Source organism: Rhizobium sp. BR 317 (genome assembly GCF_047445835.1).
In the GTDB taxonomy this organism is placed as follows: domain Bacteria; phylum Pseudomonadota; class Alphaproteobacteria; order Rhizobiales; family Rhizobiaceae; genus Rhizobium; species Rhizobium paranaense.
The window spans coordinates 1-57,671 of sequence record NZ_JARWLB010000010.1 but is presented as its reverse complement, the minus strand read 5'-3'; the positions used below and the strand labels follow the sequence as shown (position 1 = coordinate 57,671).

Sequence of the window (57,671 nt, the reverse complement as noted above, 5' to 3'; positions counted from 1 at the left end):
CCGCTCCTCCGTCGATCTTTATGGACAGCAGATCGGCTCGCGGCTGGAGGATATCGGATCTTTTGCGAAATCCGTCGGCGGCTGCCCCGCCAATATCGCCATCGGCACGGCGCGCCTCGGCTTGAAATCCGGCTTGATCACCCGCGTCGGCGACGAGCAGATGGGCCGTTTCATCCATGAACAGGCGGCACGCGAGGGCGTCGCGACGGCGGGGATCGCCACCGACAAGGAGAGGCTGACGGCTCTGGTATTGCTTGCGGTCGAGGCCGAAGGCGTCTCGCCGATGATCTTCTATCGTTCCGACTGCGCCGACATGGCGCTCGACGAGGGTGACATCGATGAGAACTTCATCAAGTCCTCCCGCGCCGTGCTGGTTTCGGGCACGCATTTCTCCAAGCCGAACACGGAGGCCGCACAGCGCAAGGCGATCCGCATCGCCAAGGCGAATGGCCGCAAGGTGATCTTCGATATCGATTACCGGCCGAATCTCTGGGGCCTCGCCGGCCACGCCGAGGGATTCGAACGTTATGTGAAGTCGGATCGTGTCTCCTCGAAGATGAAAGAGACACTGCCGGATTGCGATCTGATCATCGGTACCGAAGAGGAGATCATGATTGCCTCGGGCGCCGACGATGTGCTCGGCGCATTGAAGGAAATCCGACGCCTTTCCTCGGCAACCATCGTGCTGAAGCGCGGCGCCATGGGCTGCATCGTTTATGACGGCCCGATCTCCGACGACCTCGAAGCCGGCATCGTCGGCCAGGGCTTTCCAATCGAAGTGTTCAACGTGCTTGGCGCCGGCGATGCCTTCATGTCCGGCTTCCTACGCGGCTTCCTGCGCGACGAACCGCTGAAGACCTGCGCCACCTGGGCCAATGCCTGCGGGGCCTTTGCGGTCTCGCGCTTGCTCTGCTCGCCGGAATATCCGACCTGGGCCGAACTCGACTTCTTCTTGAAGACGGGCAGCAAGCACCGGGCGCTGCGCAAGGACGAGGCGATCAACCATATTCATTGGGCGACGACGCGCCGCAGTGACGAGATCCCGTTGCTGATGGCGCTTGCCATCGATCATCGTTCGCAGCTCGTCAGCGTCGCCGACGAACTGGGTATCGGCCACGACAGAATCGTTGCCTTCAAACGGCTTGCGGTCGAGGCGGCGGCGCGCGTTTCTAGTGGGCGCGCGGGCTATGGCATGCTGATCGACGAGCGCTTCGGTCGCGATGCATTCTTCGATGCCGCCACCAAGAACTTCAGCTGGATCGGCCGCCCCGTCGAATTGCCAGGCTCCAAGCCGCTGAAATTCGAATTCAGCCAGGATATCGGCTCACAACTCGTCGAATGGCCGCTCAACCACTGCATCAAATGCCTCTGCTTCTACCATCCCAACGACCCGGCGGAATTGAAGGCGGAGCAGCAGGAGAAGCTGCGCACACTGTTCGAAGCGGCCCGCAAGGTCGGCCGCGAGTTGTTGGTCGAGATCATCGCCGGCAAGAACGGACCGCTGACCGACGATACAATCCCGACGGCGATGGAAGAGCTTTACGCGCTCGGCATCAAGCCGGACTGGTGGAAGCTGGAACCGCAGGAATCGACTGCGGCCTGGAAAAAAATCGATGCTGTGATCGCCAAAAATGATCCATTGTGTAGGGGTATCGTGCTGCTTGGCCTGGAAGCGCCGGCGGAGGAACTGATCCGCAGCTTCGAGGCGACGCTGGCCGCGCCCTCCGTCAAGGGTTTTGCCGTCGGACGGACGATCTTTTCCGATGCGGCGCGCACCTGGATGTCGGGCGGCATGAACGACGAGGAAGCGATCGCCGACATGGCGGGCCGCTTCCGGCAATTGACCCAGGCGTGGCTGAAAACCCGCGGCCTGGAATAGCTGGCGCATCGCTCCGAAAGGCGGATACCGCTTTTCGGGGTCAAGCGATGCGCAAACAATGGACTAAAATGCATTTGGGAGGCGCCCCATGGGCAAGACGATCCGATTGACGATGGCGCAGGCCGTCGCGCATTTCCTCAAAAAGCAGATGACGGTGATCGATGGCCAGAAGCAGCCGATCTTCGGTGGCGTCTGGGCGATCTTCGGCCATGGCAATGTCGCCGGCGTGGGGGAAGCGCTCTATCAGGTGCGCGACGAATTGCCGACCTACCGCGCCCATAACGAGCAGGGCATGGCGCATGCGGCTATTGCTTATGCGAAGACGAGTTTCCGTCAGCGCTTCATGGCCTGCACGACATCGATCGGTCCCGGCGCGCTGAATATGGTGACCGCTGCCGGCGTCGCCCATGTCAACCGCATCCCCGTGCTGTTCCTGCCCGGCGATGTCTTCGCCAACCGCGCGCCCGACCCCGTGCTGCAGCAGATCGAGGATTTTGGCGACGGTACGGTGTCGGCCAACGATGCCTTCCGTCCGGTTTCGCGCTATTTCGATCGCATCACCCGGCCCGAGCAGATCATCACGGCGCTGAAGCGCGCCATGCAGGTTCTGACCGATCCATTCGATTGTGGTCCGGTGACATTGTCGCTTTGCCAGGATGTACAGGCCGAGGCCTTCGACTATCCGGAGAGCTTCTTTGAGGAACGCATCTGGACGCCGCGCCGCCCGCAGCCGGATGCGGACGAGCTGGCAAACGCGATCGCACTGATCCGCAGATCCGAAAAGCCCGTGATCGTCGCCGGCGGCGGCGTACTTTATTCCCAGGCGACGAAGGAGCTTGCTGCTTTCGCGGAAGCACATGCCATTCCCGTCGTCGTGACACAGGCGGGTAAATCGGCGATCGACGAAACGCATCCGCTGGCGCTCGGCTCGGTCGGCGTCACCGGTACTTCGGCTGCAAACGCGATTGCCGAAGAAACCGATCTGGTGATCGCTGTCGGCACCCGCTGCCAGGATTTCACCACCGGTTCCTGGGCGCTGTTCAAGAACGAAAAACTGACCATGGTCGGCCTCAACATTGCGGCCTACGACGCGCTGAAGCACAATGGTCACCCCTTGGTGACAGATGCGCGCGAAGGGCTGAAGGCCCTATCTGCCGGCCTCTCTGGCTGGAAAGCTCCGGCGGCTCTTGTCGAGAAGGCAACACGGGAAAAGAAGATCTGGCTGGAGGCAGCCGCCAAGGCGATGGCGACGACGAATACCGCCCTGCCCTCCGACGCCCAGGTGATCGGCGCCGTCACCCGCACGCTCGGCGGCGAGAAAAGCATTGTGCTCTGCGCGGCCGGCGGCCTGCCGGGCGAGCTGCACAAACTGTGGCCAGCGACCGCACCCGGCAGCTATCATATGGAATACGGCTTCTCCTGCATGGGCTATGAGATCGCCGGCGGCCTTGGTGCCAAGATGGCACGCCCGGACAAGGAAGTCGTCGTCATGGTCGGCGACGGCTCCTACATGATGCTGAATTCGGAGCTGGCGACTTCGGTCATGCTCGGCCTGAAGCTCACGATCGTCCTTCTCGACAACAGAGGCTACGGCTGCATCAACCGGCTGCAGATGGCGACCGGCGGCGCGAACTTCAACAATCTGCTCAAGGATTCGCGTCACGAGATCATGCCGGAGATCGATTTCCGGGCGCATGCCGAGAGCATGGGCGCCGTTGCTGTCAAGGTCGCCTCCATCGCCGAGCTCGAACAGGCGATCGAAGCCTCGAAAAAGAACGACCGCACCTCGGTCATCGTCATCGACACCGATCCGCTGATCACGACAGACGAAGGCGGGCATTGGTGGGACGTCGCCGTTCCCGAGGTCAGCCCGCGCGCCGAGGTCAACCAGGCCCGTGCGGGTTATGAAAAAGCCCGCGCCTCCCAGCGTATCGGCTGATCAATTTCCGTCATCTTTCTGGAGGAGCTGTCCCGCTCCTCCAACACTGCTTTTAAGGAGACTATTGATGAAGGCCAAACTCGGCATGTCGCCCATCGCCTGGTGGAACGACGATCTTCCGGAGCTCAGCGACGACGTATCTCTCGAAGAATGCCTGCGGCAATCCCGCGGCGCGGGCTTTACCGGCATGGAACAGGGCCGGCGCTTCCCCAGCAATCCCGATGAGATGCTGCCCATCCTGCGCGCCGCTGACGTGACGCTTTGCGGCGGCTGGTTCTCGGGTACGCTGGTCAATGAGGAGCTTGCCGCAAACAAGGATCGCATCGCTCCGATGATCGAGCTGTTCAAGGCGGTCAACGCGCCTTGCATCGTCTATGGCGAAGTCGGCCGCTCCATCCAGGGCGATCGCTCCAAGCCGCTCGCCACCAAGCCACGTCTTTCGGACGACGAGATGAAGGCCTATGCCCGCCGCCTCACCGAGTTCGGCGAATGGTGCGCCGAGCAGGGCATGCCGCTCTCCTATCACCATCACATGGCGGCCGTCGTCGAAACCGAGCCGGAACTCGATGCCTTCATGCGCAATTCCGGCGAAGGCATTCCGCTTCTGCTCGATGCCGGCCACCTGGCCTTTGCCGGCGGCGACGTGCTGCGCGCCATCGACAACCACCACGCCCGCATCAACCACGTTCACGTCAAGGATATCCGCAAGTCTATCGTCGATGGACTGGATCGCAGCCGGCAGTCCTTCCTCGACGCGGTGGCGCTCGGCGCGTTCACAGTGCCGGGCGACGGTTCGCTCGATTTCGGCGCCATCGTCCAGCGTTTTGCGGATCACGGCTATGAAGGCTGGTTCGTCGTCGAAGCCGAGCAGGACCCGCGCAAGGCTCCGCCGCAGAAAATGGCCGAGATCGGCCATGCCGAATTGATGCGCATCATGACGGCAGCCGGTTATACGGTGGAAACCGAAGGTTTTCCCAAGGGGTAACGGAAAACAAGCAGCCCTCGTTAACTTCCCCTGTTGGATGGTTGGCGAGGAGCGTTTTCCCAGACAATAGAGGAAGAACACCCATGCCAAATCTCAAGGTCAAACCTGATGGCTCCCATGGTCGTGTCACCCATGTCACGCCCGAAAATGCCGGCTGGACCTATGTCGGCTTCGACCTTTACCGGCTGAAGCCCGGCGAAACGGCTTCGGCTGAGACGGGCGATCGCGAGGTCTGCCTCGTCTGGGTCAGCGGCAAGGCGAGCGCCAAGGCAGGCGCGAAGGATTTCGGTTCGCTCGGCGGTCGCATGAACCCCTTCGAAGGCGCGCCCCACGCGCTTTATATTCCGGCCGGCTCCAACTGGTCCGTCGTCGCCGAGACCGACCTCGAGCTCGCCGTCTGCTCGGCGCCGGGCGGCGGCTCCTATGAGGCTCGCGCCATTCCGCCGGGCACCCACCCGGCGCTGACGCGCGGCAAGGGCACCAATGTCCGCTATGTCAACAACATCATGCCGGAGGATGACGGCGCGGCGCATTCGCTGCTGGTTGTCGAAGTCATCACGCCGGGCGGCCATACCTCGTCCTATCCACCGCACAAGCACGATCAGGACAATTTGCCGAACGAAAGCTTCCTCGAGGAGACCTATTATCACCGCCTCAACCCGCCGCAGGGCTTCGGCTTCCAGCGGGTCTATACCGATGATCGCTCGCTGGATGAGGTCATGGCGCTGGAGGATGGCGATGTGACGCTGGTGCCGAAGGGCTATCATCCTTGCGCCGCCTGCCATGGCTACGACCTCTATTATCTCAACGTCATGGCCGGTCCGAAGCGCGTCTGGAAATTCCACAACGCGCCGGAACATGAGTGGCTTCTCAAGGCATAAACTCCCAAGAGCATGGCAAGGCCGCGCCTCGATGGCGCGGCCTTTCAATTTTATGCCGGTAGCAGACCGTATCGCCACCCGCGGTCCCTGGCATTGCGCGACAACACCAACCAGGCGAGCAGAAGCATTCCCGTTTCGGCAAAGACCGGCACCATCCAGATTCCTGTTTCGCCGAACACGAAGGGCAGCAGGAATGTCAGCGGCAGGGTGAAGAGATAGGGTCGCGCCAGGCCGAAGATCGCGCCGCGCTTCGCATCGCCAATCGACTGGAAATAGGACGACAGCACGATCATCTGCCCGAAGAGGAAATAGGCGCCGACCGTCCAGGGCAATATACGCCCCACCTCCGCAACAATGACGGAATCCCCGACGAAAATACTGCCAAGCCTGCCCGCCAGCATTTCGACAGCCAGTTCCACCACGCTGCAATAGATCAGCGCCGACACCATGGCGATCTGCAGGCTCCGCCCGACGCGGGTGGAGAGCCCGGCGCCGTGATTGTGACCGGATATCGTCTGTAGTGCGATGCTGAGACCGAGGAGCGGCAGATAGGCGAAGGTCATCACCCGGGTGATGATTCCGTAAGCGCCCACCGTCGCGACATAGTCTCCCTGGTGCCAGATCGCTAGGTTGAAAAGGATTGCCGCAGAACTCAGGGATATGCCGATGAAACCGAGGCTCATCGGCGCACCGAAGGCGGCGATCCCTCGCCACTCGGTAACCGGAAAGGATGTTGACGGCCTAAGCGCACCCGGCTGCCGCCAACGGTAGAGCAGAATGACCGCCAGGCAAATAAATTGCGCCGCGATCGAACCGGCGGCGGAGCCGATGACGCCCCAGTGCATCACCGCCATCAGCAGCCAATTGGCGAGGATATTGAGCAGGGTCGAGGCAAGCGTCACCAACGTCATGAAGCCGATCTTGCCTTCGCAACGCAGAGCGTCGATATGCACCGACAACAGGAAACTCACCGGAGCAAAGCCGACCATGATGCCCATGAAGGCGCCGGCATTGGCGGCAACAGCGGCATTGCCAGCCGCCCCTGTTGTGATGACCTGCCGCCCGACCGTCCAATAGAGCGCGTTGACCAGGATCACCACCGCCAGGGCCAGGCCATGGGCGGCGCTGAAAACCTGCCTTGCCCCCGTTCGATCTCCCGCCCCCAGACGGCGTGCCAGGATGCTCGCCATGCCGTTGGAGACCAGCGATTGCAACGCGATCAGCAGCATGAGCGCTGGGAAAATGAGGCTGACCGCCGAGAGTGCATCGGCGCCCACAAAGACGCCGAGGAAATAGGCATCGACGACGGCAAACAGGCCGTTGATGGTTGTGATCATGATGATCGGTGCGGCCGTGCGGGCAAAGACGCCCGGCAACCAGCCGGTCAGGAACATGTTGCTTTCGGAATGATTCGTCATAGCGAAATCCACGCAGCATCGCGCGCCGCCAAAGGACGGCCGCGATCGATTGATGAAAGGATGGTTGTTAGATGTCCAGCACCAGATGCGGCACGCCGTCCGAGGTCTTCCGCGGCGAGACGCCGTTGACGTCGATCTGGGCGTTGATGCGCTGCCGGAAGGCCGAGAAGCTCTCGAAGGTCACGACATCCACCGGAGCGTCGAAATGGATGGTGATTCTGTAAAGCCCGCCGGACTGCTCGGAGAGTGCCAGTACCTTACCGGTGAAGGGCTGGTTCAGATAGCGGCCACGCACCGCTGCCCCGACAGCGACCGGCGCAGTCGGCGCCGCGTTCGGTTTCGCGGCGAGTGCCGATAGCGTGTTCCAGTCGCGCAGCCCATATTGCTTGGCGACCAATTCAAGGGCTGCGCTGTGGGCCATTTCGCCACCGCGCTCGGCCATGGCTTGGCGCAGACGTTTGGCCTGCGCTTTCAATTCATCGATGGACGGATAGATCGTCGTCACGGAGTCAGCCTCTCGGAAGGCATGCGTTTACGACTGCAGATCGGAGCTCGCATTACCGCCAGTCAGCATGCGCCAGATGGCTGTGACCATATTCGCGAGGGCTTCACCATGGATTTTCATCCGCGAGCGGCCGGCGCCTCGAACCGGATTTTCGTATGATCGAAGCGGATGCTGCTGTCAAGATGAGGCATTGCTAGAGAGACGGCGCCGTTCAGGCGCGGTTACCGAGGGACGGCTGTATTTCGTCCCTCGCCATCGTTTCAAGCGGCCAGATGGCGCTCGATCTGATCGATTGGAAAATTCGTCAGGTCCTTGGCGACTTCGGCCACGATAACCGCCTGCGAATGAGCCCCGAGATGAGGCCGCAGGACGCCGAGTGCGCGCGGCGGCGCCACGAGGATGAGGCGGCTGATGCCTTTCTGCTGCACTAGCACATCGAGCTTTGCCGCGACGCTTTTTAGGAATTCGGCCGCCGCCTGCTCATGCCATTCCGTTTCTTCCACCGCACTCCCTGCGAACCCATCGGCCTGATGCGTGCGTCCCGGTTTATCTGCGCCGAGCTCCCGATCGGGTGCATGCGGCTGCTCCATGGTTTCGCACGTTCGCAAATCCGGATGCGGGCCACTATCCGAGCTCTTCAGGATCAGCGCCTTGGCGCCGTCGCAAACGACAACCCATGTTCCTCGGGAAATTCTGATATCGACCATCATCCCTATCCTCACGCTTGATGAGACGGCCTGAAAACCGCCGACAAAAAGGGAACGTCTCATGGCGCGAAGGGTTCAAAAAACGACCCATGGGGCATGCGAGTCCGCCCAACCGGCTGAAAAACTGCCGAATCGTTAAAATTCGATTGGCTCAGTTGACGCTTAGGCAAAATCTCCGTGCAAGGTTGATGCTGTAACCGAGATGAATTCGGTAGCCTCCAACCGGGGAATGACAATGCTTCGCGCTACGCATCTGGCGAAAGTCAAATCCGAAGTCTATGAACGGAAGTGGGAACGGTTCTTCGTTCAGCGCCCAGCCCGTATCATTGCCGTACGCCCATGTCTGACAGGCATCTCAAGCCGTAGTGCGGAGATCATCGACATTTCACAGGGCGGCGCCAGCTTCATCGTCGGTACGACCGTTGGCCTGCCGACGCACTATTATCTGAACATCCTCGGCCTCGCCTATCGCATCGGCTGCGCGGAGATCAACCGCGTAGGCAACCGCGTCAATGTTCGCTTCATCAACCTGATCGAGCCGGAAACATTGAGACGCGTCGTGCGCGCCGATTTCATGATCGGCAATGTCGAAGCGATGGCGGCGCGAGGCAAGCGGCAATAGGCGTCGGCATCAGGCTTTTCCGCCCTTGCAACGGCTCGCCAAGCGCCTATTGTGCTGCGCCTTGCAACAGAGTTCGGAAAACAAGCCAGAATGTCCGCCTTTTCGCGCTTCACCCCGCTGATCAGCGCCCTTCCCTCCACCGTGCCCTTCGTTGGCCCGGAGGCCCTCGAACGCCAGCGCGGCCTGATCGTCCAGGCACGCATCGGCGCCAATGAAAACGGCTTCGGCCCCGCCCCCTCGGTTCTCGAGACCATGCGCGAACAGGCCGGCGAGATCTGGAAGTACAACGATCCGGAAAATTTCGCGCTGAAGGGAGCGCTCGCCGCGCATCTCGGCGTCAAGCCTGCGAATATCGCCATCGGCGAAGGCATCGACAGCCTGCTCGGTCTCATCGTGCGTATGGTCGTCGAGCCGGGAGCGCCCGTCGTCACATCGCTCGGCGGCTATCCGACCTTCAATTTCCATGTGGCCGGCTTCGGCGGCCGGCTGGTCACGGTGCCCTATGTMGACGATCGCGAGGATCTCGATGGGCTGCTCGCGGCGGTGAAGCGCGAAAACGCGCCGCTCGTCTATTTCGCCAACCCCGACAATCCGATGGGAAGCTGGTGTGATGCCGACAGGATCGTCGCTTTCGCCCGCGCCCTGCCGGAAAGCTGCCTGCTCATCCTCGACGAGGCCTATAGCGAAACCGGCCCTGCCGGCTCCCTGCCCGATATTTCCGCACTGATCGATCTGCCGAATGTGCTGCGCACCCGCACCTTCTCCAAGGCTTACGGCCTTGCTGGCGCGCGCGTCGGCTATGCCATCGGCTTGCCGGAGACGGTGCTGGCTTTCGACAAGATCCGCAATCATTTCGGCATGAACCGGCTGGCAACGGCGGCCGCGCTCGCGGCGCTGAAGGACCAAGCCTACCTCGCCGAAGTCGTCGGCAAAATCCATGCCGCACGAGAGCAAATCGGCACGATCGCCCGCAATAACGGGCTTTTGCCGCTTGCCTCCGCCACCAATTTCGTCGCCGTCGATTGCGGCCGCGACGGCGCCTATGCGCGTGCCATCGTCGATGGGTTGATCCAGCACCGCGTCTTCATCCGCATGCCGGGCGTTGCGCCGCTCAATCGCTGCATTCGCATCAGCGTCGGCCCCGAGCGCGATCTCAACCTTCTAGCCGAAGCACTGCCGAAGGTGTTGAAGGCAATCGGCTGACCTAAAAAACGAAAAACCGCGCCGGCCTTGTTTCCGGCCGGTCGCGGTTTTTCTGATAGTGGCAGCGCGCCTCTCCGCCCGCTGCCGGGTCCCCTCTTTCGAGGCAATATTCGTATTCTTGGTGACGCGCTTCAGTGCGTGGTCATCCACTCGCGGGCGGCGCGAAGTGCCGAGGCGAGTTCCATCTTGGTCAGCGTGGCTGCGACGTCGGCGCGGAGCTCGGCGGCGCGGTCGCTGCCCTTGATGGCGGCGATGTTCAACCATTTATGGGCAGCAACGAGGTCTGCTTTGCACCCTCTGCCGGTCGCATAGATTATGCCCAGCTCGCAAAGGGCTTCAGCGCTGTTGCCACCCATCATGGCCATTTCGGATGTCGGTATTTCGAAGCGTGCCATCGGTTCAATCCCTGTTTCAGTCTATTCGTTATCGACCCTGTTTTTCCTTCCGGACCTTGCCGTCTATCGCGGCTTGATGATCCTTCCGGTCGGCGGGTTTGCCCCGCTCGTTTGATGGCTTCACTATCGCAGACGGCTTTCAAAAAACGGCTAAAATGCATGCTTAATTCGATGCAAACAAAGTACAAATGCTTGGTAAACTTGGGATTTTGTTAAACATCGCTTCCCTTGCAAATTAAGGACTTTTGAGCCAGTTTTACGCCTCGTTAAGGTTTGGATCTAAACCCTTCGTTCACCACGAAAACAGCCGCTGAAACAAGGCTCGTTATTTTTCGATGCGATCGGAAGGGCCAACCGGCAGGAAAATCGTGCCGGAAAGTCTATTTGCCTTTACGTCCGTATTGGATAACTTCGCCACGTCCGGGCTGTGGGGCCGAAGGACATTCGGGAGGAAAGACCATGATCCGCGCCACCATTCTCGCCGCAGCACTGCTTTTCAGCGCAGGCGTGGCCCTGGCCGACGAGCCGATCGTCGGCAATTGGAAGACCACGGAGGGTGACACCGCCGCCATCACGCCTTGCGCCGACAGCTACTGCGTAACGCTGAAGACCGGCAAATACGCCGGCCGCCAGATCGGCAAGATGCAGGGCAAGGACGGAGCTTACACGGGCGAACTTACGGATCCCGAGGACAACAAGACCTATAGCGGCTCCGGCACCGTCAGCGGTAAAACCGTGAAGATGCAGGGTTGCGTGCTCAAGATCTTCTGCAAGTCGCAAACCTGGACGAAGCTTTAAAAGATACTTCGCCGAGCGAATGCGGGGCCGATCAATACGTGCTTCGCTTGGGAAAGACCTTCGGCTCAAGGTTCATAAGCCGCTAATATTTCTGAACACTGGATGAACCAGTGTCTCAGCACCTGTTCAGCATGACCATGGCAAAACAGTGTCCAGGATAGGGCACGGGTAGGGCCAGGACAATGAACACGATCATCATGGCGCGGCGTTTCGGCATCATCATGCTGTTTGCCGCCATCTTTGCGATCACCTTTTCGGTAGCGGTTGAGCATACCGGCCGCAGCGGTGCGCAATCGCATTTCGGCGCAAGCTTCACTTGCCTGCAGACGGGCAGCCCCTATTGCACGACGGTGCAATAGGGCCGACTTCGCCGCTTTCGAGAAATGAACCGCGAAACGCTATAAAAATAGCTGCGAAAATCGGATAGCGCGCCTTGTAACGTCGTTTGCTTGTTAAAGACGGCACTCTATAATGGCGCATGAGCAACCGAATCTCTCCTTTTTCACCCCTCGACATTTCTTCACCCAGTCCGTTTCAGCCGCGGAGTTTCGACGATCCTGCCAAGGCAGTCGAAGCTTTGACCGAGCTTTACGAGCGTAACACGACGTTCCTGATCGACAGCTTCACGAAGCTCGCCAAGGGTGCGCCGATCGCGGCGCGTTACCGCGCCTTCTACCCACAGGTCAGCATCGAAACGACAAGCTTCGGCCATGTCGATTCGCGTCTTTCCTACGGCCACGTCACGGCGCCGGGCGTCTACACGACCACCATCACCCGCCCGCAACTCTTCCGGCATTATCTGAAAGAACAACTGTCGCTGTTGATGCGCAGCCATAATGTACCGGTCGTCGTATCGGAATCGACGACGCCGATCCCGCTGCATTTCGCCTTCGGCGAAGGCGCACATGTGGAGGCTTCGGCCGCCGCTTTTGACGATATTCCGCTGCGCGATCTCTTCGATACGCCGGACCTGAACACGACCGACGACGAGATCGCCAATGGCGAATATATCCCGCCGCCAGGCGAGCCCTCACCACTGGCGCCGTTTACCGCACAGCGTATCGACTATTCGCTCGCCCGCCTCGCCCACTACACTGCGACCAGCGCGACGCATTTCCAGAACTTCGTGCTCTTTACGAACTATCAGTTCTATATCGACGAATTCTGCCACTGGGCGCGTGACCTGATGGCCAAGGGCGGCGATGGCTATACCGCCTTCGTCGAGCCGGGCAATATTATCACGCCGGCCGGTTCCAGTCAGCCGGAGGGGAACACGGCCCCGCCACGGCTGCCGCAAATGCCGGCCTACCATCTGAAAAAGAAGGGCCACGCCGGCATCACCATGATCAATATCGGCGTCGGCCCGTCCAACGCCAAGACGATCACCGACCACGTCGCCGTGCTCCGCCCGCATGCCTGGCTGATGCTCGGCCACTGCGCCGGTCTGCGCAACAGCCAGCGGCTCGGCGACTACGTGCTGGCCCATGCCTACATGCGTGAGGATCACGTTCTCGATGACGACTTGCCGGTATGGGTGCCGATCCCGGCGCTCGCCGAAGTGCAGGTGGCGCTGGAAGCAGCCGTTGCCGAAATCACCGGCTATGAGGGCTTCGAGCTGAAACGCATCATGCGCACAGGTACGGTCGGCACGATCGACAATCGCAACTGGGAACTGCGCKATCAAGCAGGGCCGGTCAAGCGCCTGTCGCAGGCCCGCGCCGTGGCGCTGGACATGGAGTCAGCGACGATTGCCGCCAACGGCTTCCGTTTCCGCGTTCCCTACGGCACGCTGCTCTGCGTCTCCGATAAGCCGCTGCACGGCGAACTGAAGCTGCCGGGCATGGCGACCGCCTTCTACCGGACGCAAGTGAACCAGCATCTGCAGATCGGTATCCGCGCCATCCAGAAGCTGGCCGCGATGCCGCCGGAAACGCTGCATTCACGCAAGCTGCGCAGTTTCTTCGAAACCGCATTCCAGTAGGAGTAAGTGGCGTTTCGCCCCAGCTCCGAACTGAAATGTGGGATTCAAGCAGGCATTGATGCTGGATCAATTTATAAGAGTGTTGTTTCCGGCGGCTTATCTCGCCGGAAACACTTTCGTGAAGCATTCCGCACATCCAGTGTCGCAGAATGTCTGTTTGCAGCATCGCTAAGCCGTCGTTAGCGACTCAAGCCATTTGCTTTTGCATTCATGATTGCTTGATCGCGGGTCTGGAGCAGCTCGAATTGTTCCGCTCTCCATTGCTGCCATTTGCGGCGGAGCTCGCCGGGGCGCAGGCCGATGGTTTCATCGCACAGAATTGCCCTGGTCATCCTGTCGCAGCGGAAGTGCCTGAAATCCTGCCGTAATTCGCACCAAGCCACCAGCATGCGATGGCTCTCCGCGTAGCCGAGGATGACTGGCCACACGATGCGCTCTGTTATCTCGCCGTTCTCCGCCTGATAGCTCAGCGCCAATTTACGTCTCTGACGGATCGCTTCCCGGATGTCGGCAACGTCAATGATTTCCGTTGGCGGGCGCACGCCTGGTTTCACGCCAATGCTCGGCTCGTCAATAAACGGCCGCAAGTTTTCAGGAACGGCGGCCGCAATTTTGACGATGACATCACGGGCGGCGTTGGCAATGAGAGTATCGGAATGGCCGGCGACCCATTGCGCGCCCAGTATCACAGCCTCGATTTCATCAGGCGTCAACATAAGCGGCGGCATATCGTAGGCGGAATCCAGCAAATAGCCGAAGCCTGCTTCACCCGAAATCGGCACCCTCTGGCCTATGAGATCGCCAATGTCGCGGTAAACGGTGCGTTTCGAGACCTCAAGTTCTTGCGCAATGTCAGCAGCAGTCACCGGCCGGGTACTCCGACGCAGGATTTGAATGATCTGAAACAGGCGATCGGCTCGACGCATATACTGACTCCTGCTGCCATAATGGTGGCAACAGGGCTGTGCGACAAGCTCCATCGTGTGAAAAGGAGCCCACAATGAAATTTGCATCGACACGCATCATCACCGCGGACATCAAGCAACTGGCCGCCTTCTACGAGATGGTCGCAAACGTGAAAGCGCAGTGGCTAGCGCCGGTCTTTGCCGAAATAGTCTTGCCCGGCGCCGTATTAGCGATTGGTTCAGCGGAAACGGTTGCGCTCTGGAAGGAAGGCAGCGCCGAACCTTGCACCAATCGCAGTCTCGTTCTGGAGTTTCAGGTCGACGATATCGACGCCGAATATGCTCGTCTCAAAGACAAGGTGCCCCTCGTGCATGAACTCAAGACAATGCCTTGGGGCAACACAACGTTTCAGTTTCGGGACCCCGATGGAAATGCCGTTTCGCTCTATATGCCGAGTACTGATGAAGCAAAGAAGCGATTTGCCGCCAGATAGAGTGACCACCGCGATTGCGAAAAGTCGGAGTTTCGTAACAGGACGTATTCCGCACTTCAGCTAGCGCGGCCGTTTCGCCCATTATTTTTTGGCCTCCGGCATCAAACGCCCTGATCGGCGGCAGCGACCTGCGGCCGATCGATCGTCGAAGCGGCGACCCAATTGAGGCAGAGGATCAGAACCGCAAAAGCAGCAAAGCCGATTGCGGTCCGAAGAACGACCTTGCCGAGATCCGGCGTCTCCATCAGATCCTTCTCCGATAACGTCTTCCTAGCCCAGTAATTCACCAATGCTGTTTCCAAGGTGTGCATGTCCGTCTCTCCTTTGGTGATGACGGAACCTTGTCGAGCGGCCCCACCCTTTTTCGACAGCGAGGAAATTTTTTGTCATGGTGCCGGTCGGGATGTCGATTTCCGTGCGGACCGCTCGTCTATTGCTGTCAGCAAACGGAAAGAGGAGGCGCTGCGATGAAATATCTTTGCCAGGTCTGGTTCGACGGCACGAAGCTCGATGTCATGACCGAGGAGGACAAGCACAGGCTCGATTCGGATTCGCTCGGCTATGACCGCGATCTGATGGCGAGCGGCCACATGATCCATGCCGAAGCGCTGCAATCGCCAAGCTCGGCGGTGACGGTGCGGGTCCGCAACGGCGAGACGTCGGTGACTGACGGTCCCTTCATCGAGACCAAGGAATATCTTGGCGGCTTCATCCTGATCGAAGCGAAAGACCTGAATGATGCGATCCGTGTCGCCGCGGGCATCCCGCTCGCCAAGCTTGGCAGTATCGAGGTGCGGCCGATCTATTCCTTCGGCCCCGACATTTGAGGAGGCGACTATGAAGTTCCTTTGCCAGGTCTGGTTTGATACCGCCGAGATCAGCACGCTTTCCGAAGAGGAAGGACGAAAGCTGACACAGGACTCGGTCGACAATGACAACCGGCTGCGCGAGAGCGGCCACCTTATTGTTGCCAATGCCTTGCGTGAGCCGGAGACTGCCAGGACGGTGCGAATGCGCAAGGGTGAGACCGGTGTCACAGACGGCCCCTTTGCCGAAATGAAAGAGCATCTTGGCGGCTTCGTACTGATCGAGGCGAAGGATATGGACGAGGCGATAAGCATCGCCGCAACCTTCCCTGTCGCCCGGTATGGCATGATCGAGGTCCGCCCGGCCTATGACATCCGGTTTCCAGACGAATAGGCATAGGAGGATGGCGAGATGCGTTTCTTATGCTTGATCTACACCTCCGCGGACGTCGACGGCACGCTGACCTCTACCGAGGTCGATGGCTTGATCACCGAGCACTTCGCCTATGACGAGAGCCTGCGGCAGAACGGCGAGCTGATCCTTGCAGATGCTCTGGCGACACCCGACAACGCAATCGTCATCCGCCCGCGCGGATCGGCACTTTCCACAACGGATGGCCCCTTCGTCGAAACGAAGGAGCATCTGGCTGGCTTCTATCTCATCGAGGCTGCCGATATGGCCGATGCAACGGAGATTGCCCGGCGCATCCCCTCCGGCCGCCATGGCGCCATCGAAATCCGTCCGATCCGGATACTGACCCTTCCCGGCACCTGACAGGAGAGCAAGAGACCGCCGTGTCGCTGAACGAAACCATCGACGATATCTACCGCAGCCAATCACGCCGCGTGTTTGCGACGCTGATCCGTCTGCTCGGCGATTTCGACCGGGCGGAGGAGGCCCTTCACGATGCCTTCGCGGCAGCGGCGCAGCAATGGACGGAAGAGACCCTGCCGGCCAACCCCTATGCCTGGCTGGTTTCGACAGGCCGCTTTCGGGCGATCGACCACATCCGGCGGCGAGCGCGCTTCGATGCCTCGGAGGCCGACATCGCCGACAGCCTGTATCCGGAGGGCGAGATGATCGAGATCGCCGAAGGCGAAGAGATCGAAGACGATATGCTGCGGCTGATCTTCACCTGCTGCCATCCGATCATCCCGGCGGAGGCGCAGACGGCGATGGCGCTGCGCGAGGTCTGCGGTTTGACGACGGAAGAGATCGCCCATGCGTTCCTCATTTCCGCGCCGACCGTCGCCCAGCGTATCGTTCGCGCCAAGAATCGCATTCGGACCGCCCAAATTCCCTATGAAGTTCCGGCAAAGACGGAGTTGCCGGAGCGACTGGCGCAGGTGCTGCATGTCATCTATCTGGTCTTTAACGAAGGCTATTCCGCATCATCCGGCACAACGATCGTCCGCGCCGATCTTGCCGCCGAAGCCATCCGTCTTGGCCGCTTGCTGCTGAAGCTCCTGCCCGATCCGGAGGTTGCCGGATTGCTGGCGATGATGCTCCTGCAGGATTCGCGGCGGCTCGCGCGCGCCAGCGCTTCCGGCGACCTCATCTTGCTTGCCGATCAGGACCGTGGGCTCTGGGACATCAGGGGAATTCGCGAGGGGCTGGCCTTCGCGACCKAGGCGATGGCGGGCGAAAGCGTCGGCAGCTATGCGCTGCAGGCGGCGATTGCCGCCGAGCACGTACGCGCACCAACGGCGGACCGGACGGATTGGCGGCGGATCGTGATGCTTTATGATCTGCTGCTGGTGGCGCATCCCTCGCCGGTGGTCGAACTCAATCGGGCAGTCGCGGTTTCGATGTGCGATGGACCGGCGGCTGCGCTCGAGATCGTCAATGGCCTGCTGAGCGAAGACCGCTTGGCCCGATATCATCTGGCCTACGCCGCAAAGGCCGATTTCCTGCGCCAGCTCAACCGCAAAGACGAAGCACGACAGTCCTACGAGACGGCGCTTTCACTATGTCACCAGGCGCCCGAGCAGGCGTTCCTGCGCAAGCGGCTGGCGGAGCTTGCCGACAAGACCGGGCGATAAGCCTAGTCAATTGTGCTTCCTTGAGATCAGCAGGGCGAGTGCCGTTCCTGTCAGAGCAGAAACGACGATCAGCAGGTGCGCGCTGATGCTGGCCTGCGCCAGATTATCAAGCGCGTCTTTTAATCCCGGAGCGCCGAAAGCGATGGCACCAGCGGTGATCCCAGCCGGATAGGTTCCGACCCCTCCGGGCGCGTGTACCGGCAACACCGAAGAAAGCTCGCCGCCGACCGCGCCACCGAAGCTTGCCGACAGCGGCGTGACATTCATCAGGCGAAGCGCCCAGGCGAGCACCAAAACCTTCACCAGCCAATTGACCACCGTCGTCAGCCAGGCGCGGGCAAAAGCGCTGGCATTGGCCGGCATTCCGCGTTCCAGCTCATGCACCAGCCCCTGCGCTTTCTTCGGCAATGCCTTGCCAGCAAATTTGAGCAGCGGGCGGCGCAGGATAAAGGCGGCGACCGGTAAGAGCAGGAAAGCAAACCACAGAACCCAAGCAAGAGCACCATAGGGCGAGGCCAGTGCGAGGCCGACACCCGCCGCGGCGAGCAACGCGTGCAGGTCGAGCAGCCGCATGACAAACAGCGCCGAGGTGCCTCGTGCCAGGGGAATGCCGAATTCGGAGCGCATCAGCACCGGAAAGCTGGTCTCGCCGGTGCGGAAGGGCATCATGATGTTGAGCAGATTGTGGACCTGCGTCACGCGAAAGAGCGCGGTGAAATGGCCGCCGGTCTCCTTCGGGAAATAGTCGTAGATGCGCCAGGTGCGAAGGAAGTAGGTGCTCGTTAGCAGCGCCAATGCCAGCAGAATGGGTGGGACGCCGACTTTACCCCATTGCGCCAGGATCGAACCCCAGCCCCAGAACCATTCGATGAAGGCTGCATAGGCGAGGACGACGGCTAATGTCAGCAGCGTCATGCGGTTGCGAATAAACCAGTTCTGTCGGCTGGCAACCATCGGAGTCTTCATGTAGTTAAGGCACCCAATGCGAGCGGAGGCTGACGCCGGACATGTCGCTCGTTCCGTCCGGCCGGTTCTGCCGGTCTTTTAGGAGAAAGAAGAGTTGCAGACAACGGCAGAGTCGATCCGCCCCCTGACCGACACGGTAAGTGCCATTGAGCTTTCGCTGGTCGTGCCCGTCTTTAATGAGGAAGAAAGCGTCGGACCGCTGATCGAGCGCATCTGTTCCGCCATGGTGGGTTTCACCAAGCCCTGGGAACTGATCCTCATCGACGACGGCAGCACCGATGCCACGCTTGCCAATGCGCGCMGTTCGCTCGGGCACGAGGGACTGACGCTGCGCATCGTCGAGCTTCAACGCAATTTCGGCCAGACGGCCGCCATGCAGGCCGGTATCGACACCGCCACCGGCCGGCTGATCGCCACGATGGACGGCGACCTGCAGAACKACCCGAAGGATATCCCCTCGATGGTCGAGGAGTTGGAGCGGCGGCAGCTCGACCTACTCGTCGGCTGGCGCAAGAATCGCCAGGACGGGCTTTTCCTGCGCAAGATTCCCTCCTGGTGCGCCAACTACCTCATCGGCCGCATCACCGGCGTCAAATTGCATGATTATGGCTGCAGCCTGAAGATCTACCGCGCCTCGATCATCAAGCAGGTGAAGCTGATGGGCGAGATGCACCGCTTCATCCCGGCCTGGGTCGCGGGCGTCGTACCGAGCTCGCGCATCGGCGAAATGGTCGTTACCCATCATGCGCGCCAGCACGGCATATCGAAATACGGCATTTCGCGCACCTTCCGTGTCATCCTCGACCTGCTGTCGGTGATGTTCTTCATGCGCTACAAGGCGCGGCCGGGCCATTTCTTCGGCTCTCTCGGCCTTGGCCTCGGGGCGCTCGCCGCCCTGATCCTGCTGTGGCTCTTCGTCGACAAGTTCATCTTCGGCGACGATATTGGCAACAGGCCGCTGCTGCTGGTCGGCGTCGTGCTCCTGCTGTCGTCGGTGCAGATGATCACCACGGGTATCCTAGCCGAGATGATCGCGCGCATCTACTATCGCGATGACCTGTCGCCGAACTATATCGTCCGCAAGATCTTCGATCGGGATCATCAGGATGCATAGGCTTCTGGTCCGCCGACCGGATACCATCATCCTTCTACTTGCCGGTTACTTCGCTCTGGAATTCCTGGTGCGGCTCGCCATGCCGCATGGCATGCGCTACGACGAGTCGCAGCAGGCGCTGTTCTCGCAATGGCTGACACTCGGCTATGATTCCCAGCCGCCGCTCTATAATTGGGTGCAGGCGCTGGTGGTGTCGGTCTTCGGATTGTCGCTGGCGGCGATTTCCATCGTCAAGAACATCGTGTTGTTTCTGGTCTTCTTCAGCTACTACAAGCTGGCGAAGCTGGTTTTGTCGGACAAGGTTTTCGCGGCGATCGCCACGCTGTCGCTGCTGACTATTCCCCAGCTCTTCTGGGAGGCGCAACGTGACCTGACACATACGGTCGCGCAGCTCCTGACCATCAATCTTTTCCTCTACGGTGCGATCCGCACGCTGAAGGCACCGAGTACGGGCTCCTATGTATTTACCGGCATCGCGCTCGGCCTTGGCATGCTGTCGAAATATAATTTCGCGCTGCTTGCCGTCGCCGCGGTCATTGCCGTCCTTATGTATCCGCAGGGGCGCGCGCGCCTCTTCGATAAGCGCTTTCTGCTGACCCTGCTGATCTCCCTGTTGATCTTCCTGCCGCATGGATTGTGGCTGATCCATAATCTCGACCTCGCCTCGGGACGGACCCTGGGGATCATGGAGGAGGATGCGCCGGAAACTGCCTTTGCCAAGCTGGTGAAGGGACCACTGGAATTCGTGAAACTGGTGCTCGTCATCTGCGCACCGACGCTCGTCATCTATGCGCTGGTATTCGGCAAAAGCCTCTTCAAGAACCTCGGACGATCGAACGAATGGACCCGCTTTTTCGAGGTCCTTTTTGCGGCCATCGCCGTGCTGGTGCTGATCCTGATCGTCGGCATCGGCATGACGGCGCTGCGCGACCGCTGGCTGCTGCCCTTCCTGTTCCTGCTGCCGATCTATCTGTGCCTGAAGATGGAAGTGGCTGGCATCAAAGCGGCGGATTTCGGCAAGCGCTTCTTCTATATACCGCTGGCGATGATGCTGCTCATCCCGGCATCCCTTTTGACCCGCGTCACCTTCCCGGCGCTTTTCGGCTCCTATGACCATTACAACACCCCCTACCCCGCCTTCGTCAGCCAGGCCGTGGCGACGGAAGGCAAAAAGCCGGGTTTGGTGCTGACGGACAATTGGCTGCCGGCCGGCAATCTGCATTTGCAACTGCCTGACGTGCCGGCCATGTCGCTGTTCTTCGGAAATCTGACGGCGGACTATCAATGGAGCGCCGACAAGCCGATCCTCGTCGTCTGGCGACCGGGCAAGAACGCCGACGGCGTGCCCCCACCATTAGCGAACTGGTTGCACGATACGCTCGGCCAGCAATATGCGACGCCGGATGTCAAACTCGCAGACGTCCCGTATATCCACKGCAAAGCGGGCGATACGGCGTCTTTCGCCTATTCCTGGATTTATCCGAAGTAAGGGCAACCCGATCCAGAGTGATCGGCCGTCCAGTTTCAACTTTCAACGCAGGAACTGCTCATGGACCCGACCGACACGCTCACAAGCATCCTGCCTGACGCTGCCGATCTTCCGCCATGGCAAGTGAAAAGCTCCACCCATCTGCATCATGACCGGTGGCTGAAAGTCAGGGCTGACGCCTGTGTTACTGCCGAGGGCGTGGAGATCGCCCCTTACTACGTGCTGGAATATCCCGATTGGGTGGAAGTCGTGGCACTCGATGCGGAGGACAATATCTATCTGGTCCAGCAGTATCGCCATGCTCTCAACGTCGTCTCATTGGAGGTGCCAGGCGGGGCTATCGATGCGAGCGATGCCAACCCGATAGAGGCGGCCGCCCGCGAGCTGCGGGAAGAAACCGGCCTCATCGCTTCCGATTGGGAATATGTCGGCGCCCTCGCACCGAACCCGGCCACCCACTCGAACCTTTCCCATATCGTGCTCGCTCGCAACGTCGAGATGTCAGCGAAACCCGCAGACGATCCGACGGAACGCATTCGGCTTATTCGCATGCCGATCCGCCAGGCCATCAAACTGGCGCTGGAGGGTAAGATGATTCAGACCATTCATGTCGCGGGACTGACACTTGCCCTGCACAAAGCGGGCAAATGGGATGCGTCAGCCCTGGCGGACAAGGACTGATTACGCTCTCGCCTCGGCCCACACGGCGTCGAGCGCCAGCCGCGTGATACGCACCATCGCATCCACTTCCTCATGGCTGATGATCAGTGGCGGCGAGGCCAGCATTCGGTCCGCCGTGGCGCGCAGCACGAGGCCATTGGTTAAAGCGTGATTGCGTACGGCGGAGCCGATGGCATCCGGCTTCTCGAAACGGCGGCGGGTGGATTTGTCGGCGGCAAGCTGTAGCGCGCCCATCAACCCGATGCTGACGGCTTCGCCGACCATATCGTGATCCGCCAGACTGCCCCAGGCCTTCGCGAAATAGGGCCCGATATCGTCGCGAACGCGCTCGATCAGCCGCTCATCCTCGATGATCCTCAAATTTTCCAGCGCTGCGGCGGCGCAGACCGGATGGCCGGAATAGGTGAAGCCGTGGTTGAATTCGCCGACATCATTGATCAGCACATCGGCAATGTGGTCGCTGACCAACACGCCGCCGATCGGCAGGTAGCCCGAAGACAGGCCCTTGGCGATCGGCGCGAGATCGGGCTCGACGTTGAAATGCTGATAACCGAACCAGGAGCCGAGCCTTCCGAAGCCGCAGATCACTTCGTCGCAGACGAGCAGGATATTCCGCGCCTTGCAGATGCGGGCGATTTCCGGCCAATAGGTCGCGGGCGGTATGATGACACCGCCTGCTCCCTGCACCGGCTCGGCGATGAAGGCGGCGACGTTGTCCTCGCCCAACTCATTGATCTTCTCTTCCAACTCGCGCGCAGCCTTGAGGCCGAAATCTTCCGGAGAAAGATCGCCGCCATCAGCGTACCAATAGGGTTGACCGATATGGACGACGCCGGGGATCGGCAGATCGCCCTGCTCATGCATGTATTTCATGCCGCCCATGCTGGCGCCAGCAACGGTCGACCCGTGGTAACCATTGCGGCGAGCGATAACGGTCTTCTTGGCCGGTTTGCCCACCGCACTCCAATAGACGCGCGCCATACGGAACCAGGTGTCGTTGGCTTCCGAGCCGGAGTTGGTGAAGAAGACATGATTGAAATGCGGCCCGGCATGAGCACAGACCTTCTCCGACAGGAGCGTTGCCGGGGTCGTCGTCGTGCCGAAGAAGGTGTTGTAATAGGGCAGCTCATTCATCTGGCGGATCGCCGCATCGGCGATTTCCGTTCGCCCATAGCCGATATTGACGCACCAAAGGCCGGCAAAACCGTCGAGATATTTCTTGCCGTTGCTGTCGAAGATATAGACGCCCTGGCCGCGCTGGATGATCCGAGCGCCGTCGGCATTCAACTTCTTCATGTCCGCGAACGGATGGAGATGATGAGCGGCATCGACGGCGGCGAGATTGGAACGGCTGGAAGTGTCGGACATGGCTTATTCGAACCCTGTTGAGATTGGTGCCTGTMAGGCCCATCAACGCCGCGACTATGTGCATGGCCCCTCACCCCAGCCCTCTCCCCGCACGCGGGGGCGAGGAAGCTTATCGCGCCGGCAATCGACCGCATCAGGTGCGGCAAGCATGGGCGGGTCCCCTCTCCCCGCAGGTGCGGGGAGAGGGCTAGGGTGAGGGGCCTGGCACGAAGCCGCAACATAGCCAGACTTGACTAGAGGCTATCATGGTTTACGACCATGACGTGAGCATCGGGGATTTACAAGGGCATGGCGGCTGACAACGCAACCGAGGGCACAGCCCGTATCGAAGTGTTGATATCGGATATGAACGGCCGGCTGCGTGGCAAGCAGGCCCCCATCGAAGCCGAAAAGAAAGTCTGGTCCGGCGCGGTGCGCCTGCCGACCTCAACGCAATCCCTGGATATTTGGGGCGACGACAATGACGATCTCACCGGCCTGTCTCTGACAATCGGCGATCCCGATGGCACCTGCGTCGCTGATCGACGCACGCTTGCGGATATGCCATGGGCGCCGCCGGGATCGAAGCAAGTGCTGGCCATGATGCATGAACTCGACGGCCGCCCGAGCTTTCAGGACCCGCGCGCTATCCTTGCCGCCGTCGTCGACCGCTATAAGACGCTCGGCCTGACGCCTGTCGTTGCGACCGAGCTGGAATTCTATGTTCTCGCCGGCGACTGGCGCGAGCGCGGCATCCCCTCGCCGCCGGCGGCGCTGATGTATCGTGGTGAGCCGAACGGCTATCAGCTCTACGATATGGATGCTGTCGATCTGCTCGGCGATTATCTCGAAACCCTGCGCGCCTATGCCAAGGCGCAGGGCTTGCCGGCGGATGCAACCACGGCGGAGTTCGGCCCGGGGCAGTTCGAAGTCAATCTGCTCCATCGTCCGGACGCGCTTGCCGCTGCCGATGACTGCACTGCCTTGAAACGAATAGCCGAGCAAGCGGCGCGCAAACACGGCCTCAAATCGACCTGCATGGCGAAACCCTATAGCGATCACGCGGGCTCCGGCCTGCATGTGCACGCCAGCATCATCGACGGTGAGGGCCGCAATATCCTCGATGCAGCCGGCGGCGAGCCAAAGAGGCTGAAATCAATCTGCGCCGGTCTGCTGCAGACCCTGCAGGATGCGCAGTTGATCTTTGCGCCCTACGCCAATTCCTATCGCCGCTTCCAGCCGGGCTCGTTTGCGCCCGTGGACCTTACCTGGGGTTACGGTCATCGCGGAACGGCGGTGCGCATCCCTGAAAAGGATGGACCAGGCGCCCGGATCGAGCACCGCGTCGCCGGCGCCGATGCCAATCCATACCTCATGCTGGCGGCTATCCTCGGGGGTATGTTGCTCGGATTGCAGAGTGAACTCGATCCCGGCGAGGAGACGACGCCAAGCCATGTGCCGGCAAATGCACCGCGCCTGACGCATGATTTCCTGACCGCCGTCGAGCGCTTCCGCGCCTCTCCCTTCATCGCCGATATTTTCGGGGAGCGATACCAGAAGCTCTATGGCGATACGAAGCACAAGGAAGCGATCCGCTACCTGCGCACCGTATCCGATTTCGATTACCGGACGTATCTGCCGCGCCTTTGACAGATTTCAGACGACTGCGCTGCTGATGGAGTCTTCCTCGGCAACCCGCGCGGCCGTGCCCTGCTTGACCATCACTTTCAGCTCGCCGGCATGAAGTTTGAGCGCGATATCACGTTCCAACGGCAGCAGCTCGCCATCCACGACGCAGTTCGCCAGGCTGCGCAGCTTCGGGAAATGCAGGTGCACTTCACGCGTATGCATGACCATGACGTCGGCGTTTTCGCGGAAGCGGCCCCGCAGCATATCGATCGCGAGTCGTGCGACGCTCAGCGGCCGCAACGGCCTTGCCGTATAGAAGCCAAGTTCGCCGCCGCGCAGATCGTCGGCATAAAGCAGCGTGTTGGGGCCAAACGGATTGTTCGATACGGAAATTGCCGAAACATGCCGGCGCTCGCGAACTCCCTCCGCTTCGAAATCGACATCGAATTCCGGTGGGTTGAAGACGACACCCAAGGCGGCGCGGATGTTGGCCGACAACTTGCCGGCGCGTGAACGATAGGTATAGGCGTTGCGATAACGCACCATTCGCGCATGCATGCCCGCAGAAAACTGGTGGATGAAAGGGCGGCCATTGGCGCTGCCGATATCCACCTGATCCACCTCTCCGGTCGCAAGTACGTCTAGCACCTGGTAGATATCGAGCGGCAGCCGAAGCGAGCGCGCAAAGAGGTTCATGGTGCCGGCGGGAATGACGCCGAGAGCAACGCCGTTTTTCCAGGCTACCGCGGCCGCTGCAGAAATCGTTCCGTCACCGCCGCCGGCGACGATGCCATCGATATCGTCGCGACGCGCCGCACGCTCCATGGCGGCAACGACTTCACTACCCGACACGACCACACCTTCGAAATCGTGGCCGGCATCCCGGAAGACCTGCTCTGCCTTCATTTCGTAGGCGGCCATGTCCGTTGTCTTGAACGTGCCGCCATCGCGATTGAAAAAGCCGATCAGTTTCATCGAGGCTCCCGGTTTTCTCGTTGAATCTGTCTCAAGAAGATCTGCTCCCGCACCTGCTAATCCAAAAATGGTTTCGGCCAAGGCGATTTCAAGCACTATCCAGTCATGGGAGGCAATCAATGCGGGTGACTGATCGTGCAATAACCTCGCAAATACTTATGCGCAGGGCGATATGCTGCGCTGCAAAAAATGCACGCGACAGCGGTGTCGCCCTGATTCATAGTATTAATTGAGGTGCATTCGCGCCTTCCCATCTTTCATTCCGCATCGTGTATCCGAGACCACCTCCCGGTTTCTCTGCCCGTTGCCCGCTTAGCGGCTGTCTGCCTGATCGCCGCCAGGAGTTTTCGTGAGCGATATCACCGTCGACCTCATCGATTCCCGATCCAGCCTCGAAGCGCCGTCCCGCGCGGCGATCGCCCTCGTCACGCTGGCGCTCGCAGTCGGCAGCTTCGGCATCGGCACGGGTGAATTCGTCATCATGGGCCTGCTGCCCGAGGTCGCCGATACCTTCGGCGTCACGACCCCTCTAGCCGGTCATGTCATCAGCGCCTATGCGCTCGGTGTCGTTGTCGGTGCGCCGGTCATCGCTATCCTCGCCGCCAAGATGGCGCGGCGCACTCTGCTTTTGCTGATGATGGCAATCTTCGCAGCCGGGAATATTTCGAGCGCCCTGGCTCCGACCTTCGAAAGCTTCGCGGCTCTGCGTTTCATCACCGGCCTGCCGCATGGCGCCTATTTCGGCGTCGCAGCACTGGTGGCCGCTTCGATGGTGCCTGTCCATCGCCGCGTGCGTGCTGTCGGTCAGGTCATGCTCGGCCTCACCATCGCCACCCTGATCGGCACACCGATCGCCACCTTCCTCGGCCAGCTTCTGAACTGGCGTGCCGCCTTCATGATGGTCGGCGGCGTCGGCCTCGTAGCCATGCTGCTTATTGCCCTGTTCCTGCCCAAGGACAAAGTCGAGGAAGGTGCAAGCATCGCCCGCGAGCTGGGCGCTCTTCGCCGCATCCAGGTGTGGCTGACGCTCGGCATCGCCGCCGTGGGTTTCGGTGGCATGTTCTCGATCTTCAGCTATGTCGCAACAACGACAACGCAGGTTGCCGGTTTGGGAACGGGCATGGTGCCGGTCGTACTGGCACTCTTCGGCATCGGCATGAATGTCGGCAATATCGTCGGTTCGCGCCTGGGCGACCTGTCGCTCAAGGGGACGATCGGCGGCATGATGGTCTTCAACGTCATCATCATGACGCTGTTTTCGCTGACGGCAGCCAACCCCGTGATGCTCTGCCTCTGTGTCTTCCTCATCGGCTGCGGTTTTGCGGCCTGCCCAGCGGTGCAGACACGTCTTATGGACGTCGCCGCCGACGCGCAGACGCTGGCCGCCGCCTCCAACCATTCGGCCTTCAACATCGCCAATGCGCTCGGCGCCTGGCTTGGCGGCCTGGTGATCTCCTGGGGCTTCACAGCGGCGTCGACGGGCTATGTCGGCGCGGTGCTCTCCGTCTTCGGCCTGATCGTTTTCGGACTGTCAGTCGCTTTGGAGCGCAACGGCCGGGGCGTATGAGGCCGAAGGGTAAGGTCGTTCTGGCCGGTTTCTGAATCCACTCATTGCCTTCGATCGGCCGGGTGCACATCACCCGGCCGATCTCGTTTATTTTTGCAACAGCCATTGCTGCAGCGCATAAGCCTTTAGCCGCTCAACAAAAAATTGCCTGCGACATTATGGCATTAACCGCGGGCGCCACTTGACTTTTCCCCACTTCGGAGCGACTTCTCGCGACGTGGGGAACATGCGTTTTCCATACCGATTAACCGGAGCCATCTTACGATGCCTAGCGACAGTAGTAGTCGATTGCCTTTGCCGTCAGTGGCTTTCGTGCTGTAACCGACTCCTGTCGGCTCGCCACGATCTGCCACGACGGCGGATCGACCGGAAAGGCGAGCTATAATGAACATCAACAGCTTTCCCGTGCGGGCTGGCAATGCCGCTCGTGCATTCATCAATAATAACCGTGCCCTTACCATTGCAGAACGCGTTGAGTCGCTGAATGCGCTCGAGGCGGACGAAGCCGCACGCCTCCTGGCCAAAATGCCAGAGGAGCGGGCCGTTCGTATTCTCGATCGGCCGGAACTGCGCAACGCGCCTGCCATTCTCGAAGTCATGACCAATGCAGACGCCGCACGGCTGCTGCATGGCATGTCCAACGACCGCGTGGCCGACATTCTTCTCGAACTGGACGACGACGCACGCGCTCGGTTGTTCGCTACCCTTGAGGAGCCGGTTCGTGTCGCGATCCAGGGTCTGATGGGCTATCCGCCGCGCACGGCTGGCGGCATCATGACGACCGAGTACGTCAGCGTATTCGCCAGTTGGACCGTTGCGCAGACGCTTGACCATGTGCGCCAGGTCGAGCGCTCCCGCGAGACGGTCTATGCCATCTATGTGCTCGACGACGACACCCATGTTCTGCTGCATGTCGTGACGCTGCGCCGTCTCATCACCGGCCAGCCCGACGCCTGCATTCTGACCGTGGCACAGAAGGGTACGCCCGTCACTGCGCCTGCGCTGATGAAGCAGGAGGATGTCGCCCGGCTGATCCGCCGTCACGACCTGCTCGCTCTGCCGGTTGTCGACGAAAACGGCCTGATGCTCGGCATCGTCACGGTCGACGACGTCATCGATACGATGATCGCCGACACGACCGAAGCCGCGCAAAGATTCGGCGGTATGGAAGCCCTCGGCCAGCCCTATATGAAGATCGGCTTCGCGGGCATGATCCGCAAGCGCGCCGGCTGGTTGGCCGCCCTCTTCCTCGGCGAAATGCTGACGGCCAGCGCCATGCAGCATTTCGAAGGCGAGTTGGAGAAGGCTGTCGTGCTGACGCTGTTCATCCCGCTGATCATGAGCTCGGGCGGTAATTCCGGCTCGCAGGCGACCTCGCTGATCATTCGAGCACTGGCGCTCGGCGAGCTCAAGCTGTCCGATTGGTGGCGCGTTGCTTTGCGCGAATTGCCAACGGGCATCGTGCTCGGCTCGATCCTCGGCCTTGTCGGCTTTGCCCGCATCGTGCTTTGGCAGACCATTGGGCTCTTCGACTACGGCCCACACTGGCAGTTGGTCGGCGTCACCGTTTTCGCCGCACTGATCGGCATCGTCACATTCGGCTCTCTGGCCGGCTCGATGCTGCCGTTCATGCTGCAGAAGCTGCGCCTCGATCCGGCCAGTGCATCGGCGCCAGCGGTGGCAACGCTGGTCGATGTGACCGGGCTGGTGATCTATTTCTCGGTCGCCCTGTTGATCCTCAGTGGCACGATGCTCTGAGAGCAATGCAAATTTAACCAGGAAGGGGCCGGCGACGGCCCCTTTTTCATTTTCAAACCGGCTGCGGCAGCTTCAGGGCGCCGTTGGTCTTGATGCTGCGGATCGCAAAATTCGAGCGCAGGTCGGAGACGCCAGGTAGCGTCAGAAGCTTTTCCGACATTACCTTTTCATAAGCGGCGAGGTCCTCGACGACGACTTCCGCCAGAAAATCCGCAGCTCCTGAAATCAAGTGGCAGGACACGATTTCCGGGATAGCGAGCAGCGCCGCCTGCTGCGCCTCCGAATTCTCCTTGGAGTGATGCCCGACCTTGAGTTCGACGAAAACGGTCAAGCCGAGGCCAGCTTCCTTGCGGTCGATATCGGCGCGATAGCCGCGCAGCAGACCCGATTTTTCCAGGTTGCGGATGCGCCTCAGACAGGGCGAAGGCGACAGATTCACCCGCTCGGCGATCTCGACATTCGTAGCGCGTGCGTCCTCCTGCAGGCAGTTGAGGATGGCAATATCGAATTTATCCAGTTTTGGCATTTCTATAAACTTTCTTCGCCTGTATTGGCAGATAATTGCTCATAGCACTTTCTTTGAGCCATAACTAGCAAGGACATGCCTCGGCCTTCGGAGCTATCTTTTCTTCAACCGGATAATGATCCCAACGGTTCGAAAGGATACGTCGATGAGTGCCTTGACCTTCTCCTCCCGCAAGACAATGCCCGCTACGGCCGGCTATGCCGGCGCCATCATTACGGTGCTGATCTGGGCCAACTGGATTCTTGCCACGCGCCACACCGCCGAAACGCAGATGGGCACGATCGACCTCGGCTTGATCCGCTACGGTATTCCGGCGCTGGTGCTCTCTCCCGTCTGGCTGCGCACCGGGCTGTTGCCGAAAGGCGTGCCGCTGAAACTATTGGCGCTCATGGTCTGCGGTTCGGGTGCGCTTTTCTTCCAATTGACCACTTTCGCCATCCACTCCACGCCCGCCGCATCGGCTGGCATTCTGCTCGGAGGCTCGATGCCGCTGGCGACCGCGCTGATCGGGGTGCTGCTGTTTCGCGAGCGGCCGGACATCACCCGTTGGCTCGGCCTCGGCGGCATCGTCGCCGGCGTCGCCATCCTTTTGGCACGCAGCCTTTCCAGCGCGGAAATTTCCTGGGTCAGCTTTACGCTGCTGCCGCTTGGTGCCCTGCTCTGGGCCGGCTACACCCACGCATTCCGCCGCTCTGGCCTGAACGCCATTCAGTCAAGCGCGATCATCGCCATCTGGTCGTTCCTCATCCATGTCGGCCTGGCCCTGATCTTCGGCAGCTCGCTCGCCTCCGTCCCGCTGCCGGAAATCGGCCTGCAGGTCGTAAGCCAGGGCCTGCTTTCCGGCCTCGCCGCCACGCTTGCCTACGGTCTCGCCGTCCAGGCCCTTGGCGGCACGCAGGCTGCCGCCTTCACCGCCATCACCCCGGTTCTCGCCACCTTCGGCGGCGGGCTGCTGCTCGGCGAGCCGCTTGGCATGACGGAGATTGCCGCCGCTGTCGTCACCGGCATGGGCGTTGCGCTTTCAACGGGAGTCTTGTCGAGGAAATAAGGGCAACAATCGGCAAAGGAGAGATGGAAGGCTGCCATCGGCAGCCTTCTGCATTGAGAAAGGCATAATTTGATGCCTGGCGGAAAATCTCAGAACCACAGCGCCATGGCGACCCGCCGATCGGGGTCCGCGCCATGGTCGATCTCGAATTTCAAGGTTTCAAGCAGTCCCGCCGGCATCTCGCCTTCATCCAGCACACGTAATCCAAGCGAGACGTAGAATGGCGCGTTGAACGGCACAAAACGGTCTGTCGTCAGTGTGACGCCTGATGCGCCCCGCTGCCGCGCCGTCTCGATCACGGTCTGCATCAAGCGCCGCCCGACACCCTTCTGCTGCCAGCGCCGCATGACATCGATCTCCAGGACATAGATCGCGCCATCGAGCTCGGAACTCGCGACGAAGGCAAAGGGGTGATCCAGATGATCGACCGCCACGAATAGCAGCCTTGCATCGAGCGACATCTCCAGCGTCTGACGCGGCACGGTCCTACCCTCGTCCTCCCTGCCTAGGGCACGGCCGAGGGTTGCGAAGGCATCGATCTCGATTTCCGCCAGGAAATCCAGGTCAGTGGAACGAGCAAGGCGAATAGTATAAGCGTCTCGCTCCATCTTCCCCGCGCTCATCACATGTTCGGATAAACTGGCCCCTCACCGCCCTGCGGCGGGACCCAGTTGATGTTCTGGTTCGGGTCCTTGATGTCGCAGGTCTTGCAGTGGACGCAGTTCTGGGCGTTGATGACGAAGGTATCCTGACCGTCCTTCTCCACCCATTCATARACSCCGGCCGGACAGTAGCGSGTCGACGGRCCRGCRTAGATGTCGTGTTCSGAYCGCTTCTGCAGGCCSATGTCCTTGACCTGCAGATGCACCGGCTGGTCTTCCTCATGRTTGGTGTTCGACARRGACACCGAGGACAGCCGGTCGAAGGTCAAAACGCCGTCCGGCTTCGAATAGGCGATCGGCTTGTGCTTGGCCGCCGGCTCCAGCGATTGAGCATCGGTCTTGCCGTGCTTCAGCGTGCCGAAGAAGGAGAAGCCGAACAGCGTGTTCGTCCACATATCGAGCCCGCCGAGCGCCACGCCGACCGCCGTGCCGAACTTCGACCACAGCGGCTTGACGTTGCGCACCTTCTTCAGGTCCTTGCCGATATCGCTGGCGCGCCATTCGTTTTCGATCTCGACCACTTCATCATTGGCGCGGCCGGCCGCGATCGCTGCGGCGATCTTGTCGGCCGCCAGCATGCCGGACAGCACCGCATTATGACTGCCCTTGATGCGCGGCACGTTGACGAAGCCGGCCGAGCAGCCGATCAGCGCGCCGCCAGGGAAGGAGAGCTTCGGCACCGACTGATAGCCGCCCTCGGTGATGGCACGGGCGCCATAGGAGATGCGCTTGCCACCTTCGAAGGTGCCGCGGATCGCCGGATGCGTCTTGAAGCGCTGGAACTCCTCGAAGGGATAAAGATAGGGGTTCTTGTAGTTGAGGTGGATGACGAAGCCGACGGCGACGAGATTGTCCTCGAGGTGATAGAGGAAGGAGCCACCACCGGTCTTCATGCCAAGCGGCCAGCCGAAGGAGTGCTGCACCAGACCCTGCTTATGGTTCTCCGGCTTCACCTGCCAGAGCTCCTTGATGCCGATGCCGAATTTCTGCGGCTCGCGGCCTTTCTGCAGGTCGAACTTGGCGATGAGCTGCTTGGCAAGCGAGCCGCGCACGCCTTCGCCGATCAGCACATATTTGCCCATGAGCGCCATGCCGCGCGTATAGTTCGGGCCAGGCTCGCCGTTCTTCTCGATGCCCATGTCGCCGGTGGCAACACCGATGACGGCGCCCTGGTCGTTATAAAGCACTTCGGTCGCGGCAAAGCCGGGATAGATCTCGACGCCCAGCCCCTCGGCCTTTTCGGCGAGCCAGCGACAGACATTGCCAAGCGATACGATATAGTTGCCGTGATTGTTCATCAGCGGCGGCATCAGCGCATTCGGCAGGCGCACCGAACCAGCAGGTCCGAGGAACAGGAAATGATCGTCCGTCACCTCGGTCTTGAAGGGATGGCCTTCCTCCTGACGCCAGCCGGGCAGCAGGCGGTCGATGCCGATCGGATCGACGACGGCGCCCGACAGGATATGCGCCCCGACTTCTGCGCCCTTTTCGAGCACGACGACGGTGAGATCGGGATTGACCTGCTTCAGGCGGATCGCCGCCGAAAGACCTGCTGGCCCCGCACCGACGATCACAACGTCGAATTCCATGCTCTCGCGTTCAGGCAGCTCGCTAGCGTCAGTCATTCACTCTGTCTCCGATTGGCCGGGCTCCCGTTGATTGGGTGCGGCCTTCTCCCCATTTTGGGCGTCTTCCCCGTTGGCTATCTCTTGTCAAAACGGGAGGGGATTGTCGAGCCGGGAAGCGACAGCCGATCCTCCAATTCGCACAACTGGCGTGAAAATTAAATTCACCTTACGTCAACGTCAATGCCTAGGCGTTGTCCGCTTGCTGTTTATCGGCTTCCAAAAAGCATTCGCGGCATTCTATAAAACTCATTGGAACAATCCGGACAGCATAAGGGGTGAACAAGATGGATCTCGGCATCAAGGGAAAGCGGGCGCTGGTTCTGGCTTCGTCCAAGGGGCTTGGCCATGGCATTGCCGTGGCGCTGGCACGCGAAGGGGCAAATGTCCTGCTCTGCGGCCGCAGCGGCGAGAGGCTGGAGAGCAATTGCAAGGCTATCAATGCGGAAGGGAAAGGTCGGGCGGATTGGATCTGGGCCGATCTCAATGATGAGATGTTCGTCGAAACCGTCAGCAAGGCGGTCACCGAAAAGCTCGGCGGCCTCGACATTCTCGTCAACAATACCGGCGGTCCGACGCCGGGAACTTCGGAAGATATGACCGCCGATAAGCTGGAAACCTATTTCCTGTCGATGGTGGCGCGGGTCATCACGCTGACCAACGCGCTGCTTCCGGCCATGAAGGCGCAGGGTTGGGGCCGTATCCTCACCGTTGCCTCCTCCGGCGTCATCGAACCGATCCCCAATCTGGCCCTTTCCAATACGCTGCGCCCTGCCCTTGCCGGCTGGAGCAAGACGTTGGCGGCGGAGGTGGCGGCACATGGCATTACCGTGAACATGCTGCTGCCGGGCAGCATTGCCACCGACCGGCTGGCCGACCTCGACAATGCGGCTGCCAAACGCAGCGGTAAACGCCTGGAGGAGATCGAAGCCGAGCGGCAACAGCGTATTCCCGCGGGTCGCTACGGCCGGGTCGAGGAATTCGCGGCGACGGCCGCCTTTCTTTGCAGCGAACCCGCAAGCTATGTCACCGGCTCGATGATCCGCTGCGATGGCGGCGCGGCGCGTTCTCTTTGAATACGCGCCCAACGAATGAGGCATTCGTCCCCAGAAAAGCGATCTTCTGAACACAATTACGTGAGAGACGAATTGGCTGGCGCCAAGCCCTAACCCTGCCGCTTCCGGGTAGGTGAAGGCAAAAGACCAGCATTTCTCCGCTTTTATTACATAGCGGCAATCAAAAAATAGTCATTTCGGCCATTTATTGCACTGCAAACGAAAGCATACCGGGAAAGCTTTCCAACTGTTAATTTTTCACCCTGTCGAACAGGTGGTAGGTTACTGCGAACTGGCGTTCATCCATTCACGTTATAGGGACAGAATACCGAACGTTAGCGGTAACGGCGATGTGATGGATTGCGGCGAAACGCGTCTTTTTCGCGCTGCAATAAATCCACCTCAAGGTCACCGCATTTCCTGCAACTCGCCTCGACCGGTTTTTTAAATATGAAGAAATTTTGGCTCTCTCTCGGCCTTCTCGTTGTCGCAGCTCTTGGAGTCTGGAGCTACCGCGACCGTATCCCCTTTATGTCCGCTTTAATCGACAGGGCATCCGCCAAGACCGAGGATAGCAGCAAGGCAGCAGATGCCGGCGGCCACKGCAAGCGTCAGACGGCGGCCCAAATGGTCAAGACCGTGGCGGTCACGAAAACGACGCTCGCCAACGACGTTACCGCCACCGGCTGGGCCGATGCGCAGGATACGACGACGATCGCCGCACAGGAATCCGGCATCATCACCTCGATAGCGGCTGAGGATGGCGCCATGGTCAAGGCCGGCGATCTGATCGCGAAGCTCGATCCGCGCACGGCTCAGGCCGCGGTCGACAAGGACCAGGCAACGCTTGCCAAGGATCAGGCGACGCTCACCGAAGCAGAAGCGGCACTGACGCGGGCCAAGACCCTGCTGAATGGAGCCGGCACGCAGCAGACGGTGGACCAGGCTGTCGCAGCGCGCGATACGGCTGTTGCGACGGTCAACGGCGACAAGGCACAGCTCGCGGCCGATCAGGTTCTGCTCGAGCACACCGAAATCCGCGCGCCCTATGATGGCCGTCTCGGCAATGTCGCCCTCAGCGTCGGCGCTTATGTGAGCCCCGGCACGGCAATCGTATCGATCGCCCAATACGATCCGATCTACGTCAAGTTCCATCTGCAGGAGAGCCACCTGCGCGAGTTGGAGGAGGCGATGAAGGCCGGGACTGTTCCCGTCAGCACCGTACCCCGGTCGGAACAAGGCAAGTCGCGCCAGGGCGCGATGAGTTTTTATGACAATCAGGTCGATGCGGCATCCGGCACGATCCTCGCCAAGGCGAAGTTCAACAATGCCAACGGCGCCCTCTGGCCCGGCCAGTCGGTCAACATCGTCGTACATTTCAACGACAACCAGCCTGTTCTCGTTGCGCCCACCGTTGCGGTCAGCCCCGGCCCGGACGGCTTCTTTGCCTTTGTCGTCAAGGACAACAAGGTGCATATGACACCGGTCACCGTTGCGCGTCAGAACGGTGGATACAGCGCGATCGCCAAGGGCCTTTCGGAAAGCGACCACGTCGTGACCGAAGGACAGGTGCAGTTGAACGACGGCCAGAGCGTCGTCGAGCAATTCAGCGATGCCACGCCGCAGAAAGTCGCCTCGGCTGACGATCAGTCGGGTCAGAAAACCGAAACGATCTCTGTCGGAGCGCAGCAATGATCCCCAGCTTCTGTATCAGGCGGCCAGTGGCGACGACGCTTTTGGCCTTGGGGGTCGTCATGGCAGGCTGGGCAGGCTATCGCCTTGTGCCCGTTGCGGCTCTGCCGCAGGTCGACTTTCCGACCATCAACGTCACCGCACAGTTGACCGGCGCCTCGCCGCAAACCATGGCAACATCAGTTTCGACGCCGCTGATCAAGCAGTTCGAGACCATCCCCGGCATCAGCGAAATCTCGTCGACGAACTCGCTCGGCAACACCAGCATCGTGCTGCAGTTCGACCTCAACCGCGATATCGACGCCGCGGCCGCCGACGTCCAGGCCGCAATCTCGCATGCAACGCGCCAGTTGCCCGACAACCTGACTGTGCCGCCAAGCTATCGCAAGACCAACCCGGCCGATGCGCCGGTCATGCTGCTTGCCGTGCAGAGCGATACGATGCCGCGCAGCAAGCTCGACGAAATCGCCGAAGACATCATCTCGCCGTCGCTGTCGACGCTTCCGGGCGTGGCGGAAGTGACGGTGTTCGGCGCCCAGACATATGCAGTACGCGTCGAAGTCGATCCGGCCAAACTGCAGGACCGCAGCATCGGCATCGATACTGTCAACAATGCGCTGGTCAACGCCAACAGCCAGGTTCCGGTGGGCACTCTGCAGAACAATTCGCAGAGCATGACCATCAACTCGAATACGCAGCGTACCAATGCCGCGGAGTTCCGTTCGCTTGTTATCGCCAACCCGAACGGCGCGCCGATTCACCTCAGCGATGTCGCAGACGTTCAGGACAGCGTGGAAAATACCAATGCCGGTTCCTGGTATGACGGCAAGCGAGCGATCATTCTTGCCATCCAGCGCCAGCCGGATGCCAATACGGTCGATGTGGTCGACGCCATAAACGCCAAATTGCCGCAGCTACACGCGGAAATACCGGCCTCGGTGAAAACAACAGTCATGAACGATTCAGCGCAGCCGATCCGCGACGCGATTTCGGACGTTAAATTCACGCTGCTGCTGACGATCGGCCTCGTCGTGCTGGTGATCTATCTCTTCACCGGTCATGTCACGGCAACGATCATCCCTGGCCTTGCCGTGCCGCTATCGCTAATCGCGACCTTCGGCATGATGTATATTCTCGGATATAGCATCGACAATATCTCGCTGCTCGGATTGACCCTCGCGGTCGGTCTCGTGGTGGACGACGCCATCGTCATGCTGGAGAACATATTGCGCCATGTCGAAGAGGGCATGCCCGTGCTTCAGGCGGCGCTCAAAGGGTCGGCGGAAGTCAGCTATACGATCATATCGATGTCGATTTCGCTGATCGCCGTGTTCATTCCGATCCTGCTGATGGGCGGCGTCGTCGGCCGCATCTTCAACGAATTCGGCATGGTCGTCGCGATCGCCATTGTATCTTCCGCGATCGTGTCGCTCACCGTCACCCCGATGCTCAGCTCGCGCCTGTCGGCGGGCCATGGAGAGCCCCCTTATCCAGTGCGTCTCTTCAACGCAGGCTTCGATTGGACCCAGCGCGGCTATGACAAGGGCGTCGCCTGGTGCCTTCGCCATCGCGGAACGGTGTTGCTGAGCTTCTTCGGCTCGGTCGCCCTCTCGGCGTATCTCTTCAATGTACTACCGGCAAGCTTCTTCCCGACGGAAGACATTGGCCGCCTGACGATCTCGACGCAGGCGCGGCAGGATATTTCCTATCCGGCAATGCAGGATCTGCAGAACCAGGCCGCCGCAATCGTAAAACAGAACTCTGCCGTCGCTCACGTCATGTCGATCGTCGGCGGCAATGTGCGCCAGCCGCTGAACAACGGCACGATGTATGTCGAGTTGAAGGCAAAGGATCAGCGTGAGCCGCTTGACAACACCCTGCGGGAGTTGCGCGCTGGTATCAGCAAGATTGCCGGCCTGAAGGCCTATATCACGCCGCAGCAAAGCCTGCGCTTCGGCGGCCGTCAGACCGCCAGCCAGTATCAGCTCGTCATTCAGGCGCTGAGCGCCGACCAGACCAATCTCTGGGCCAACAAGATCCAGGATGAGATGCGCCGCGACCCGCGCTTCACGGACGTTGCCTCGGACGAGCAAAACAACGCGCTGCAGGCCAATATCGTCGTCGATACCGAAAAGGCCGCGGCCTACGGCATCAACAACAATCAGCTACGCACATCACTGGAAGAAGGCTTCGGCGGTTATGCCGCCGCTCAGATCCAGTCCACCGGCGACAGCTACGACGTCATCGTCGAATACGATACTAGCAAGCCTTGGGATGACCAGAAGCTGCAGGAAATCCAGATTGCCTCGTCAAGTGGCACCCTGGTGCCGCTGTCGAACTTCGCCCATGTCGAACGCACGACCGGCCCGGTCACCATCAACCAGACCGGCCAGCTCGTTTCGACCACGGTGTCCTTCAACCTGCCGGCCGGCGAAGCGCTCGGCGACGCCACCGCGCAGATCGACCAGATTAAGAAGGACATCAACATGCCGGCGGACGTCTTCACGTCCTATGGCGGCACCGCCCAGATCTTCCAGCAGTCGCAAGGCAGCACGCCTTACCTGATCCTTGCCGCTGTCCTGACGATCTATGTGGTCCTCGGCGTTCTCTATGAGAGCTTCATCCATCCGCTGACCATCCTCTCCGGCCTGCCGGCCGCCGCTCTCGGCGCGCTGCTAGCCCTGAAGGTCTTCGGCTTCGACCTGTCGATTATCGCGCTCATCGGTTTGCTGATGCTAATCGGTATCGTGAAGAAAAACGCGATCATGATGATCGACGTGGCGCTGGAAACGCTTCGATCGAGCGCTGGCATATCGCCTGCGGAAGCGATCCATGAAGCCTGCGTGCGCCGCTTCCGTCCGATCATGATGACKACCTTCTGCGCCCTGCTCGGCGCGCTGCCGATCGCCATCGGTGGTGGCGCCAGTTCGGAGTTGCGCCAGCCGCTTGGCATTGCCGTCGTCGGCKGTCTTGTCGTCTCGCAAATCCTGACGCTGTTCATCACGCCGGTGATCTTCCTTGAGATGAACCGCCTGAACGACTTCGTCGGCCGTCTCGGCAAGCGCAAGGACAAGCACCAGCACGAAGAAGAAAGGCCGACCGCCATCGCGGCCGAATGACATCAGACGGGCGCCACGAGGCGCCCGTTTCAGTTTGGCATGATCCGGAACCCGAAACTGCGCAGCCAAAGCTGAKAGCGTTTTTCGGACAAGATCATCGCAAAACAAATGCGCGCTCCGTCTTGCACTTGCAGTCCAGCCATGCCATGACGCGCCCTCTTTACGAAAGGGCGCGTCTCGCGTTCCATAAGGGGCGTTGCCCCATTCCAAAAAATTTTCAGCAGAAGGGAGTGCGGGCATGGCTCGGGCGCTTGGTTTCGACTTCGGCACAACGAACACGGTTTTGGCGATGGCCGATGGCCCGGCGACGCAATCGGTCGCCTTCACCAGCGTCGCCGGCACCGCTGACAGCATGCGTACGGCCCTGTCCTTCATGAAGGATCCGGGACTAGGTGCCGCGGCACTGAAGGTCGAGGCAGGGCATGCCGCCATCCGCCAATTCATCGACAATCCCGGCGATTGCCGCTTTCTGCAATCGATCAAGACCTTTGCGGCAAGTGCGCTTTTCCAGGGCACGCTGATCTTTGCGAAGCGCCACAGCTTCGAGGATCTGATGGAGATCTTCGTGCGCCGGCTGCGCGCTTACGCCGGCGAAGGCTGGCCGGCGGATGTTGGCCGCATCGTCGCGGGCCGGCCGGTGCACTTTGCCGGCGCCAACCCGGACGCGTCCCTCGCCACGGCCCGCTATAACGAGGCGCTGTCTCGCTTCGGCTTTCCGGAAATCCATTATGTCTACGAACCGGTGGCGGCCGCCTTCTACTTCGCCCAGCACCTGAAAGCGGATGCGACCGTGCTGGTGGCCGATTTCGGCGGCGGTACCACGGACTATTCACTGATCCGCTTCGAGACCCATGGTGGAAAGCTGACGGCGACCCCGATCGGCCATTCCGGCGTCGGCATTGCCGGCGATCACTTCGACTTCCGGATGATCGACAACATCGTTTCGCCAGCCATCGGCAAGGGCAGCCTCTTCAAGAGCTTCGACAAGCTGCTGGAAGTACCCACCTCCTACTACGCCAATTTCGGCCGCTGGAACCAGCTATCGATCTTCAAGACCTCGCGCGAATATGCCGATCTGAAGACGCTGGTGCGCAGCTGCCTGGAGCCGGAAAAGCTCGAGACCTTTATCGAGCTCGTTGAACACGACGAAGGCTATCCGCTCTATCAGGCGGTGTCGGCGACGAAGATGGCGCTTTCGGCCAACGAGGAAGCTGAATTCAACTTCCCGCCGCTTGGCAAGGCCGGCCGCAAAACCGTGCGCCGCAGCGATTTCGAAAGCTGGATCGCCGACGATCTCGCCCGCATCGAAGGTGCGCTGGACGACGTTCTGGCGACCACCAACACAGCGCCGGAGGCCATCGACAAGGTGTTCCTCACCGGCGGCACCTCTTTCGTGCCCGCCGTGCGCCGCATCTTCACCGAACGCTTCGGTCAGGAACGGATCGAAACCGGCGGCGAGTTGCTGTCGATCGCCCACGGCCTCGCCTTGATCGGCGAGCGCGACGACATCAGCCAGTGGACGGCGTGAGGGTGGGGAACACCCTGCCCTTTCGTTCTTCCGCTGCTTTGGCTAGAGTTCGCCAATGATCTCCGCCAACGACCTCACTCCGGCCGAACTTGCCGCCCTTCTGCATTTTCATGCGGATGCAGGCGTCGAATGGCTGCTCGAAGAGGAGGCCGTTGACCGTTTTGCCGAATTCGAAGCGATGAAGGCAGCTCGCCAAGGCGCCCGGCCGGTTCAGCCGCGCGTCGAGGCACCCCCGCTCGCCACACGGCCTGCTACGCAGCCGGAACGTCGTCAGGCCATACAGCCGGCCGCCCCGCCGATATCGGCGCGAAGCGCGCCGGCCATCCCTGACGAACAAGCTGTCGAACAGGCCCGATTCGCCGCCGAAAGCGCCCGGTCGCTTAGCGAACTMAAGACGGCACTGGAGGCCTTCAACGGCTGCAACCTGAAAAACAGCGCACGCTCKACCATCTTCGCCAGCGGCAGCGCCGAGGGCCGTATGATGGTGATCGGCCCGATGCCCAGCGCCGACGACGACCGCGAAGGCCTACCCTTTGCCGGACGAACCGGACAATTGCTCGACAAGATGCTGGGCGCCATCGGCCTGCAGCGTGACGGAATCCTGCTCACCAATGTCATTCCGTGGCGCCCGCCGGGGAACCGTGCGCCGTCGGCGCCGGAAGTCGAGATCTGCCGCCCCTTCATCGAACGGCAGATCGCGCTGGCGGAGCCGAAAGCCCTGCTGCTGCTCGGCAATTTCACCGCTCGGCACTTCTTCGAAAGCAACGAAACGATTCACGGCCTGCGCGGGCAATGGCGGGACGTCACGATCGCCGGCCGAACGATACCAGCGATTGCCAGCCTCCACCCTCAGGAATTGCTGACGGCTCCAATCAACAAGCGATTGGCCTGGAATGATCTTTTGACCTTCAAAAATCGCATCACTGCCGAAGTTTCAGGCTAATTTTTCATCAGTGTTAACGGAAGATGAAACTTGCCATGCGTTATTTGCATGGCAGTGTTCCAGCCTTGTGCATTGCAGAATCAATGCTGCATTGCAATATATGCGATGTGTCTTGGGAGGAAATTTGAAAGGAACCAAGGCCATGACTGCTCGTTTCCGTCCTATCCATAGCGGGTTTGATACCCTGCGCCGCGTCATCGTACCTGTGCGCGCCACCAACGGCCATCGCAGCCTCGGCATTGCCGCTAATGAGCAAATGACTGCTCGCGGCACCGGCCTCTCTGCTCGCGTTGCTCGCCCGACCGCTATATTTGCCGACTTTCGTGAGTACTGATACCGTGTCTCTAGGCTTGCGCTCTTTTTTCACCCTTCTCGACTCCGTCGGGCATATCGGCTCCGCCGTGCGCGCAGCCGAGGAATTCGAGCGCTCGCGTGGCCTGCGCACGGCTGACAAAAGCGAAATCAGCCGCGCGCGTGCGGCGGCTGCCGGCATCCCCTTATAGGTTTGAAAAGGGTGGGATCGATGATCCCGCCCCTTTTTGTTTCGGATTTCATAAGAGATTTTCATGAAGAACAGCGCCGGGCCCAGCTCGGCGTTTTTATTTGGCTCACTGCTCTGAAACCGCACACGCGGCTGCCGATTGCGCCCATGCAAACGCTTCATCCACAGCAGCGAGTTTCTCGGCCTGCCAGCGGCAATATTCGTCAAGAAAGTCGCGGGACATCCAAAGGTGAGTCTTTTTCGATTCGTCGTACCAGCCCAAACTGCCACCATCGACGGCCTTGCGCAAAAGGCGCTGTAGATGGGTGCGCGACATCATGAACTGTGCGGCGATTGCCCGTGTATCGATGCGGCCAAGATTGACGCGTCCATCCACTTCGGTGCTCATATCCAGCCGAGAGACGAGATGGTCCATCACCAGTCCCCCGGCTTCCGTCCAGAGAAACAGGCCGACGCGCTCCGGCGGCTCCCGCCAGGCTGTCGTTTCCAGGCAGCGGCGCGCCATACGCGGCTGCGCCAGATCGATCAGCTCCGGATGAGTGGCCAATGTGGCGGCGCGGTTGCCGTCATCGAGCAGATCGAGTGCGGCGAGATTGGCAAGATACCAACTGATCATCGCGGTGTGACTGACTTCGGCCGGCCCATAGCGGCGCGGACGTTTGACAACGCCAGGGACAGGAACGAGGAAGCGATACGTCAGCAGTTCCTCGACATAGCTCAACACGGTGTTGCGGCTTGCGACGCGGTATTGAGTGATCACGTCGCGAAGCTTGACAACGGTGAGGCCCGAACCGGGAACGGCAGGATCATATTCGAGATGAAGCGCATAGGCCGTCTGGGTCAAGAGCCAGCGCTGATGCGAGGCCAACAGGCGTGCGATCCGCGGTCCGCTGTCGTAGCGATCCCGCAAAGCCTCCGCTAAAAAACGCAGGGAGGATACGAATTTGGGATGGCAAGCAAGTTGCTCGACGGAAAAGCTCAATCGGGCCTCCTTATGGCGCCCTTCTAAAAGACCGATCGGAAGGAATTGTTCTCATTTTTTTGAATAAATCTGCGGCTTCAGATCGCAGCTCCGACATCAGATAGCATGCTATAGTTATGTGAAAACACTGTTATCACAAGAAGTTAAACAAATAATTTAACTTTAAAACCATTCTTTCACCATCATCTTTTTTAGACTAACTTGCGAGGTGGGCCACAGATCAACCAACCGCGCCATATGCCGTCGCGATTGATCGCGCATCGTTGCTGGGTTAGAGCAAGATGCGCTTTCACGACGCGCATCTGCTTTAACCAATCGACCGGAATCCCGCTTCAATGCTGGCCAGCCTCGTCTCGATCGCCAGTCTGATGTTGTCAACGCTGTTGATGATGGTCGGCTATGGCTTGATGAACTTCGTCGTCCCGATCCGCTCCGTGGCGGAAGGCTGGTCGACTTTCACCATTTCGGTGATCGCGACTGGTTACACCTTCGGCTTCACCATATCCTGCATCGTCACGCCGCGCTTCGTGCAGCGGGTGGGACATGTGCGCGTCTTCGGCGCCCTGATCTCACTTCTCAGCATCGGCATTCTGCTGTGCGCATTGATGGTCGATTGGCGCGCCTGGCTGGTTTTCCGCTGCATCAGCGGCTTCGGCATCGCCGGCGCCTATCTTATCATCGAAAGCTGGTTGAACGAGCGGGTCACCAACGACAATCGCGCGACGATCTTCTCGGTCTATATGATCACCTGCCTAGTCGGCTCGATCGGTGGGCAATATCTGGTGCCGCTCGGCGATCCCAGCAATACCTCGCTTTTCATTCTCTGCGGCGTCATCTTCGCGCTCGCGATGCTGCCGACGGCGCTATCGACCGCCAAGTCGCCGACGCCGATTCATCAGGCCAAGTTCGACCTGCCGAAACTTTATCGGCTATCGCCGATCGCCTTCGTCGGTTCGCTGCTGTCGGGCGCTCTTTCCGGCACATGGAGCAGCCTTGGCGGCGTCTATACCCAGAATGTCGGCATGAACACGGCCGAGGGTGCGACGCTGCTTGCCTGCGTGCTCGCCGGCGGTGCAGTATCGCAAATGCCGATCGGTCGCATATCGGACCTGATGGACCGTCGCTACGTGATGATCGTCTGCGGCGTCGTCGGCGTCCTCGCCTGTGCCATCATGACCTTGTTCGACGTGCATGCGCAGTTGACGCTCTATATCGCCGGCTTCTTCATCGGCACCGTGCTCTATCCGATCTATGCGCTCAATGTCGCCCATGCCAACGACCGCGCAGCGCCGGATGAATATGTCACCATCTCCAGCGGCATCATGCTGCTTTATGGACTCGGCACGGTCTCCGGGCCGCTGGTCGGCGGCGCGATGATGGAAGTTGCCGGCCCATCCGGCCTTCTCTGGTTCCTGGCTCTCGCCTTTGCGCTCTATGCCGGCTATGCCGGCTGGCGCATCGCCATGCGCAAGCCGAACGAGGGACGCGTCGAAAAGACGGACTTCCAGTCCATATCTCTGCCCGTCCGTGGCAGCAGCGAATCGACGGTCCGCACGATGCAGTCGACGGCCGACTGATCGCCTCGGATCTGTCGGCCAGGAGCCGAACCAAGGACGATCGCATAACGCGGGTAGCTACTACGACAATAACGACACCATCGTCGCTTGTGCCAAGACGCTCGGTTGTGAAGACCATGATGGGCTTGGATGGTATGGTGTCGTCGCAGAGCAAACGGAAGCCGACGACGCGATCAAGGCGGCGTTCAACCTGAAATCAAACGTGGCCTTCCCGATCAAATACTTTGCTCGCCATCACGAATTGTAGCGGCGCCACGATATGACTTTAACTTTGGTTCAGATTTCGATGTAATGATGCGCGCGGATTTGCTTCCGGAGCGCTGCTTCGGATCAACGCCGCCCGCCGCAGTATAAGCCTGATCAGGATAGACCATGCGAACAGACACCGGCCAGATCGTCCATCTGGCAGACTATCGTCCCACCGACTTCGTTCTGGAACGCGTGGACCTTACCTTCGATCTGCATCCGACCGAGACCAAGGTCGAAGCGCGGCTGATCTTCCATCGCCGCGAAGGTACCGACCCCAAGGCACCGCTTGTGCTCGATGGCGACGATCTCAGCCTTTCCGGGCTGCTGCTCGATCAGGTCGACGTTCCGGCCGGGCAATTCGAGGCGACGGCGGAAAGCCTGACAGTTCGCGACTTGCCAGAGAGCACGCCCTTCGAGCTGACGATCACGACCATCATCAACCCCGAAGCCAACACGCAATTGATGGGGCTTTACCGCAGCGGCGGCATCTATTGCACCCAGTGCGAAGCCGAGGGCTTCCGCCGCATCACCTATTTCCCCGATCGCCCCGACGTCCTTGCTCCCTACACGGTCAACATCATCGCCGACAAAGCCGCCAATCCGCTGCTGTTGTCGAACGGCAATTTCCTTGGCGGTGCCGGCTATGGCGAAGGCAAGCATTTCGCCGCCTGGTTCGATCCGCATCCGAAGCCGAGCTATCTCTTCGCGCTCGTTGCCGGCGATCTCGGCGTGGTTGAGGACACGTTCGTCACGATGTCCGACCGTGAAGTGGCGCTGAAGATCTATGTCGAACACGGCAAGGAGCCACGCGCAGCCTATGCCATGGACGCGCTGAAGCGCTCGATGAAGTGGGATGAGGAGCGGTTCGGCCGCGAATACGATCTCGACATCTTCATGATCGTCGCCGTCTCCGATTTCAACATGGGGGCGATGGAGAACAAGGGCCTCAACGTCTTCAACKACAAATACGTGCTGGCTGATCCGGAAATCGCTACCGATGCCGACTATGCCAATATCGAGGCGATCATCGCGCATGAATATTTCCACAATTGGACCGGCAATCGCATTACCTGCCGCGACTGGTTCCAGCTCTGCCTCAAGGAAGGCTTGACGGTCTATCGCGACCACGAATTTTCCGCCGATCAGCGTTCGCGGCCGGTCAAGCGCATCGCCGAAGTCCGCCATCTGAAATCGGAGCAGTTTCCGGAAGACAGCGGGCCGCTTGCTCATCCGGTTCGCCCGACGAAATACCGCGAAATCAACAACTTCTATACGACGACGGTCTACGAGAAGGGCAGCGAAGTCACTCGCATGATCGCCACGCTCCTCGGCCGCGATCTGTTCAAGAAGGGCATGGATCTCTATTTCGACCGCCACGACGGCCAAGCTGTGACGATTGAGGACTTCATCAAATGTTTCGAGGATGCGAGCGGGCGCGACCTGACGCAGTTCTCGCTCTGGTATCATCAGGCTGGCACGCCGCTGGTGACCGCTTCGGGCACCTATGACGCGGCAGCCAAGACCTTCGCTCTTTCACTCGAGCAGATGGTCCCGGCCACTCCCGGCCAGGCGACCAAGGAGCCCATGCATATTCCGCTACGCACAGCGCTTTTCGCCGCGGACGGGGCATTGTTGACGCCGACATCGGTGACCGACGCGGAACTGACCGACGATGTCCTGCACCTGACTGCGCGGACGCAGACGGCCGTCTTCCACGGCATTCCTTCCCGGCCGGTGCTGTCGCTGAACCGCAGCTTCTCGACGCCGATCAATCTTCAGCTCAGCCAGAGCGCCAAGGACCTGGCGCTGATCGCTCGCTACGAAACCGACCATTTCGCCCGCTGGCAGGCGCTGATCGACCTTGGCCTGCCCAACCTGCTGCAGGCTGCCCGCGACGCGCGGCAGGGTAATCCGATCACTTGCGACGCAGCCTTCGTCGACGCGCTTTTGGCGGCTGCAAATGATGAGAGCCTGGAGCCCGCTTTCCGCGCCCAGGCGCTCGCCCTGCCGAGTGAGGCCGACATTGCCCGCGAACTCGGCGGCAATAATGATCCGGACGCAATCCACGCCGGCCGTCAGGCGATCCTCGCACTGGTTGCCGAAGCCGGGAGAAGCGTCTTCGCCGCCCTCTATGACAACATGCAGACATCGGACCCCTTCAGTCCGGATGCCGCCAGCGCCGGACGGAGAGCCTTGCGGAATGCCGCGCTCACCTATCTGTMGCAGTCGGACAACGCGCCGGCTCGCGCCAAAGCAGCCTTTGACGCGGCGAATAACATGACCGACCTCAGTGCTGCCCTGACGATCCTTGCCCACCGGTTTCCGGAGTCGGCGGAAGCCAAGGCAGCCCTCCAGGGCTTCCACGATCGCTTCGCAGAGAACGCGCTGGTMATCGACAAGTGGCTTGCCATTCAGGCGGCTATCCCTGGCGCCGCGACCTTGGAGCGCATCCAGGGCCTGATGGAAACGCCGCTTTTCAAGCGCACCAATCCGAACCGCATGCGCGCCCTCGTCGGCACCTTCGCCTTTGCCAATCCCACCGGCTTCGGTCGTGCGGATGGAGCCGGCTATCGCTTCCTCGCAGAGCAAATCCTCGACATCGACCAGCGCAACCCGCAGTTGGCTGCCCGCATCCTGACCTCCATGCGCTCCTGGCGCTTGCTGGAGCTAGTGCGCGCCGATCACGCCCGCTCCGCCTTGATGCAAATCGAACGCGCCGGCAGCCTTTCGACGGATGTTCGTGATATTGTGGACCGCATCCTCAAGGAATGAATTTTTGCTTGCTCTTGCGAGATCGAGGCGGGTGATTTGAGCCCGCCTTTTTCAGCCGGAACGAGTCCCTTGTAGCCGCGGCTTACCATTGCGAGTACAAAAAAGCACGAAATCGCATATGGTTAAGAAAGTTTTACCCTGCCCTCTGGACAAGGCGAATCACGAGTGATTCATTAGGGTAGATTCGGGCGAGCGGCGCTGCGAATCACACGAGGGACAAGGCTAGAGCGATGGTGGACGTGCGGCGGGCAACCGCGGCCGATGGACGGCTGCGTGTTAATTTCGACGGTCTGAAATCCTGGCATAGCGGCGTTACCGATCGAGCGGGCGTACGGGCGGAGACAGTTTCGCGCCGTTTTCCGCAGGCGGAACATATACTCAAGCGGGTGATCCCCGTCCTCATCGTCTCCTTTCTGATGGTCGTCGCCGCCTCGCATTTCTTCGGCATGATGATGGAGCATGGGCGGATGACCGCGGCCGCTCGCCAGGCGACGTCACTGTCCATCGCCGCGGCGTCCGCAGCCTTCTCCAACGATGCCAGCCTCTTCCAGTCCGGCGACCGAAACGGCGCTGAAAAGAAACTCGCGGCTTACCTTCCGCAGGACCGGCTCGACACCGGCGCATTCATCCTGCTGGTGCAGGCGAGCGGCCGTGTCTTCGGCTCGTCGGCCGCCGGCTCTCCCTATATCGGCCTGACGATCTCGGATTTCTTCCCCGAGGTTTCGACAATCAGAAGTTTTGGCGACCATGCTGGTGTGATCGAGACGATGATCGACGGCGCGCCCTTCTATGCGGCGATTTCTTTAATCGGAGACAAGGGCGATTTCGTCCTCTCGGCCGCCTCAATGGACCAGATCGACAAGCTCTGGCGCGATGAGCTGACGCTCAATGTCACGCTCTTTGCGGGCATTTCCTCCATCCTGCTCGTCATTCTCTACGCCTATTATACCCAGGTGAAACGGGCACGCGATGCCGATGAGATCTTCCTCGAATCCAATCTGCGCGTCGAAACCGCCCTGTCGCGCGGACGCTGCGGTCTCTGGGATTTCGATTTCGCCAGCCGCGAATTCTTCTGGTCGCGGTCGATGTACGACATGCTCGGCCTGCCGGCCGCCGATCGGCCGCTGTCCTTCGTCGATGCAGCCCGGATGATGCATCCGGATGACAACAGCCTGCATGTGCTGGCACGATCGGTCACCCGCGGCACCGCCGGCCAGGTCGATCAGATCCTGCGGATTCGTCACGCTAAGGGACACTATGTCTGGATGCGTGCCCGCGCCCAGGTCATCCGCACCAATTCCGGTCATGTCCACATGATCGGCATCGCCATGGACGTCACCGAACAGCATCGGCTGGCGCAGCGCTATGCCGAGGCCGACCAGCGTTTGGCCGATGCGATCGAATGCACTTCGGAAGCTTTCGTACTCTGGGACAAGAACGACCGCCTGGTCATGTGCAATGGCCACTTCCAGCAAGCTTACGGCCTGCCGGACAATGTGCTGGTGCCAGGCACCGAACGTGCCGTCGTCAACGCCGCCGCGGCCCGCCCGGTCATCGAGCGTCGCATTGTCGATCCCGGCCGCTCCAACCACTCGCAAACGACGGAAGTGCAGCTTGCCGACGAGCGCTGGCTGCAGATCAACGAACGCCGCACCCGTGACGGCGGCCTCGTTTCCGTCGGCACCGACATCACGCAGTTGAAGCGCAACCAGGAGCGTCTGCGCGAGTCCGAGCGCCGGTTGATGGCAACMATCAACGATCTTTCCGCCTCCCGGCAAACCCTCGAGCGGCAGAAGGCGGAGCTTTCGACCGCCAACACCAATTATCTCGCGGAAAAGGAACGCGCCGAAGCCGCCAACAAGGCCAAATMCGAATTCCTCGCCAACATGTCGCATGAGCTGCGCACGCCGCTCAACGCCATCCTCGGTTTCTCGGAAATCCTGCAGGATCAGATGTTCGGCCCGCTGGGCTCCGCGAAATACAATGAATATGCCAAGGATATCCACGACAGCGGCAAGCATCTGCTGAACGTCATCAATGACATTCTCGACATGTCGAAGATCGAGGCCGGCCACCTCAAGCTCTCCTGCGAGCGGATCGATCTTGCACCATTGATCGAGGAATGCCTGCGCTTTACCGCTATTCCGGCCGCCTACAAGAACATCCTCGTCGAACAGCGCATCTCCTCCGGCATCAAGCTGACGGCAGATCGCCGCGCCATGAAGCAGATTCTTCTCAACCTCCTCTCCAATGCCGTCAAGTTCACCAATGACGGCGGGCGCATCGCGGTGCGCACACGCAAGGTCGATGACGCGGTGACGCTGACGATCGCCGATACCGGCATCGGCATTCCAAAGTCGGCACTCGGCAAAATCGGTCAGCCGTTCGAGCAGGTGCAAAATCAATATGCCAAGAGCAAAGGGGGCTCGGGCCTCGGGCTTGCCATTTCACGGTCGCTGACGACCCTGCATCGCGGCCGCATGCGCATCCGCTCACGCGAGGGCATCGGCACCGTGATTGCCATTCGAATTCCTGATCGGAGCTGAGCTACGCCTTCACAACCGATTGGAAAACTTTACGCACCGCTTTCGAAAGCCGCTTGAGTTCCGCTTCCAGCGTCTTGATATCGGGGCAATCGCCGGCGCGGCAAACCAGCTCGATCAGCCCGGAAGGGGCCTTCTCCGGATCGAACGGTCCGTCGACGCAGAGCCGGATCAACTGCGACAGTTCGGTATAAAGATGCAGCGCCTCCAGGGCGAGGTCGAGATCGTTGCGGTCCATCAAGCTGCCGCCGAGCAGTTTCAGCGCCTCGCCGGTGCTGAGGCCATTGGCGTCGATGCCCACGCCCCGGGCGGGCGCGATCAGCCGCAGATATTGCGCGATGAATTCGATATCGATCAGGCCGCCGGGGATGAGCTTCAAGTCCCAAATGCTCACAGGTGGCTTTTCCTCTTCGATCAAGCCCCGCATCTCGGTGACATCCTTGGCGATCTTCGGAATATCGCGCTTGGCCGAAAGCACCTCGCCGATGATCCGCTCCGCATTCAGCACGAGGTCCTCATCGCCGCAGATCAGGCGAGCGCGCGATAGCGCCATATGCTCCCAGGTCCAGGCCTCCCCGCGCTGATATTTCTCGAAGGAGTTGATGCGCGTTGCGACCGGGCCCTTATTGCCGGATGGGCGCAGGCGCATGTCGACTTCGTAGAGCACGCCCTCTGCCGTCGGCGCGGAGAGTGCGGCCATCAGCCGTTGGGTGATGCGGGTAAAGTAGCGCGTCGCGTCGAGCGGCTTCGGCCCGATGGATTCGCTGGCGTCATCGTCATAGTCGTAAAGCAGGATAATATCGATATCCGAACCGGCGGTGAGTTCAAAGCTGCCGAGCTTCCCCATGCCGACAACCGCCACGCGGCCGCCAGGATAATCGCCATGGACAGCCTGGATTTCCTTCATCACCGCCTTCAACGCCGCTTCCACGATCAGATCGGCAAGATAGGTGAAGGCACGGGCGGCCATGGCGCCGGCGATAGCACCCGTCAGCAGACGGATGCCGATCAGGAAGCGCTGCTCCGAGGCGAAGATGCGCAGCCGGTCCAGCACCTCCTCGTAATGCCCCGCCGGCGCCAGAAAGCTGTTGATCCGTTCGGCCAAGTAATCGCGCGTCGGCAGCTCCGCCATCAGGCCGGGGTCCAGCATGCCATCGAAGACATGCGGCTTGGCGGCGATGATTTCCGCAAGTCGCGGCGCCGATGACATGATGTTGACGATGAGCGAAAGCAGCGCCGGATTGGTGCTCAGCAGCGAAAAAAGCTGGATGCCCGCCGGCAGACCCGAGATGAAACTGTCGAAGCGCAGCAGCGCCTCGTCTGCCCGCTTGCTTTCGCCGAACACGCGCAGCAATTCCGGCGTCAATTCGGTCAATCGCTCGCGCGCCTCCACCGATTGCGTGGCCCGATAGCGTCCATAGTGCCATGTGCGGATGACATGGGAGATATCGGAGGGACGCTCGAAGCCGAGGCGGTGCAGTGTCTTCAGCGTATCGGGATCATCGCCCTGACCGGTGAACACGAGGTTGCCGGTCCCGGTCGAAAGCTTGGTCTCCTGCTCGAACAGACGGGCATAGCGCCGCTCCACCGTCTTCAGCGTGGCAACCAACGCCTCGGAAAAGCTGGACAGATCGGAGAAGCCCATCAGGAAGGCGATGCGCTTCAGCTCGGCATCCGTTTCGGGAAGCAGATGTGTCTGCTCGTCCCGCACCATCTGGATGCGGTGCTCGACATCGCGCAGAAACCAGTAGGCCTCCGTCAGTTCGTCGCGCGTTTCCGCGTCGATCCACTTCGCCTTGGTCAGCTCCGCCAATGTTCCCTCGGTGGCACGGCCACGCAGCGCCGGCATGCGGCCGCCGGCGATCAACTGCTGCGTCTGGACGAAGAACTCGATCTCGCGGATGCCGCCGCGGCCGAGCTTGACATTGTGGCCCTTGACCGCGATCGCGCCATGACCCTTGTGCGCATGGATCTGCCGCTTGATGGAATGGATATCCGATATCGCCGCGTAGTCGAGATATTTGCGGAAGACGAAGGGCACGAGGTCTCGGATGAAGACCTGACCGGCCGCAATATCCCCGCCGACGGCGCGCGCCTTGATGAAGGCGGCACGCTCCCAGTTCTGCCCCCGGCCCTCGTAATAGATCATTGCCGCATCAACGGGGATGGCAAGCGGCGTGGAACCCGGATCGGGGCGCAGACGAAGATCGGTTCGGAAGACGTAGCCATCGGCAGTGCGCTCCTGCAGGATGCGCACCAGCCGGCGCATCAGCCGCGGGAAGATGTCGATCGCATCGTCGGGATTGGGAACGATGCCTGCCATTTCGTCGAAGAAAACGACAAGGTCGATATCGGAGGAATAGTTCAGCTCCTCGGCGCCCAGCTTGCCCATGCCGAGCACGATGAGGCCAGAGCCGCGGCTCGGCGTCGAAGGGTCGCGGACCACGATCTTGCCGGCCTCGTGCGACGACAGGAGCAGATGGTCGATCGCTGCCGAAATCGAGGCTTCGGCAAGGGCGCTCAGCCAGCGCGTCGTCGTTCTTCCGTCGAAAATGCGGGCGAGATCGGCAAGCGCGATCAGGAAGGAGGCGCGGCGTTTGGCGATGCGCAAACGGCTCATGACCTCGGATTCCGCAGGCGACGATGCACCGTCCTGTGCCGGCAGCCAGGCACGGCAGGCCTCGGCCACCAGGGCCTCTATCTGCGGTGACAGCGGTTTGCTGATGGCTGAGACAAGAAGCTTCGGGTCGAGATTGGCCGTTTCGCGCAGATAGGGTGAGAGCGTCAATGCGGCGGAGATGAAATCGCGTAAGGGACTGTCCCCTCCGAGAAGCGCGGCAATTGCCGGTTCCGCTGCGGCGATGTCCTTGAGGTCGGCGAGCGTCGCTTTCAGCTCCGTCTGATTGAGCGGGCGAAGCCGCCCGGGCGGAACATCCTGCAGAAAATCGCTTTCCGTCGTCATCCAGCTCTCCTCCTACGGCGCCGCGTCCGATCGGACGTAAGGCACGCAGTAACATCTTGAATCGTGCATGATCTCTAAAATCGGAAGCCGATATAGAGATCATGATGAAGCAATCCGGTAGGGCAGGATTAATCTATTGTTCCTGCGTGGGGAAGATCATGGTTACCGTCAAGCCGCGGGCGTCGGGGCTGGTCGGGTCGGTATCGGAAAGTTCCAGCCGGCCGCCATGCAGCTCCATCACCGCTTCCACCAGGGCAAGGCCCAGGCCGGTGCCGGGCTTGGAGCGGCTCTCATCCAGACGGAAGAAGCGTTTGATCACTTCCGTCCGCTGGTGGGCAGGAATGCCCGGACCGTGGTCCGCGACGGCGAGGTGCACGGCACCCGGCGTACGCGAGAGTTTCAACACCACCGCCTGCTTGCCGGGACAGCCCGAGGCATATTTGACGGCGTTGTCGATCAGATTGAAGATCGCCTGGCCGATCAGCTCGCGATTGCCCTGCACCTCCACGTCGGGCTCGATATCGGTCGTCAGCGCCAGACCCGCCTCCTCGGCCACAGGCTCATAAAGCTCGGCAGTGTCCGCGACGATGGTGGAGAGGTCGACGCCGGTCATTTCGGCGGCGACGGAACCGGCTTCGACGCGGGAGATCATCAGCAGCGCATTGAACGTGCGGATCAACTGGTCGGACTCGCCGATAATGCCCTCCAGCGCGACACGGCGACCTTCGCTGTCGGCATTGTCGAGTGCGTCCGCCGCCTTGTTGCGCAGCCGTGTCAGCGGCGTTTTCAAATCATGGGCGATGTTGTCGGAAACCTGCCGCAAGCCTTCGTTCAGCTTCTCGATGCGCTCCAACATGGCGTTCAACGATGCCGACATGCGGTCGAATTCATCGCCGGAACCGCCGGCAGGCAACCGCTGCGAGAGATCGCCGGCCATGATCTTTCGGCTGGCTTCGGTCATGCGGTCGATGCGCTTCAGCGCGTTGCGGCCGATGCCGAACCAGATGACCAGTGCGCCGAGGCCCATGATCGCCAGCGCCAGCATCAAGGCCTGGCGCACGAGCACCCGGAAGCGCTCCGGCTCGCCAAGATCACGGCCGATCAGAATGCGCAGGCCATTGTCGAGAAGGAAGATATTGGCGATCGCCAGATGCCGCCGTTCGGGGTCGGTGCCGGAGTCGGTATAGCGCTCATAGATGAAAGGTAGTTCCGTCCAACCGGATTCGCCGAGGACGCCGGGCTGTACCGACGCGACGTTGCCGGCGAGGATATCGCCGGAGGGGCTGGCGATGACATAGAGGTTGGCGCCCGGCTGGCGCGCGCGGCGTTCCATCGTGCGCAGCAGCAGGTTCAGGCCGCCGACATCGTAGGCGCGCTTGACCTGATTGACCTCCTGCTGCACGGCATCGCGGATCTGCCCCGTCAATAGCCGCTCCGACATGGCCGTTACGTAGAAGACGAGCGTGGCGGCGCAAAGCGCAAACAGAAGAATGTAAAGGGCGGAAAGGCGGACTGCGGTAGACTTGAAGAGAACGCGAAAGCGGCTCATCCCTCGTCCTTGATCATGTAGCCGGCGCCGCGGATCGTCTTCAGCAACGGCTGGCTGAAGTCCTTTTCGATCTTCGAACGCAGGCGCGAGACGTGCACGTCGATCACGTTCGTCTGGGGATCGAAATGGTAATCCCAGACGTTTTCGAGAAGCATGGTGCGCGTCACCACCTGGCCGGCATTCTTCATCAGATATTCGAGCAGGCGGAACTCGCGCGGTTGCAGAAGGATCTCCTTGCCGCCGCGACGAACCTCATGCGACAGCCGGTCGAGCTCCAGATCGCCGACGCGGTAAAGCACATCCTGTTCCGGCGTGCCCTTGCGGCGGCCGAGAACTTCGACGCGGGCGAGCAATTCGCTGAACGCGTAGGGCTTCGGCAGGTAGTCGTCGCCGCCGGCACGCAGGCCGGTGACGCGGTCGTCGACCTGACCGAGAGCGGAGAGAATGAGAACCGGCGTATGCACGCCCTTGCGGCGCAGTTCGCTGATGACGGAAAGGCCATCGCGGCGCGGCAGCATGCGATCGATGATGGCGACATCGTAGGCGTTCTCGGTGCCCATGAACAGGCCGCTCTCACCATCGCTCGCATGGTCAGCAACAATGCCGGCCTCGCGAAACGCCTTGGTGAGATAGGCGGCAGCCTCGAGATCGTCTTCGATAATCAAAATCTTCATGTGGGCGACATTACCCGTCGGCGATGCCTCAGCACAACCAGAATCGGAGGAGTTAACAGCATGTTGGCCAGCGGTTGTCATCTTCTACCTGCCCTGAAAGCAATTCGTCGATAAGCCATGACCTCGCGCCATCGCGCATGTTTGAGGACCATGCCCTGGGAACAAAGGAGCCGCGCAGCCGTGGCCTGCGCGGCTCCCCATGCACTCAATTGGCCGAAAAATCAGCCCGCGGTGATCGGCAGAGCGACGAAGCGGCTGCCATCATTGGACTGGATCTGGAACAGCGCACGGGTGCGACCGTCCTTCTTCGCCTGGTCGATAACCTTGGCGATGTCACCGGCGTTGGAGACCTGCTGGTTGTTGACCGAGGTGATCTTCTCGCCTTCCTTCACGCCCTTGTCGGCGGCATCGGAGTCCGGATCGACACCCGTGATCGCGACACCCTTGCCGTCATCGGACGGACCGACGGTGAGGCCGAGATCGGCAAGCGCCTTTTCCGAGGACGGCTGCGGCGGCTGGGCTGGCTGCGAGTTTTCGTCGTTCGAAGCCTGGTTCTGGTCGGCCGGCAGCGTGCCGAGTTCGACGGTGACCGACTGAGCCTTGCCATTACGCCACAGCGAGACATCGACCTTGGAGCCCGGCTGCATCGCGCCGATACGGCGGGCGAGATCGCGCGGATCTTTCACCGGATCGCCGTTGACAGCCGTTACGACGTCGCCGTTCTTGATGCCGGCCTTCTGGCCCGGAGAGCCGTCMTGCGGGGATACGACGAGCGCGCCGCTTGCTTCGGACAGGCCGAGGGATTCAGCGATATCCTTGGTTACCGGCTGGATCTGAACACCGAGCCAACCACGCGACACGGTACCGCTCTTGATCAGATCGGTGACGACGTTCTTGGCGGTATCGGCGGGGATTGCGAAGGCAATGCCGACGCTGCCGCCCGACGGCGAGAAGATGGCGGTGTTGATGCCGACGACCTGGCCGTTGAGGTTGAAGGTCGGGCCGCCCGAGTTGCCGCGGTTCACGGCTGCGTCGACCTGGATGAAGTCGTCATAGGKGCCAGAGCCGATATCGCGACCACGCGCCGAAACGATGCCGGCGGTKACCGTGCCGCCAAGGCCGAAGGGGTTGCCGACGGCAACGACCCAGTCGCCGACGCGGACCTTGTCGTCATCGGCCCAATTGACATAGGTGAACTTCTTGCCCTTGCCATCGACCTTCAGCACGGCGAGGTCGGTGCGCGGGTCCTTGCCGATCAGCTTGGCATCGAGTTCCGTGCCGTCATTGAGGATAACGACGAAGGCCGCACCGTCGGAAACGACGTGGTTGTTGGTGACGAGATAGCCGTCTTCGGAAATGAAGAAGCCGGAGCCCTGCGCGACCGGGCGCAGGCGGCCCTTGTTGTCGGGCTGGCCCTTCTGCTGGCCCTGTTGCTGGTTATGGCCCTGCTGCTGTTCGAACTGCTTGAAGAACTTCTTCAGCGGATGATCGTCCGGCAGTTCGTCGAAGCCACGGCCGAGGCCGAAGGAATCGTCTTCATCAGCAACCGGATTGACGCGGGATTCGACGCGAACGGAAACGACTGCCGGAGATACGGCGTCGACGACGTTGGCGAAGCTCGGAACCTGCGGAGCCTGGACATTGACGGCATCGGCATAGGAGCTGCTGATTTGAGCCGGAACACCGGTGGCGAGAGCAGCGACTGCGAGGCCGGCGACGACAGAAGCTTTCATAGCGGTGCTACGGGACAGAGCGTCCTTGATATTCCTGAACATATGCGAGTTACCTTTTCTTCTCTCGTCCGATTTTCTTATGCCGACAGAACCGGCGGCGATGGGTTATGGGAAAGATATAGAACCTCCGACCTTACAGCGAACTGTCCGACCCATGAAAAATTCGTAATGTAGCGAAATGTTTTCGATGGGGTAAAGACAACTTGTCGTGCAACGTCACTTGCCGAGGAGGTCGTTGAGACGCGCTTCTTCCTCTGCCGTCAGCGGCGTACCCGTCGGTTTGCCGGCGCGGCGGCGGGCATAGACGACAAGAGCGAGCCCGCCTAGAATGAAGAGAGCAATCGGCGCACCCCAGAGCAACAGCGTCTTTTCGCTGAAGCGCGGCTTCAGCAGGACGAACTCGCCATAGCGTGAGACGATATAGTCGAGCACCTGCTGGTCGCTATCGCCATTGAGGAGGCGCTTGCGCACCAGCAGGCGCAGATCGCGGGCGAGATCGGCGTTGGAATCGTCGATCGACTGGTTCTGGCAGACCATGCAGCGCAGTTCCGCCGAGATCGCCCGCGCCCGTGCCTCCAGTGCCGGATTGGGCAAGACCTCATCCGGATTGACGGCAAAGGCGGCGGCGGGAGCGAGGAGCAATGCCAGAGCCAGGAACAAACGTCTGATCATTCCGCCGGCTCCATCGCCGGACGGGCCGGCTTTGCTTTGCGGCTTGGTGCGCCGATGCGCAGACGGCGGTCGCTGAGCGAGACGAAGCCGCCGAGCGCCATGACGATGGCGCCGCCCCAGATGCAGATGATGAACGGTTTCCACCAGAGCCGCACCACCATGCCGCCATCC

General features: G+C 60.7%; 49 protein-coding genes and 1 pseudogene (1 of these 50 running past the window's edge). 31 read left to right on the top strand and 19 right to left on the bottom strand.

Features of this window, described 5'->3' with window-relative positions; translation table 11 throughout:
- The 4 genes from QD357_RS17205 to iolB form a co-directional block, all read left to right on the top strand.
- Positions 1–1,879: the 3' portion of a bifunctional 5-dehydro-2-deoxygluconokinase/5-dehydro-2-deoxyphosphogluconate aldolase gene (locus QD357_RS17205; protein WP_183937657.1), read on the top strand. It extends 59 nt beyond the left edge of the window; 1,879 of the gene's 1,938 nt are visible here — the last part of the coding sequence; the start codon falls outside the window, past its left edge; it ends in the stop codon at positions 1,877–1,879.
- Positions 1,880–1,967: 88 nt separating this feature from the next.
- Positions 1,968–3,818, top strand: coding sequence for a 3D-(3,5/4)-trihydroxycyclohexane-1,2-dione acylhydrolase (decyclizing) (gene iolD, locus QD357_RS17200; RefSeq protein ID WP_107107547.1), 1,851 nt, complete (start codon positions 1,968–1,970; stop codon positions 3,816–3,818).
- Between the two features lie 67 nt (positions 3,819–3,885).
- A complete protein-coding gene (gene iolE / locus QD357_RS17195) occupies positions 3,886–4,803 on the top strand; it encodes a myo-inosose-2 dehydratase (protein ID WP_107107546.1) in 918 nt (305 codons plus the stop codon).
- A gap of 83 nt (positions 4,804–4,886) precedes the next feature.
- Positions 4,887–5,684, top strand: a complete 798-nt coding sequence (gene iolB, locus QD357_RS17190) for a 5-deoxy-glucuronate isomerase (protein WP_107107545.1) — start codon at positions 4,887–4,889, stop codon at positions 5,682–5,684.
- Between the two features lie 50 nt (positions 5,685–5,734).
- On the opposite strand, the gene QD357_RS17185 is transcribed toward iolB, so the two are convergent.
- The 3 genes from QD357_RS17185 to QD357_RS17175 form a co-directional block, all read right to left on the bottom strand.
- Positions 5,735–7,102, bottom strand: a complete 1,368-nt coding sequence (locus tag QD357_RS17185) for an MATE family efflux transporter (protein WP_107107544.1) — start codon at positions 7,100–7,102, stop codon at positions 5,735–5,737.
- Positions 7,103–7,169: 67 nt separating this feature from the next.
- Positions 7,170–7,607, bottom strand: coding sequence for a glyoxalase superfamily protein (locus tag QD357_RS17180; protein ID WP_107107543.1), 438 nt, complete (start codon positions 7,605–7,607; stop codon positions 7,170–7,172).
- A 260-nt stretch (positions 7,608–7,867) separates the two neighbouring features.
- Entirely contained in the window at positions 7,868–8,314 is a 447-nt protein-coding gene (locus tag QD357_RS17175; protein WP_107107542.1) for a host attachment protein, read from the bottom strand.
- A gap of 229 nt (positions 8,315–8,543) precedes the next feature.
- Between QD357_RS17175 and QD357_RS17170 the strand changes: the two genes are divergently transcribed.
- Both QD357_RS17170 and QD357_RS17165 read left to right on the top strand, forming a co-directional pair.
- On the top strand, positions 8,544–8,936 hold the full coding sequence (locus QD357_RS17170; protein WP_107107541.1) for a pilus assembly protein PilZ: 393 nt from the start codon (positions 8,544–8,546) through the stop codon (positions 8,934–8,936).
- 90 nt (positions 8,937–9,026) lie between these two features.
- Positions 9,027–10,139 carry a pyridoxal phosphate-dependent aminotransferase gene (locus QD357_RS17165; protein ID WP_107107540.1) on the top strand — a complete coding sequence of 371 codons (1,113 nt, stop codon included), beginning with the start codon at positions 9,027–9,029 and terminating at the stop codon, positions 10,137–10,139.
- Between the two features lie 131 nt (positions 10,140–10,270).
- Here QD357_RS17165 and QD357_RS17160 read toward each other — a convergent pair whose 3' ends face one another.
- Entirely contained in the window at positions 10,271–10,534 is a 264-nt protein-coding gene (locus tag QD357_RS17160; RefSeq protein ID WP_107107539.1) for a sel1 repeat family protein, read from the bottom strand.
- A 459-nt stretch (positions 10,535–10,993) separates the two neighbouring features.
- Here QD357_RS17160 and QD357_RS17155 point away from each other — a divergent pair, with 459 nt between their 5' ends.
- From QD357_RS17155 to QD357_RS17145, 3 genes are all read left to right on the top strand, one after another.
- Positions 10,994–11,332, top strand: a complete 339-nt coding sequence (locus tag QD357_RS17155; RefSeq protein ID WP_107107538.1) for a DUF2147 domain-containing protein — start codon at positions 10,994–10,996, stop codon at positions 11,330–11,332.
- Positions 11,333–11,514: 182 nt separating this feature from the next.
- A complete protein-coding gene (locus tag QD357_RS17150) occupies positions 11,515–11,691 on the top strand; it encodes a hypothetical protein (RefSeq protein WP_181316024.1) in 177 nt (58 codons plus the stop codon).
- Positions 11,692–11,810: 119 nt separating this feature from the next.
- Positions 11,811–13,313 carry an AMP nucleosidase gene (locus tag QD357_RS17145; protein ID WP_414124631.1) on the top strand — a complete coding sequence of 501 codons (1,503 nt, stop codon included), beginning with the start codon at positions 11,811–11,813 and terminating at the stop codon, positions 13,311–13,313.
- Positions 13,314–13,492: 179 nt separating this feature from the next.
- Here QD357_RS17145 and QD357_RS17140 read toward each other — a convergent pair whose 3' ends face one another.
- Entirely contained in the window at positions 13,493–14,239 is a 747-nt protein-coding gene (locus QD357_RS17140; protein WP_107107536.1) for a helix-turn-helix transcriptional regulator, read from the bottom strand.
- A gap of 74 nt (positions 14,240–14,313) precedes the next feature.
- On the opposite strand from QD357_RS17140, the gene QD357_RS17135 reads away from it, so the two are divergent.
- Entirely contained in the window at positions 14,314–14,712 is a 399-nt protein-coding gene (locus QD357_RS17135; protein WP_107107535.1) for a VOC family protein, read from the top strand.
- Between the two features lie 101 nt (positions 14,713–14,813).
- On the opposite strand, the gene QD357_RS17130 is transcribed toward QD357_RS17135, so the two are convergent.
- A complete protein-coding gene (locus tag QD357_RS17130) occupies positions 14,814–15,023 on the bottom strand; it encodes a hypothetical protein (protein ID WP_107107534.1) in 210 nt (69 codons plus the stop codon).
- A 156-nt stretch (positions 15,024–15,179) separates the two neighbouring features.
- Here QD357_RS17130 and QD357_RS17125 point away from each other — a divergent pair, with 156 nt between their 5' ends.
- Genes QD357_RS17125 through QD357_RS17110 form a run of 4 tightly spaced genes read left to right on the top strand, consistent with a single transcriptional unit; the run spans position 15,180 to position 17,561 of the window.
- Positions 15,180–15,539 (top strand): YciI family protein, encoded by a 360-nt coding sequence (locus QD357_RS17125; RefSeq protein ID WP_107107533.1) that lies wholly within the window; start codon positions 15,180–15,182, stop codon positions 15,537–15,539.
- A 10-nt stretch (positions 15,540–15,549) separates the two neighbouring features.
- Entirely contained in the window at positions 15,550–15,912 is a 363-nt protein-coding gene (locus QD357_RS17120; RefSeq protein WP_107107532.1) for a YciI family protein, read from the top strand.
- Positions 15,913–15,930: 18 nt separating this feature from the next.
- A complete protein-coding gene (locus QD357_RS17115; protein WP_107107531.1) occupies positions 15,931–16,293 on the top strand; it encodes a YciI family protein in 363 nt (120 codons plus the stop codon).
- 26 nt (positions 16,294–16,319) lie between these two features.
- On the top strand, positions 16,320–17,561 hold the full coding sequence (locus QD357_RS17110; protein ID WP_414124660.1) for an RNA polymerase sigma factor: 1,242 nt from the start codon (positions 16,320–16,322) through the stop codon (positions 17,559–17,561).
- A gap of 6 nt (positions 17,562–17,567) precedes the next feature.
- Here QD357_RS17110 and QD357_RS17105 read toward each other — a convergent pair whose 3' ends face one another.
- Positions 17,568–18,527, bottom strand: coding sequence for a lysylphosphatidylglycerol synthase domain-containing protein (locus QD357_RS17105; protein ID WP_107107530.1), 960 nt, complete (start codon positions 18,525–18,527; stop codon positions 17,568–17,570).
- 94 nt (positions 18,528–18,621) lie between these two features.
- Here QD357_RS17105 and QD357_RS17100 point away from each other — a divergent pair, with 94 nt between their 5' ends.
- From QD357_RS17100 to QD357_RS17090, 3 genes are read left to right on the top strand one after another with little or no spacing between them, the layout of a single operon-like run.
- Entirely contained in the window at positions 18,622–19,641 is a 1,020-nt protein-coding gene (locus tag QD357_RS17100; protein WP_414124630.1) for a glycosyltransferase family 2 protein, read from the top strand.
- The gene (locus QD357_RS17095) at positions 19,634–21,130 is read left to right on the top strand and encodes a glycosyltransferase family 39 protein (protein WP_414124629.1); all 1,497 of its coding nucleotides are present in this window, start codon (positions 19,634–19,636) and stop codon (positions 21,128–21,130) included. The genes QD357_RS17100 and QD357_RS17095 overlap by 8 nt, the downstream gene beginning before the upstream one ends.
- 60 nt (positions 21,131–21,190) lie before the next feature.
- Complete coding sequence (locus QD357_RS17090) at positions 21,191–21,811, top strand: NUDIX hydrolase (RefSeq protein WP_107107527.1); 621 nt, start codon at positions 21,191–21,193, stop codon at positions 21,809–21,811.
- Here QD357_RS17090 and QD357_RS17085 read toward each other — a convergent pair whose 3' ends face one another.
- The gene (locus tag QD357_RS17085; RefSeq protein ID WP_107107526.1) at positions 21,812–23,179 is read right to left on the bottom strand and encodes an aspartate aminotransferase family protein; all 1,368 of its coding nucleotides are present in this window, start codon (positions 23,177–23,179) and stop codon (positions 21,812–21,814) included.
- Between the two features lie 288 nt (positions 23,180–23,467).
- On the opposite strand from QD357_RS17085, the gene QD357_RS17080 reads away from it, so the two are divergent.
- Complete coding sequence (locus QD357_RS17080) at positions 23,468–24,808, top strand: glutamine synthetase family protein (RefSeq protein ID WP_107107525.1); 1,341 nt, start codon at positions 23,468–23,470, stop codon at positions 24,806–24,808.
- Between the two features lie 6 nt (positions 24,809–24,814).
- Here the strand turns inward: QD357_RS17080 and QD357_RS17075 are convergent, their stop codons facing one another.
- On the bottom strand, positions 24,815–25,762 hold the full coding sequence (locus tag QD357_RS17075) for a diacylglycerol/lipid kinase family protein (RefSeq protein WP_107107524.1): 948 nt from the start codon (positions 25,760–25,762) through the stop codon (positions 24,815–24,817).
- 349 nt (positions 25,763–26,111) lie between these two features.
- Here QD357_RS17075 and QD357_RS17070 point away from each other — a divergent pair, with 349 nt between their 5' ends.
- Both QD357_RS17070 and mgtE read left to right on the top strand, forming a co-directional pair.
- Complete coding sequence (locus QD357_RS17070) at positions 26,112–27,329, top strand: MFS transporter (protein ID WP_107107523.1); 1,218 nt, start codon at positions 26,112–26,114, stop codon at positions 27,327–27,329.
- A gap of 384 nt (positions 27,330–27,713) precedes the next feature.
- Positions 27,714–29,087 (top strand): magnesium transporter, encoded by a 1,374-nt coding sequence (mgtE, locus tag QD357_RS17065; protein WP_107107522.1) that lies wholly within the window; start codon positions 27,714–27,716, stop codon positions 29,085–29,087.
- 52 nt (positions 29,088–29,139) lie between these two features.
- Here mgtE and QD357_RS17060 read toward each other — a convergent pair whose 3' ends face one another.
- Complete coding sequence (locus QD357_RS17060; RefSeq protein ID WP_107107521.1) at positions 29,140–29,613, bottom strand: Lrp/AsnC family transcriptional regulator; 474 nt, start codon at positions 29,611–29,613, stop codon at positions 29,140–29,142.
- Between the two features lie 145 nt (positions 29,614–29,758).
- On the opposite strand from QD357_RS17060, the gene QD357_RS17055 reads away from it, so the two are divergent.
- A complete protein-coding gene (locus QD357_RS17055; RefSeq protein WP_107107520.1) occupies positions 29,759–30,661 on the top strand; it encodes a DMT family transporter in 903 nt (300 codons plus the stop codon).
- 89 nt (positions 30,662–30,750) lie between these two features.
- Here the strand turns inward: QD357_RS17055 and QD357_RS17050 are convergent, their stop codons facing one another.
- A complete protein-coding gene (locus QD357_RS17050; RefSeq protein WP_245407438.1) occupies positions 30,751–31,284 on the bottom strand; it encodes a GNAT family N-acetyltransferase in 534 nt (177 codons plus the stop codon).
- Complete coding sequence (locus QD357_RS17045; RefSeq protein ID WP_414124628.1) at positions 31,284–32,948, bottom strand: 4Fe-4S dicluster domain-containing protein; 1,665 nt, start codon at positions 32,946–32,948, stop codon at positions 31,284–31,286. Before QD357_RS17045 ends, QD357_RS17050 begins: the two co-directional genes overlap by 1 nt.
- Before the next feature lie 287 nt (positions 32,949–33,235).
- Here QD357_RS17045 and QD357_RS17040 point away from each other — a divergent pair, with 287 nt between their 5' ends.
- From QD357_RS17040 to QD357_RS17015, 6 genes are all read left to right on the top strand, one after another.
- On the top strand, positions 33,236–34,024 hold the full coding sequence (locus QD357_RS17040; protein ID WP_107107518.1) for an SDR family oxidoreductase: 789 nt from the start codon (positions 33,236–33,238) through the stop codon (positions 34,022–34,024).
- 429 nt (positions 34,025–34,453) lie between these two features.
- On the top strand, positions 34,454–35,698 hold the full coding sequence (locus tag QD357_RS17035; RefSeq protein WP_414124627.1) for an efflux RND transporter periplasmic adaptor subunit: 1,245 nt from the start codon (positions 34,454–34,456) through the stop codon (positions 35,696–35,698).
- Positions 35,695–38,814: an efflux RND transporter permease subunit gene (locus tag QD357_RS17030; protein WP_414124626.1), complete on the top strand. Its 3,120-nt coding sequence runs from the start codon at positions 35,695–35,697 to the stop codon at positions 38,812–38,814. Before QD357_RS17035 ends, QD357_RS17030 begins: the two co-directional genes overlap by 4 nt.
- 238 nt (positions 38,815–39,052) lie before the next feature.
- Entirely contained in the window at positions 39,053–40,342 is a 1,290-nt protein-coding gene (locus QD357_RS17025; RefSeq protein WP_107107515.1) for an Hsp70 family protein, read from the top strand.
- 55 nt (positions 40,343–40,397) lie between these two features.
- Positions 40,398–41,285, top strand: a complete 888-nt coding sequence (locus QD357_RS17020) for a uracil-DNA glycosylase (protein WP_107107514.1) — start codon at positions 40,398–40,400, stop codon at positions 41,283–41,285.
- Between the two features lie 142 nt (positions 41,286–41,427).
- A complete protein-coding gene (locus tag QD357_RS17015) occupies positions 41,428–41,619 on the top strand; it encodes a hypothetical protein (RefSeq protein ID WP_107107513.1) in 192 nt (63 codons plus the stop codon).
- 274 nt (positions 41,620–41,893) lie between these two features.
- On the opposite strand, the gene QD357_RS17010 is transcribed toward QD357_RS17015, so the two are convergent.
- Positions 41,894–42,769 (bottom strand): hypothetical protein, encoded by an 876-nt coding sequence (locus tag QD357_RS17010; protein ID WP_414124625.1) that lies wholly within the window; start codon positions 42,767–42,769, stop codon positions 41,894–41,896.
- A 335-nt stretch (positions 42,770–43,104) separates the two neighbouring features.
- Here QD357_RS17010 and QD357_RS17005 point away from each other — a divergent pair, with 335 nt between their 5' ends.
- The 4 genes and pseudogenes from QD357_RS17005 to QD357_RS16990 all read left to right on the top strand — a co-directional run bounded on the left by QD357_RS17005 (position 43,105) and on the right by QD357_RS16990 (position 49,913).
- Positions 43,105–44,346, top strand: a complete 1,242-nt coding sequence (locus tag QD357_RS17005) for an MFS transporter (protein WP_107107511.1) — start codon at positions 43,105–43,107, stop codon at positions 44,344–44,346.
- Positions 44,347–44,398: 52 nt separating this feature from the next.
- Positions 44,399–44,593 (top strand): annotated as a pseudogene (locus QD357_RS17000) (hypothetical protein); the annotation flags it as partial.
- A gap of 125 nt (positions 44,594–44,718) precedes the next feature.
- On the top strand, positions 44,719–47,367 hold the full coding sequence (gene pepN, locus QD357_RS16995) for an aminopeptidase N (RefSeq protein ID WP_414124624.1): 2,649 nt from the start codon (positions 44,719–44,721) through the stop codon (positions 47,365–47,367).
- A gap of 230 nt (positions 47,368–47,597) precedes the next feature.
- Positions 47,598–49,913 carry a PAS domain-containing sensor histidine kinase gene (locus tag QD357_RS16990; protein WP_414124623.1) on the top strand — a complete coding sequence of 772 codons (2,316 nt, stop codon included), beginning with the start codon at positions 47,598–47,600 and terminating at the stop codon, positions 49,911–49,913.
- 1 nt (position 49,914) lies between these two features.
- Here the strand turns inward: QD357_RS16990 and QD357_RS16985 are convergent, their stop codons facing one another.
- The 6 genes from QD357_RS16985 to QD357_RS16960 form a co-directional block, all read right to left on the bottom strand.
- Positions 49,915–52,872 carry a bifunctional [glutamine synthetase] adenylyltransferase/[glutamine synthetase]-adenylyl-L-tyrosine phosphorylase gene (locus QD357_RS16985; RefSeq protein ID WP_107107508.1) on the bottom strand — a complete coding sequence of 986 codons (2,958 nt, stop codon included), beginning with the start codon at positions 52,870–52,872 and terminating at the stop codon, positions 49,915–49,917.
- A gap of 133 nt (positions 52,873–53,005) precedes the next feature.
- Positions 53,006–54,421 (bottom strand): sensor histidine kinase, encoded by a 1,416-nt coding sequence (locus QD357_RS16980; RefSeq protein ID WP_183937655.1) that lies wholly within the window; start codon positions 54,419–54,421, stop codon positions 53,006–53,008.
- A complete protein-coding gene (locus tag QD357_RS16975; protein WP_183937653.1) occupies positions 54,418–55,176 on the bottom strand; it encodes a response regulator transcription factor in 759 nt (252 codons plus the stop codon). The genes QD357_RS16980 and QD357_RS16975 overlap by 4 nt, the downstream gene beginning before the upstream one ends.
- 140 nt (positions 55,177–55,316) lie before the next feature.
- Positions 55,317–56,870, bottom strand: coding sequence for a Do family serine endopeptidase (locus QD357_RS16970; RefSeq protein WP_414124622.1), 1,554 nt, complete (start codon positions 56,868–56,870; stop codon positions 55,317–55,319).
- Positions 56,871–57,044: 174 nt separating this feature from the next.
- Positions 57,045–57,500, bottom strand: a complete 456-nt coding sequence (locus QD357_RS16965; protein WP_183937649.1) for a cytochrome c-type biogenesis protein CcmH — start codon at positions 57,498–57,500, stop codon at positions 57,045–57,047.
- Positions 57,497–57,671 (bottom strand): cytochrome c-type biogenesis CcmF C-terminal domain-containing protein (locus QD357_RS16960; protein WP_414124659.1); only part of this gene is annotated, 175 nt, incomplete at its 5' end. The genes QD357_RS16960 and QD357_RS16965, both read right to left, overlap by 4 nt.

What these genes read in the sequence shown, in the direction of transcription:
- iolD (WP_107107547.1), top strand. Translation starts at nt 1,968, where the DNA reads ATGGGCAAGACGATCCGATTGACGATGGCGCAGGCCGTCGCGCATTTC.
- iolE (WP_107107546.1), top strand. Translation starts at nt 3,886, where the DNA reads ATGAAGGCCAAACTCGGCATGTCGCCCATCGCCTGGTGGAACGACGAT.
- iolB (WP_107107545.1), top strand. Translation starts at nt 4,887, where the DNA reads ATGCCAAATCTCAAGGTCAAACCTGATGGCTCCCATGGTCGTGTCACC.
- QD357_RS17185 (WP_107107544.1), bottom strand. Translation starts at nt 7,102, where the DNA reads ATGACGAATCATTCCGAAAGCAACATGTTCCTGACCGGCTGGTTGCCG.
- QD357_RS17175 (WP_107107542.1), bottom strand. Translation starts at nt 8,314, where the DNA reads ATGGTCGATATCAGAATTTCCCGAGGAACATGGGTTGTCGTTTGCGAC.
- QD357_RS17170 (WP_107107541.1), top strand. Translation starts at nt 8,544, where the DNA reads ATGACAATGCTTCGCGCTACGCATCTGGCGAAAGTCAAATCCGAAGTC.
- QD357_RS17160 (WP_107107539.1), bottom strand. Translation starts at nt 10,534, where the DNA reads ATGGCACGCTTCGAAATACCGACATCCGAAATGGCCATGATGGGTGGC.
- QD357_RS17155 (WP_107107538.1), top strand. Translation starts at nt 10,994, where the DNA reads ATGATCCGCGCCACCATTCTCGCCGCAGCACTGCTTTTCAGCGCAGGC.
- QD357_RS17150 (WP_181316024.1), top strand. Translation starts at nt 11,515, where the DNA reads ATGAACACGATCATCATGGCGCGGCGTTTCGGCATCATCATGCTGTTT.
- QD357_RS17140 (WP_107107536.1), bottom strand. Translation starts at nt 14,239, where the DNA reads ATGCGTCGAGCCGATCGCCTGTTTCAGATCATTCAAATCCTGCGTCGG.
- QD357_RS17135 (WP_107107535.1), top strand. Translation starts at nt 14,314, where the DNA reads ATGAAATTTGCATCGACACGCATCATCACCGCGGACATCAAGCAACTG.
- QD357_RS17130 (WP_107107534.1), bottom strand. Translation starts at nt 15,023, where the DNA reads ATGCACACCTTGGAAACAGCATTGGTGAATTACTGGGCTAGGAAGACG.
- QD357_RS17125 (WP_107107533.1), top strand. Translation starts at nt 15,180, where the DNA reads ATGAAATATCTTTGCCAGGTCTGGTTCGACGGCACGAAGCTCGATGTC.
- QD357_RS17120 (WP_107107532.1), top strand. Translation starts at nt 15,550, where the DNA reads ATGAAGTTCCTTTGCCAGGTCTGGTTTGATACCGCCGAGATCAGCACG.
- QD357_RS17115 (WP_107107531.1), top strand. Translation starts at nt 15,931, where the DNA reads ATGCGTTTCTTATGCTTGATCTACACCTCCGCGGACGTCGACGGCACG.
- QD357_RS17105 (WP_107107530.1), bottom strand. Translation starts at nt 18,527, where the DNA reads ATGAAGACTCCGATGGTTGCCAGCCGACAGAACTGGTTTATTCGCAAC.
- QD357_RS17090 (WP_107107527.1), top strand. Translation starts at nt 21,191, where the DNA reads ATGGACCCGACCGACACGCTCACAAGCATCCTGCCTGACGCTGCCGAT.
- QD357_RS17085 (WP_107107526.1), bottom strand. Translation starts at nt 23,179, where the DNA reads ATGTCCGACACTTCCAGCCGTTCCAATCTCGCCGCCGTCGATGCCGCT.
- QD357_RS17080 (WP_107107525.1), top strand. Translation starts at nt 23,468, where the DNA reads ATGGCGGCTGACAACGCAACCGAGGGCACAGCCCGTATCGAAGTGTTG.
- QD357_RS17075 (WP_107107524.1), bottom strand. Translation starts at nt 25,762, where the DNA reads ATGAAACTGATCGGCTTTTTCAATCGCGATGGCGGCACGTTCAAGACA.
- mgtE (WP_107107522.1), top strand. Translation starts at nt 27,714, where the DNA reads ATGAACATCAACAGCTTTCCCGTGCGGGCTGGCAATGCCGCTCGTGCA.
- QD357_RS17060 (WP_107107521.1), bottom strand. Translation starts at nt 29,613, where the DNA reads ATGCCAAAACTGGATAAATTCGATATTGCCATCCTCAACTGCCTGCAG.
- QD357_RS17055 (WP_107107520.1), top strand. Translation starts at nt 29,759, where the DNA reads ATGAGTGCCTTGACCTTCTCCTCCCGCAAGACAATGCCCGCTACGGCC.
- QD357_RS17050 (WP_245407438.1), bottom strand. Translation starts at nt 31,284, where the DNA reads ATGAGCGCGGGGAAGATGGAGCGAGACGCTTATACTATTCGCCTTGCT.
- QD357_RS17040 (WP_107107518.1), top strand. Translation starts at nt 33,236, where the DNA reads ATGGATCTCGGCATCAAGGGAAAGCGGGCGCTGGTTCTGGCTTCGTCC.
- QD357_RS17025 (WP_107107515.1), top strand. Translation starts at nt 39,053, where the DNA reads ATGGCTCGGGCGCTTGGTTTCGACTTCGGCACAACGAACACGGTTTTG.
- QD357_RS17015 (WP_107107513.1), top strand. Translation starts at nt 41,428, where the DNA reads ATGACTGCTCGTTTCCGTCCTATCCATAGCGGGTTTGATACCCTGCGC.
- QD357_RS17005 (WP_107107511.1), top strand. Translation starts at nt 43,105, where the DNA reads ATGCTGGCCAGCCTCGTCTCGATCGCCAGTCTGATGTTGTCAACGCTG.
- QD357_RS16985 (WP_107107508.1), bottom strand. Translation starts at nt 52,872, where the DNA reads ATGACGACGGAAAGCGATTTTCTGCAGGATGTTCCGCCCGGGCGGCTT.
- QD357_RS16980 (WP_183937655.1), bottom strand. Translation starts at nt 54,421, where the DNA reads ATGAGCCGCTTTCGCGTTCTCTTCAAGTCTACCGCAGTCCGCCTTTCC.
- QD357_RS16975 (WP_183937653.1), bottom strand. Translation starts at nt 55,176, where the DNA reads ATGACAACCGCTGGCCAACATGCTGTTAACTCCTCCGATTCTGGTTGT.
- QD357_RS16965 (WP_183937649.1), bottom strand. Translation starts at nt 57,500, where the DNA reads ATGATCAGACGTTTGTTCCTGGCTCTGGCATTGCTCCTCGCTCCCGCC.